Genomic DNA, 50,108 nt, shown 5'->3' with positions numbered 1-50,108 from the left:
GGTTCGATTCCTGCTGGGGTCGAAATCGCAAACAAGATTAAAAACGACATTCTACGATTTAAGCCTTATTTTAACAGTGTTTTAAGGTATTTCGATACGACTAAACACGATTCTAAACGATTGACAACGCAAACATTTAAACGGTATATTTACGGTATATTTTAATACCGTGACCAAAAATACCGTAATTATGCTAACTGTAAAAGCCATTGAATCAGCAAAACCAAAAGAAAAACCGTACAAGTTGCCAGACTTTGAAAGCCTATATCTATACATCACACCTACAGGAACTAAATCTTGGCGCTATGATTATCAGTTCAACGGCAAAAGAAAAACGCTAACGATCGGTAAGTATCCGTATATTAGTTTATCTGATGCACGCAACGAAAAAGAATTAGCTCGGCAGATGCTTGCTTACGGCAAAGATCCTGCTGTTGAGCGAAAAAGAAAAACTTTACTTGCTAATATCGCGCAAGGAAATACTTTTAAAAAAATAACCCTTGAATGGTTTGATACAAAAAAACGGAATTGGTCTATCAATACCAGAGAAATGATTATTCGGTATTTTGAAAGAGATATATTCCCGTTCGTTGGCGATATGGATATTGCGCAAATCAAGCCTCTAGAAATGTTAAACTGTTTAAAACAAATAGAAAATAGAGGCGCATTGGAAATTGCAAAAAAGATGCGTCAACGATGTACTGAGGTTTTTCAATATGCAATTATTACCGAAAGAGCTGAAAACAACCCCGCGCGTGAATTAGCTAAAGCTATGGTCACACATACACCAGAAAACTATGCGTTTTTAATGGAAGATGATATGCGTGAATTTATGAAAGCGTTACAATCGTATTCGGGTAATATTTTAGTTCGTTATGCTACAGAATTATTAATATTAACTGCTGTCAGGACCATGGAATTATTGAGTTGCAAATGGGAGTATGTTGATCTTGAGAAAAAATACATAATACTACCAAAAGAATCAATGAAAAAATCAAGGGTTCACGTAGTTCCGCTATCTAATCAAGCTATTAATATTCTGAAATTTTTACAACCAATTACAGGGCGGGGAGAATATGTTTTTTCTGGTAGAAATAGTAGTTCAAAACACATGTCTAACGGCGCTATCTTAGGTTTAATAAAACGATTGGGATTTGCTAACCGTGCAACTGGGCACGGCTTTAGGCATCAGTTTTCAAGTGTATTAAATGAGCATGGTTTTAATCGTGACTGGATAGAAAAACAATTAAATCACGAAGAAGGGAATGTGCGTGGTATTTACAATCACGCACAATATTTGGAGGGGCGTCGTGAGATGATGCAGTGGTATGCGGACTATATAGATAGCCTAACCGCATGATTGATATTCTTGTTCTTTTTGGGCAAGATAAGCGTTGATGGTAGACAGCCTCCAACGCGGATGTCTACCTAAATATAAATCGGGCCTTGGAAATTCTCCTTTCGCCACCCATTTGTCTAACGTGGTTTGATCTAATCCGCCCATGTAGCCGCAAACCTGTGATTTGCTATATCTTGGGTCTTCAATTGTTAAATTATTTACCATTATTTACCCCCTATAATCTTTTCTCATCTCTCATCAACAAATAAAACTTAGTAATTTGCTGTGTTTATTCAATTATTTGGAATCAACTTCATTTTTTCAATATTAAGTATTTCTGCGACTTGATTGTACGTTTCAATTAAATCATTAATTTCTTCGTTCCAGCGACCACAATAAATATGTTCACCTTTATTTATTTTATAATTAACAATAATTTCATTTTGAGCACATAGCAATTCATTTAATAAATCACATGAAACAGTTACTGTAGCTTTTTTAGTCATAATTATTCTCCTTATCTTTCTATATAAATCAGTATATTACGTCAATGCTCAACATTACATAACCATCTCTCAAATACTCTGCATCATCTAAAATGTGAGAGATGATAACGCTACATTTACGACCTGTACGATTACCGCTCTTGTCAATTTCATACAAATTCAGAATATCCCCGACCTTGTAATTGCGATCGTTGTAGCGTATTTCAGCTTTTTTCTGACATCGAGCAACGTCCATGAAATATTCAGATTTTATTTTTAATTCGTGTGTAGTCATGATTATTTCCTTTTAATTACAGCTTTTACTGGTTCGACCATACAGTTATCAGCAAACACTTCTCCTTGACCGCTAATAAGATTGATTGCGCATCCGTTAGTTATTTCGTGTACACCTTTAGATGAGCATTTGAAAACAAACGACAGAATAATCGGGTCTAATTCAATCTTCATATAAAGCTCGTTATCAAACAAGAAAACATAACCATAGTCGATATGTTGAAATTCGATTTTACCGTGGTTAAATACGGATTCATCAATTTGCATAATTATTCCCATAAAATATCTACGCAAAATAATCAGCGCAGATATTTGTAATAAATTAATAGAATAGGGTGGTTGTTCAGTGAGTTATTAACAGATTTTGTGGATTAAAAAGGGCATTAAGCCCTTTGTTTACGTATATCAGTTAGGCTACAAGTTTAGTGCTTAACATTTTAGTTAATTTTGTAATTCCCTTACCTGTTACAAGAGTTGTTATGACATCTTGGATGCCTTTTTCTGGGTGCTCCCAATTTGAAAGTTTTACATCCAATAATCCCTGTTCTATCTTATCTTGGTACGGTTCATTGCGGCGATTTATCCATTTTCTTTGTCGCATCAATTGTAATAATCTATTGCGCCCAGTCCCTAACGTTTTTGCTGCTTGCCCAACAGATACAGCACCGTGAATATCTACAGCCATATCATGAAATGCTGCTTTAGGTTTTAGGTAATCAACTTCAAGTTGTAGTTTTTCTTTTTCTTCCTCGGCTTGAATAACCATTAGTGCAAGCTCTTTACTGCTTGGTAGCTTTAATTGATTATTTGAGACTTGTTGCTCTAATTCTTGCCATCGATCAACAACAAAAGCCATAAACTCTGGCGATAATCTAGCAACGATAACAAGTGAGTCACGTTTATTTAACTCATAGTAATCAAACCATTGATTTCTATATTCAAATTTTAGTGGCTCAATTTGAGCGTCTAAAACTTGAGCAGATATTAAGTCTCTAATTACTCGTAAAACGTTTTTATGTTCTTTATTTGTTAACTCCGCTATCTCACGGCTAGACATTGTTAATTCTTTGTTTTGTGAATTAATTAGTGTATTCATAATTAAATGCCTCTCAATTCATTTTTGATAGAGTCCACCAAGTCATTTACAAGCCAGATAGCATCCATAATAAAAACGTGACGACTTTCAAAGCCTTCAATGCTTTGTCCATCAGTAGATAAGAGTTGTATTACAGCTAGTGCCTTGGCTGTTAATGCTTGAAGATTATTGACTGTATCTAGCGATATGCTTATGTTTTTTTGAGTTGACATGATTTTATACCTTTTCGTATGTTTAGTTATTTGATCACTTAGTAGGTGATCGGGTTTCAACTACCGCATACGACGGCGGGACTTATTCCTCTTTCGAGTATTGTATTACGTCCTCTCGACCCGATCATAGATATGATCAAATACCTAAAAATAGGCATAAAAAAACCGCTAGCTTTCGGGTGCGGAAGTCCGCGTATGTTGTAGTATCAACAACTATACAACCCGATAAAATTATTGTCAAATTAAAATGGAATCCCGTCATCTATAAACTCATTTTGCTGAGCTGATGTTTGCGGTTTATGTTGTTGTGCTTGTTGCTGGCTAGTGTTATCGCTATCACGACCCCCTAAAATATGTAAAGTACCACCAATAGGGTTTATTACAACTTCTGTAGTGTAACGATCTTGTCCTGACTGATCTTGCCATTTTCGAGTTTGTAACTGTCCTTCAAGATAAACTTGCGAACCTTTTTTACAGTATTCGCCTGCAATTTCAGCTAATTTACCAAATACAACAATACGATGCCATTCAGTGCGATCACGGGTTTCATTCGTTTGTTTATCTTTCCATGACTCTGATGTTGCGACACTTAAATTAGCAACAACGTTACCATTTTGCATGTAACGGACCTCTGAATCTTGACCTAAATTGCCTACTAAAATTACCTTGTTTATCCCTCTATTTGCCATTTTCTTGCTCCAGTTGTTCATAGCTCTTTGTAAAAAGAGATTTATTAGACTCTATTTCGTTTATATTTTTATGTAATTTTTTGGTTTTTCTGAGTTTTCGATCTGATTCTGTAATGATAAAAAGCATTTTGAAAACTCATGATCGGCGGTGTATGTTGGATACTCTTTTAATTCGTAAAAATCACGCTCAGGCGGTAATGTTAGACATGCGCTTAACCCAGCAAAATAACATGTCACGTAGTTGCAAGTGTAAAAAACACCACCTCTATAAAATGGCAACCCTTTGCCGCGTGCTCTTATCTCATCCGCTTCTTTTAGCTGTTCAGCAGTCACGTTATCGTTATAAACATCAAGAGCTAATTTAGATAAATTTTCATTTGCTGTTTTCAGCTCTTTATTTACTAGCGATTGATCAATTGCATTTTTACAAATTTGTTCTTTGATAGATTTAGTTAATCTAGTCATTGTTTTATCCTTTAAAAAAAAGTCATTTGGACGGTTATGCGGCTTCTATTTGTTTGATTCGCTCATCGAGTTCTTGCAGAAATTTAATAACTTCTGCTTCTATCTCTTGAGCTAATGCTTCGTCGTAATGAATTCGTATGCACCTAAAACTCAAATTATCTGGTAACCTATCGTCATAACTGACAAAATCGCACCATTTTCGACCTGTGCACATCATTTGCCATTGCATTTGTAAGATGTACTCACGCTTTGGCTTTAGTGATTGCATAAATTCTAAATGCGTCCACGTATTCGGGCATTTGATTTCAATTAATCCATCATCATTTACTAACCCGTCGGGGCTTGCTCCAGCGTTTTCGATTGTGGGGTGGGGGATAAAGCCAACTTCTTTAACGGTTGCGTCAAATTGGTTTAGTATGTACATTTCTCTTGCTATCGGCTCTAACTCTGTGCCGCGTTGCATAGCGGCATTGGAGTATGATTCGGTTGGTTTTTCTGTTAGACGTTCGCAAATTAGCTGAGCCATGTAATTTTGGCGGCTAGTTGAATAACCGCTTTTTGTTTTAGCCATCACATCACTAATTCTACTTGCAGTTACTTTGCCTAGCCGTGCGTTAAACCATTCATCCGTTCGCTGTTCCATTATCAGCCTCTTTTGCCATATCATAGATGCGACGTTTTTCACTAGACCCGATAAGTTTTTGGTCTTCAATTGATAATGATTTCCAAAACTCACCCATTGCATCAATACCTTTTTGTGCAGATTGTTCAACCGCTTTGATTAATGATTCTCGTTTTTTGTTTAACGCATCTTCATTAATTTTTTGCGCCTGTTTTTCTTCTTCTGGCAAATCCTCACCAGCGTAAATATAAAAACCCAATCCAAACATTGATATAGCCTTGGTTAAACATCGCATTGTCGCTTTGTTGATATCTACTGAATTTGGCGACTTAATAGCGTGGTTTTTAAAGTCCATAACTGGCAGCCACATAAATCGAGTTGCTTCGTTGCTATCCTCTTTTATTGTTAGTGTTACGCTAACCATCATAGAGCCATCCAGTTCAGTTGTGGGCGGGTTAATTATGTATGATGATTGAGGATAATACTCCATTAAAACACCCCATGCCCACGCCCAAGACAGATATGTTAATCCGTTCTTTTTTTCTACTTTGTCATTAACATTAACTTGTGATAGAGTTTCCCAAATTTTCTTTTCAAACGATTCTGCCATTTTCATATTCCTTTTAATTAGTCGCCACTTCTAACATCCATCGAATCAGCCCAAACAGTCCACCAAGCGTCAAAACGTAGGTACAAAAAAGGGCGTATATTTGCTCGCCCTTAGTCATTTTGTAATTAATATTAAATCGGTCTGTTTCATGTACATTACAGCCGACGTAATCAATCGGTATTGTGTTCATTTAGACGTCCTCGGGTCTTTTTGTTAGCGACCATTTCCAGTTAATGCCTTCAATATTAATAGCTAATGCGCACCCTGTATATTTTCCTGTGTTACTGCTCCACAATTTATCAGTTGCTACGAGGTATGGTTTACGTTCGAAAAAAAACACTCTGCCATTTGCATCCATTGCTGCATAGTTCCATGTCCTATCAATCAGTGTCCACATTTCACGAGAAATTGGTAAAGGTGTTGATTGAGGTGCAATGCGGTATTTTAAATACAATCTAACGGCTGCATCATCGTCTGAATTGCGCCAATTGCCATCAATTTTATATTCAACTTGCACACCCTGCATTTTTGCTAATAAAACCTGTACCATATGCTCTTGATGTTCATTTTGTGGTGTTAATTTTTCCATTATTCATTCCTCAATTCTTCGAAAAACCAATCTGTTATGTCACTATAGTGCTTTAAATCTTCATCAGCTAAAGTGTTGGAAAACCACAAACCGTTACTCCAGCGGCGAGATGAACGCCCGATTAGCTTCGGCACAGGAATGCTACATTTAAGACTTATTGCGCTTACTCTGTTTGACCAAACAACATCCGCATCTAAACAAGCATTTAACACTAACGCTAATTCATGCTCAGTTTTACATTCAACAAACCAATCTTGTTGCTGTAATTGCTCAATAATCTTTTTACTTGTCATTGTTTAATCCTCATGAATTCTAGCCGTTAATTCTGTAAAAAAGCCCGTTACTCAATTCACGGGCAAACGGACTTGCATGTACTCGTCTTTCCGAGTTGTCAAAATCTTTTACTTGTGACTTAAGCTATCTGGATGATGCGGACACCAATACGCTGTAGTATGTGCTTCATTGTCTAGATGAATAAATTTTCCGTATTTGAACAAATCACACACTGAAAAACCGATTACTTTACATTCAAATTTAACGCCAAAGTCATTCTTATAGATAACAATGTCGCCCACTTTAAAATCGCACGGCTTAGGTGGTTGGCTTGTTAATTCTTTTCTTACATAATCTTCAATTTCACGCTTGCGGTTCATAATTTATCCTTATTTATTCTTAAAGCCTGCAATTAACAGGCTTGGTCAATAAGCATTTGCTCGTTATTTTCAATTTTTTTCTTTGCTTCTATAAAAGCTTGTTTGTGTGTTAATCTACACACGCATTCATGAAGTTCTTCTCCGTCGATCTCATCAACGTTCATCATTCTAAGTAATAATGCTGTTAACTCATCAAAGTCGATTTTGGCATATAGTCGATCCTCTTCGTCCCAGATAAAATCTGAAACATCAAAAGAAGCTTGTTGTTGTAATTTTCTGATTTCTTCTTGTTTAGTCATGTTAGAATCTCCTTTTATTTCAAACTCAAGCGCACTTGTTTAAATGCGCTTTGATTTGAATACTGGTACATACCCCAGTAGGTGTTGCGCTCCCTTACTCCGTGTCATCCTTTTATCAGCTTAGAGGGAGCTAGGCATTTCGTTCTAAGATGAGCTTCGCTTTCACACTGTCTACTTTGAATAACACTTTATAAGTTGTTCCGAGTTTCCGAGTTTTTAAAGAGCTTCAACTTTGGTAAGTTGATTTGTTTTGATGTGATCATTACAACATAAGTTGTTATTAATATCAACATCTAAAGTTGTTATTATTTTTAATTAAGTTGTTAAGTTGTTGTTTTTGTGTGATTGATTGTTATTCGTTTGATTGTTTTTCAATCAGTTGGTGTTTTAAAGTTGTGGTGGGGGATTTTAGGCGTGAAAAAACCCGCACAGGGCGGGTTGGTTTAAGCTGCAAAATTGAATTCAGCTCTCTCAATCCTTTTTAAGGCTTGTTGTGGAGTGTTTACAGGGGTAACTATGATTGAGTGCTTATCTCCAACTTCTTCTAGTGTTAATAAAGCATCATTTAATCGCTTCATCTGTCGCTTGCTAAATGTGATATCATCTTCAGTTGGTCTATAGACAATAAGCTCATGTGTACTTCGTGTAAAGAGATTTTCATGATCCTTGATAGCAAATAAATCTAATAATCTTGCTTTGTTTTTATCTAAATCCGTCCCTATGTTATTGGGTCTTAATCTTTCGGTATTAATTGCCGAGCGATCACTTAGGAAAAATATCTTAGCAGCTCTAGCTTCTGATACAACCTTAAATTCTCTATCAAAATAACGATCGAAGCTTGGATGATTATTTATAGTTATATCTTTTAATAATTTTGACCAAGTGTTATCTGATGAATATTGGTTATTATCTTCATCGTTAGAATAAAAATCAAGGGATGACAGACTTGATGTTAGCATCACCGCTTGCCTAAGAACTCCGATAATATCACTGGATAAGGTGCTTTTTATTTTACCCAAAACAACACCTTGCATAGGAACGTTCCAGTTTTCTAGAATTTTTGTTTTGCTTAGATGTGAAGTAAGACTAGAAATAATTAATTCAATCAAAGAGTTAAATTGATCTGATTTGTTGCCATACATAGCTTTAACTACGCACTGTCTAATAGATTGTCTAATTTTAAATTCACCACCTTCACTAACAGCTACCACGGCGATAGTAAGTTTTTCTCCAGAGCCCATGATTGGCTCAAAGTAAATTGGAGCCCAAATAGCTTTATAAGTTGGCGCTTGTGGTATTGTGGATAATAATTTATTACTATCAAACATTTACAAAATCCATCTGGTTTGGGTTAATTCTATTGTTTATGATTTTTTGAATGAATTCACTACGACTAGTTAAAAAATATAGTAACTCATTTTTCGATTTATGAGCAACAGGTATTTCATTAATAGCTTTATCTATTAGATTATTATTATTTATTTCTTTTATTTTTTCGCACCAAATAGTTAATTTGTTACATAGCGCAATTTTATCTAATTTATGTTCACAAGATAACTCGGTAAATTTACATAGCAAATGATTAAATAATATATTATTCCAGTCTTCATCATGGTTTGGTGTGAATTTATCTAATTGCATTGATAAACCATGATCAATCATAGCTATATCTTTTCCATTGTATAATAAATTACCAGAATGCCGGTCTGGATTGATGATAAATTCATCAAAAAAAGACGCGCTTTCAAGGGCGCTCCAGCTTTTAATTATTGAATGAAATTCAATATAATATGGGTCTTGAATATTTAATCTATGATAAAGATTTGGATACCCAACATCAAGAGAACCGAAACAGAAAACATCATATTGGTCTAATAGTAATATAGGTTCAGGAATTGGCAAATTTATTAGTCTGCCTAATATTGCACAAATTAATTCTTTTAATATCTCAATTCCTTTTATATACTTCGCTACAACAGGATATTCTTCATTATCACAACAAGCGATACATCTGAAAGAACTATTTATGCCGTCTTCGATAGGTTCCGAATCACTAATAATTCTTCCTACTTTTATTATTTTGTCTGTCATCAAATATTATTCCTTACATTATTTCAATTATTTATTTTGTTATATTCAAAAACCGCCGAAGCGGTTGTTACGGATAATCTTTGCCACCATTTGGTGGTTTACATCTCATTAATCTGCCTAATGTCATTTTCCACCCTTTGAATACGCCATATTTTTCAATTGCTAATAAGGCATATTCTGAGCAAGACGGTTCGAATCTACATGCAGAGCGAATGCGATTGGGGGCTATCGCTCTATATAGATATATTAATTTAAAACTAAGCCACTTCACGTCTAAAGATAATCACATAATAAATAGAATATTCTTCTTTCTTTCCTAAAAGAGAAGCAAGACACCCTGGGGATGTTCTTACTCCAACGCTTTCAACGCTTACAAATTCCCAATTATCGTTGGCTTTGTTATTTATTATTTCACGCAAATAAGCTCCAGCTTCATTGCCTTTATCCTTTTTTCCGACATTAATATTTGGTGGAATTTGAACTGTTTCATAAATATAACGCATTGTTTTCTCCTTGAATTTTTATTTAATATATATCTAATCATGGTTATCTGTTTTATTCACTAGAATAACCTCAAAGCGGTTAGCCGTGTTTTCTTAATAGCATTGATTACATTTCAAATGAACAATGAAATACTCGCCCGATTATTTCTATATTTTTTGAATCATCAATTTCATCAGGAAATTCTTCAGAGTTGTAAGAAACAATTCTTATTTTTCCTGCTGGTAATAAATACAATCTTTTTAGCCGACACAATCCGTCTTGGCATATTGCATAAACATCGCCATCACGAATATCTTTTTGTAGTGTGTTCACCGCAACAGTTGCTCCATCTGGAATAACGGGCTCCATACTGTTTCCTTTAGCTGGAAAACAAATGACAAATTCTTTTTGTGCGTTTTTTCTTCTAAAAAAAGATTTGCTAAATCTGAGCTTATATCCATTGTGATCTTCCGTGCTTGAACAACCATGTCCTGCTGCAAGTTCAATTGATTTGAAATATGGAACTTCAACTTCATCATCATTTAATGGGGTTTTATCATCCCACTCATCTACGTCTCTTGTTGATAATTCATCCATCGGCGTTCCGTCTCGTTGCTGTTTAAGCTGAGGACCTTCTCCTTTAGCTAACCATTCAACCGAAACACCTAAATAATCAGCGATCTTCAATAGATTTCTATTTGATTTTGTTTTGCCTGTCATTAATTTCCATATTGTGGTTTGAGACATACCAATAGCCTCTCCCAATTTCGCTTGAGAAATCTTCTTTTCTTTCATTATTGAGGTTAGTCGATCTGCTAATGTCATTTTTTAAGCTCCTTTTTCATTTAAATAAAATACAACCAAAGTTGTATAAAGTAAAACATCTTAAGTTGTTGACACAAGCAAAAACAAAAGATAATATTCACAACATAAGTTGTTAAAAGAGGGTTTGTATGAAAAATAAAGCAATTGAGAAAGCTATTTTAATTACGGGAAGCCAGAAAAAATTAGCTGATGCGTGTGGGAAAACTCAGACATCAGTATGGAAGTGGCTGCACGGATTGTCTGATGTTAGTCCTGAACATGTTCATTTAATAGTAAAAGCAACCAATGGGGAAGTTGCAGCTTGCGATATTAGACCTGATTTACCAGAACTTTTCCCAAGAAAGAGGGTAAGCAATGAACGCAGTTGAAATATTAAAACTAATAGGGCGTCCGAATGCCTATTATCCTAAGCTAGCTAAGCCACTGGGTGGTGTGAGTCCTGCTGTTTTATTCTCACAATTATTTTATTGGCAAGACAAGGCTACGTCTGATTTAGGTGTGTATAAAACACGTGATGAGCTTGAAGATGAAACTGGTTTATCTCATAACGAACAAAGAACGGCTATCAAAAAACTAAAAGAAAAAGGCGTGTTAATTGTTACAGAAAAGAGGTTAGAGCATAAGACTTTTTACAAGATTGATAATGAAAAAGTTAATCAAGTTTTAAGCGATTTCGCCAACTCTATAACTCAATCATCACGACAAATGAAAAGTAGTTACCCCGATCTCTACAATGTAGATGTCGAGACGACTACAAAATCAAGTTCGTTATATCAAGAGAATACTACAAAGACTACTACAGAGAATACTGCAAATATTATTGCGAATAAATCGCAACAGCCAAAGCGACCTTGTCAGTTTCCTGATGAATTTAAACCGAACGATCATCATCGAGATATAGCGATGAATGAAAACATCAATTTGGATAATGAGTTTGTTAAATTCAGGGATTACTGCTTGGCGAATGGCAAAAAATATATTGATTGGAATGCGGCTTTTAACAACTGGTTACGCAATGCTAACGGTTATAAAAAATCAAATAAACCACCTGAAAAATTCATGACCCTTGCCGAGCGTAACAGGGCAGTTTTAGAGAGTATGAGGGCTTAACCATGGCAAAGATTACAGATGAATTTTTAGCGGTTATTGGTGGATTACTTGAGGTTTACGGACAGCAAGCAAGCACAGTCAAGGTCAATATTTACTGGTCAACACTTGGGCAATATCCGATTCAATCGTTAAAAGCCGCTGCGCATGCTTGGGTGCTTAAAAGTCAATTTATGCCTAAGCCTGCGGATTTAATCAAGCTAATGGGCGGTTCAAGTAATCATTTATCACCAGATGAAGCATGGTCGATTGCAATACTTGCTAGCGATGAAACCAATACGGTTGTTTGGACTAATGAAATAGCAAAAGCATGGTCACAAGCTGAGATTGTCTACCGAAATGGCGACAAAATTGGAGCAAGACGAACATTTATTGATGCATATGAGCGAATGGTTGACGAATCGATGATGTACGGACGAGCTATCGAGGTGTTTGTCTCCCAAGGTAGCGATAAAGCAAAGCGTGCTGATGCTATAAACCATGCTGTTTTTACTGGGCTATTAACGCAAGAGCGAGCTAATCATTATCTACCAAAACCAGAAAATACGTTTGCAATGTTGGAATGCAAAACTGAGCAGGGAGCATCAAGTAAAAGCATGATGCATATTGCTAGCATTAAGCAGATGTTAAAAACAGGTAGAGCTTGTGTTGCAGAGAGTTAACCACTGCCACCAAGGACGTTATCACATGCTCGACAAAATAGCGTACGACTATGTGAGAGCGATAAAGAGCAGGGGAGCGGATACGGTACAAATTAAACAGCAATTAGCAGAACGAGTAAAAAAATATTCAGAAGAAGACAAAATTAAATTGAGGGAGTTAATACAGAAATGGCTTACAAAATAACAGCAGAAGTTAAAAAAGGTTGGCAAGCGTGGGGAACGGTTGTGTTGCGTCGTGATTCAAGACTCACAGAAAAAAGTTTAATTAAAACACTCGCTACAGTTGAGAACTCATTCGGCAATACTAAAGTTGAAGTGTTGGTCCGTAATTTTGAGTGTGTGAGGGTTTAGAAGTGATTAAAGAAATACGATTAACACATGAACAAGCACGCAACACAGCGATTAACGTAATAAATCAATTGCCAGTTGATAGCGAGCATCCGTTGCGCATAGTAATCGACGAAGACAATCGCACGTTAGCACAAAATCGCATGATGTGGGCTGTTTTGAATGATATTGCTAAGCAAGTTGAATGGAATGGAGAAAAGCTCACAGCAGAGGAATGGAAGCATTTAATCACGGCTAATTTACACGGGCAGAAATGTGTAAAAGGCATTCAAGGCGGACTGGTGTTTATGGGGTTATCAACGCGAAGAATGAATAAAAAAGCATTTGCTGATGTGGTGACTTGTGCTGAACAGTTTGGGGCTGAAAATGGCGTTATATTTAGCTCAGATGCACAGGAAGCGATTCGACTAGCTGAACAGTACAAAGACCAATTATCAAAGGTAGCATGATGAACAACGAACACAAAGAACAATTAAAACGATACGATGATAAAGAGCAAGAATTAGAGCGAGCAATAGCAATAGTTAGAGAGCAACGCAGAGAATACATTAATCAGCATAATTTAAATAGAGTTAACAATGAGCAGACTAACTAAAGAAGCAAGAGGGCGAGAGTGTATGGTTCGATTGCCGTGCTGCAATCATAATCCAGAAACTACAGTTCTAGCTCATTACAGACTGGCAGGAACGTGTGGCGTAGGTATGAAGCCGAATGATTTGCAAGGCGCATGGGCTTGCTCAGCTTGTCATGATGAAATCGACCGCAGAACACGAATATTTGAGAATGAATTCGTTAGATTAGCGCACGCTGAGGGTGTAATTAGAACTCAGGACATGCTAATTAAAGAGGGGAAGATTAAATTATGATTAACCTGACATTACCGTACCCTCCAACTGTCAATCATTATTGGGGGACAGTAGGAAAACGGAGATATATAAAACCACAGGGCATTAAATTTAGGAATGATGTTATTGGTATAGTTTTGCAAAATAAAGCTAATAAGAAGTTAGCTGAAAGAGTAATGATTGATATTAAGGCGTACATGCCAGACAGAAGAAAACGAGACCTAGATAACATCAATAAAGCCATTTTTGACGCATTAATACATAGCGGTGTCATTGTAGATGATGAGCAAATAGACGTATTACATAGCGAAAGAAAAGAAGTTTTTAAGGGTGGAAAGATAGAATTAACTATCAGTGCATTGGGAGGGATAAATGAGAGAAACTAAGGATATTTTAATAGCGTGGAAAAATACACGCATTTTAAAGCGCATGGGGACAGAATACCCCTCAAAATCGGCGGGTATTAATGGTGCACCAATGGATTTTGATTATCGTCAGTATTTAACAGAAGAAGAGGCACAGATTATTGATAATGCTGTTTTAAGATTAAAAGCAGATAATATTGAGCATTGGGCAGTATTAACATCCTTTTATCTCCGTGAAATTTCATGTAGTAAGCAAGCGAGAATATTGGGTAAAAGAACGGATGATATAACAAAAATTTTGTTTGCTGCTGAATGTTTCATTCGTGGTCATATTATTGAATTATTCCCAAAGGTGGCATAGTTGACAATGAACATAATTAAGATGTATATTGAAAAAACGTTAGCAAAATCTAACGTCGGGATTGGCGTCCTGAGGCAAATATCATCCGCACAAACTGCGTAAGCAGTTTTTCTATATCTAGTCTATGGTGGGCTAGGTGAGGGAGCTTAACCGCTCGCTGGATTCGGATGATTAACCAGTACGCCAACCTTGCTTAGTTCACCTCCAATATTGGCGTGTTGGTGGTGATTTATAAAATAACCAATCATCCGAGGTCAATATTATGACTAATCAAATTTCAGTTTTTCAATTTCAATCTTCTTATGAAGTTCGCATTCAATTAATTAATAACGAACCTTTCTTTTGCTTAAAAGATGTTTGTAGTGTTTTAGACATCAAAAACCATAAAGATTTATTAGCAAAACAGATTGATAATAAGGGGGTAGAAAAAATCTACCTCCCTACAAATGGCGGTAATCAATACGTTGTATTTATTAATGAGCCAAACTTATACCGAGTGATATTTAGAAGTAATAAGCCAGAAGCTAAACAATTTCAAGATTGGGTATTTAATGATGTACTTCCAAAAATCCGTAAAACCGGTGCATACTCAGTTGTTGATAAGTCAAATTACATTACATCACAGCAATTGCAAGATTTAAAATATATCATTAATAATATTTCAAATGCCTTTTTCTACACTGAAGCATTCACGCAAGGAGTTTGGAAAATGGTACGTGACGCAACTGGTGCTGATAGTATTCAACATATAAGAAAAGATAGACTTTACTTAATAAGCGCAGAAATTGAAAAAATGTTAAAAGTAACCCAGATGTATTTAACGTTGAGGCGAGATACTGAAAGCGAAATTATTAAAAAGATTTTCAGGAACCACAACGATCAAGATATTATCATGTTCAATGTAAAACATGAACATGCCCAATTTTTGTTAAACATAGATAAGATGCATAAAATATACCTAAAAGATTTTAATAAAAAATTAATTGCAGATATCAAATAACACAATACAAAGGGCTTTACGCCCTTTTTAATAAAATAAATATTGATTATTGTATCCAAAAGTATACAATATTTAATAAATACAAGATTGGTGTATGTATGAATATAATTAACCAAACAGAAATTTTCGAAAACTGGTTAGAACGCTTGAAAGATTCTAAAGGAAAAACAGTAATAACAGCAAGAATTCGAAGAGCTGCTTTTGGTAATTTTGGTGATCATAAATTTTTAAGGGATGAAATTTACGAAATGCGAATTACTGTTGGTGCAGGCTATCGAGTATATTACGCAAAAGATGGAAATATTACTTATCTCTTATTATGTGGTGGTGATAAGTCAACACAAAAGAAAGATATAAACAAAGCGGTAAAACTTTGGAAGGAGATTAAAAATGGTTAAAGTGACGCAATTTGATGCGGCAAAATTCCTTAATACTGATGAAGAAAGAGCAATGTATCTTTCAGAATTTTTGCATGAGGATATTTCATCAGAAGAATTTATTGCAGCACTTAATGATGTAGCTCGTTCAATAGGTATGACAAAAATAGCAGAAGAAGCAGGTATCGGAAGAGAAAGTCTATATAAAACGTTATCAGCGAAAAAACCTAGATTTGACACTATGCTTAAAATTATTCATGCGTTAGGTATGGATCTACAAATCACAGCAACAAGAAAGGCTTGTAATATTCAATAAATACTTGACTGTACGGATATACGGATAGATAATATATATATGATGCGGTTTTGAACGCATAGAATTTAAGCCCACTAAAATAGTTGGGCTTTTTGCTATCCATATGTGAGTAATTTTATGAGAACACGAGCATATAGACGACATCAAGTTAAGCGATGTTTAGATAATAGAAAGCACGATTTTTATTCTGGTGATTCTAGAAAATCGCTAAAAAGGCATGTGACAACACCAACAGCTTGCTCTTGTTGGATGTGCGGCAACCCAAGACGATATCTCAACGAGTTAACATTGCAAGAACATCGATCATTACTGAATTTAAAAGAAAGCCTCAATTAAGAGGCTTTTTTGTTATCAAGGTAAAATTTCACAGCATCAACAATAAGCTTAGCTTGTGGAATATCTAGGCTTTTACTTGCTTGTTCAATTAATGCGATATCGTCAACGTGTAGCTTAAAGCCTTTGACCTTTACACCTCGTTTTTGGTCACTTTTTGCTTGAATTTCAACTCTTGTTAATGCCATGTTATCCGCCTTGATTTTTTAAAATTAAATTGTTATATTTAAGGTCATCGGAGAGGTTTCCCTCTCCTTTGAACTACTTTAGAATGCTGGGGAGCTAATCAAAAGTAGCAGAATTAAAATGAATATTTTCTTTTTTCTTCTCCTTAAGCCCTCGTCTTAGGTCGGGGGTTTACCTTATCAAGTCCCTCACTTGATGCTTATTATTGTAAGTTAACTTACAATAAAAGTCAACACTATTTATCTAAATAATTTTAATTTTTATAGATTTATTACTGAATAAAATTAATGAAGTCTTATATGCATTTTTGTGTTTTATTTATCAAAAGATAAATAGTTGTTGTATTGCTACTTTAAGTTGAATATAATTTTACTAGATTAATAACTTGGTTATTAATCGTATTCTGAGGTGAAATTATATGATTACTAATAGATTTAATTATTCTAAAGCGTTAGAAGTATTACTATATGTATCTTCTAAGGTTGGATATATGTATCATATAGGTAAGATTATTTATTTTGCGAACAGATATCATCTAGAAAAATATGGTCGTTTTGTTATTGATGATCGCGTTATTGCCATGAAAAACGGTCCCGTTTTATCTAATATATATGACATGATTAAAAGCGCCAGAGGTGATAATTGTAATTATCCTGAAGTTAAAAAATATCTGACTTATTTGTCGAGTGGATCAAGCCTGCATAAGCTAGTCCCTAAAAGGGAGGCTGATATGGACTATCTCAGTGATAGTGATATTGAGTGTTTGAATGAGGCAATAGAAAAAATCAAAGGGATGAGCTTTAATGATTTAGAAAGCTTTAGCCATGATGATTTATATTATACTGCTGATCAAAATAATGAGATTTCAATTGATGAGATAATTAATCATTCAATTCATTCTGACACGTTAAGAAAGTATTTGGCTGGTTAAGAATGGCTTTATTAGGTGGCAATTTCCCTAAAGAGTTTAGGAAAAAACAATTTAAAGTGGGAGCTGTTGTTTTCACTCATTGTCATTTCACTACACCACCTAAAAACAAATATCATGTTATTTGCTGTTGTGAACCTCTTTTAGTCTTATTGATAAATTCAGATATCCCTGATTTCATACGTTCGAAAGAAGCATTAAATAAATGCCAAGTTGAATTAGATCAAAAAAGTCACCCATTTTTAAATTGGGATTCATATTTAAATTGTATAGATGCTCATAATGCGTATGACATATCATTTTTTAATAGTGAGTTTGCTAAAAATTTTGATCAGTTTTATAGGGGTAATTTGTCAATAAATTGTATCAGGGATGTTCTGCAGGCAGTAAATGATTCTCCTGTTATGATCCCTTTATATAAAAAATTAATAACAAAAGAGTTAAATAAATTATTAATTGACAATTAATTGTAAATAATAAAAACATACCGCTTAACTGCGGTTTTTTTATGTCCAAATTTCATGCATGTCAGCGACATTAATGTCGTCAACATCTACAGAATCGACAGCAAAGCTAGACACGCACATAACTAACATTTAGCTAGTACGCTGTCACATCATTAACTCATATGAAGAATAATAACATGTATAAATCATCAATCATGGAATGGTTGCAATCGAATGCGCCATTAATTTATGGCGTCGTTTTATCCATCATCATAGCCTACGGTCGTTTAACGTATGATGGTGTGGGCGGACGTCGTAAATGGGTAGAAGCGTTATTGTGCGGTGCGTTGTCATTAGCTGCTAGCAGTGGGCTAGATTATTTTGGCTTACCAGTTAGTATGAATCCGTTTATTGGTGGCGCAATTGGTTTTTTAGGGGTTGATAAATTACGTCAAATATCAAATTCAATGTTAAGAAAAAGGGTTGATAACAACGATGACCAAGCTAACTGAACATTTCACACTAGAAGAATTTACACGCTCAACAACAGCTAACAGATTAAAAATAGATAATCGTGTACCAGGTAATTTAATGTCTAATGTGCAACTAACCGCTGTTAAATTGGAACTAGTGAGAAAAGCGTTGGGTAAACCGATTATTATCACGTCTGGTTACCGCTGTCCTGCATTAAATGCTCGTGTCGGCGGTGTGGCAACAAGCGCGCATACGCAAGGGCTTGCAGTGGATTTTAAATCGTCATTTGGTTCACCTAAAGATATTTGTCAACGATTAATTGATGCTAATGTACAGTTCGATAAATTAATTCAAGAGCATAATCAATGGGTGCACATAGGGTTTAGTCCAACTAATAATCGTCAAATAGTGTTAACTGCCGTAAAAAATGCAGGTAAAACGATTTATAAGAGCGGGCTAGTATGAGTAAAGAAAAGGCATTAAGCATAGTATTAATCATTGCTGTTTTTGTCTTTGCTGTCTATTTCGGTTACAACAATTATCAAGAGAAGAAACAGCTCAAAAAAGATAATGCTGAACTGTTCGGAAAAATCGAACAGTTGAACCAGGACATCACTAGAAACAACCAAATTATAGCAGATAACGAAAATAACAAACGTGAGCTAGAAAATCAGTCTATTGAACGGCAGGAGCAAATCAATGAGCAACTCAAAAATAATGACTGCGCTAATCAGTTTGTGCCTGTGTCTGTTTCTAACAGCTTGTACAAAAGAGCGAAAAGTTTACGTCAATCGACCGATACCGGCAAATTTGCTCAGTGATTGTCTGCCGAATTTACCGTCCAAAAAAATGACGTTCGGCGATAGTTTGAAATATAACGAACATTTATTAAATGTTATTGAAAAATGTAATGCGGATAAAAGAGCGATAAGGGAAATTAGTAATTAGTGCTGTACTAACTCAGATAAATAATTTATAATAAATGTGCACTTAGAGTAACATGATCAAATAAAGTTATTAAGCAGTTTGTTACATTTTTATCCGTATCATGTTTAATTTCTTTACTCAAGGGGAGTTGGTTCGCGGTCGGCAAACTTAGAAGCCATATCCCCTTAAAACTATCAACTTAGATACTCCTCATTAATAGTTTTTCAATTAACTACCTGTATAAATAACTATTCACTTTTAATGCATAAACTATAAAAACCCCCGGGCGGTTATAAAAAATAACTGCATATTTAATCAAATTAATGTGATTGTTTGGTTTGATTCCATACTATTCACTAGCGGTTTCAGCTTCATCTCCAATAAGCCATGCCCAAATTTTTTTGGAAGGTCTTTTATTTTGTCGAAAACATTCTATTAACTTTTTTAGTTTGTTATACGTGTCAATGGATAATATATATCTATATCTATATCTATCCTCAATGCTAGGGTTAGATACATCAGTAAGCAAGAACGCTAAATCATTAAGTTTCACTGATGGACAAAGATACAACGGATCTCCCACCCATTGTTGAGTCGTTTCACTATGAAGTCCATCTGGGTTGGTGACCCATGACATGGGTAATAATTCTTTATCTGTTTCTTTATATATTTCTTTTAAAGTTAAATGCTTTTGTATTGTACCTGTATTTTTTTTTAATAAAACTGCATGACAAACGATATTTGCTATTTTATCTAAATACTCTAACGCTTTTGTGTCAGAATATGCTTTTAAGACTATATTAAGAATGGCAGTTGTTCTATTTATTTGATTTTCAGACATTGTATTAACCTCTTAGTAAAATTAGAAAAATCTTATTAAGATAGATTAGGGTAATAATAAAGATATCAATAGAAATTTACGGGTTTAACTCATTTATGTGAGCCAGATCACATTTAATTTAAACAAAATCTAATTTAAGGAAAGATTATGAAAAAGGGCGAAAAGAAAAAAGTAGGTCGCCCAAGTGAACTAGCCGAATGCTTAGTTAAGGCTAAACAATACTTGCTTGGGGACTACGAAACATTTGGGGATGTAGTGCCTAGTGTTGCTGGATTAGCTTGTTATCTTGGTAAGCACAAGTCATCAATGTATGAGTATGCAAAACAAAACAAAGAGTTTTCCGACACGCTAGAAGCAATTAAAACGTTACAAGAGAATAAGCTAATAAATGGTGGGCTAACTAGCTCATTCAATCCAACAATCACTAAGCTAATGCTATCTAATCACGGCTATAGCGAAAAACAAGAAATAGACCACCAATCATCCGACGGCTCGATGTCACCAAAACCAACACGAATAGAGCTAGTCACACCCGCAGAGTAAACGTCATGACAACAGCACAAATACAGTTACCTAAAAAATTGATATCTGTGTTTGTAGCCGAAAATGTCAGATATCGTGGTGCGTACGGCGGTCGAGGTAGCGCTAAAACTCGTTCATTTGCATTAATGACAGCGATTAAAGGCTATCAATTTGCAGAAGCCGGTGTAAGCGGTGTAATACTGTGCGCCCGTGAGTTTATGAACTCGTTAGCTGATTCTTCTATGGAAGAAGTAAAGCAGGCTATTCGCTCGGTTGATTGGTTAGCTGATTACTACGACATCGGTCAAAACTATATCAGAACCAAGAACGGATTAGTTAGCTATGTGTTTTGTGGCTTACGTCATAATTTAGACAGCATCAAATCAAAGGCGCGTATATTGCTATGTTGGGTTGATGAAGCGGAAAATGTTTCGGAAATTGCATGGCGAAAGCTCACCCCAACAGTTCGTGAGACTAATTCCGAAATATGGGTAACGTGGAACCCTGAAACCGAGGGAAGTCCGACTGATGTAAGATTCAGACAAAAACCGCCAGAGAATGCGATTATTGTTGAGATGAATTATAACGATAATCCATTTTTTCCTGATGTGTTAGAGCAAGAGAGATTAAACGACTTGGCCCGATTGGATTATGCGTCCTATGCGTGGATTTGGGAAGGTGCTTATCTAGAAAATTCAGATAAACAAGTTTTAAGTGGTCGATATGTTGTTGAAGAATTTGATGACAACCTGCACAAACAAGCAGACCGTTTACTATTTGGCGCTGACTTCGGCTTTGCAAATGATCCAAACACATTAATCCGCTCATTTATTCTTAATGATTGTCTGTACATCGAATATGAAGCGTACGGCGTTAATATCGAGCTTGACGAAATACCAGCTTTTTATGATTCAGTGCCAGAGTCAAGAAAATGGCCGATTAAAGGTGATTGCTCAAGACCTGAAACAATCAGTCACATCAAGCGCAAGGGTTTTAATATCTCAGCAGCAAAAAAATGGCAGGGCAGTGTTGAGGACGGTATCGCATATCTGCGAGGGTTTAAAAAAATTATTATCCATCCTCGCTGTAAACATACCGCAACCGAAGCTCGGTTATATAGCTATAAAACTGACAAAATGACTGGTGAAGTGCTACCAATTATTGAGGATAAAAACAATCATTGTTGGGATGCGGTCAGATATAGCCTAGATGGTTATATTAAACATAAACGCTCAGCAGGGCTATTTATGAGGTAATAATGAATTATACAAAATTAACGGATGAGCAACTGTTAAATAGTGCGCAAATGGCGATTAACAGTAACCGAGATGTGCAACGGCAACGGTTAGCGTATGCGTCACACGGACTGATGAATAACAGCAAACGAGCATACATCGATCGCGAATTTGGCTATCCCGAAAACCTCACTTTTAGTGATTATTATAAACTCTACAAAAGGAACAGTGCTGCGCGTGGTTTTGTAGAGAGACTGAGCGATATTTGTTGGATTGATTATCCAAAATTTATTGATGGCGATATTCGAGAGCAAGATACAAAACTAACCGCGTGGGAAAAAATCGTAACCGATTTATTTAATGACAAATTGTGGGCGTCAATTATTGAGGCGGACAAACGCGGAATAGTAGGACGTTACGCTGGGTTAATTATTCAACTGCGCGATGGTAAAAAATGGGATGAGCCAGTTGATGTTAATGTAATGAATAGATTAAATCCAATTGATGCTATCGTTAAAATTATCCCAGCATGGGAGGAGCAACTCACTGCGTGCGAGTGGAATAATGACGAATCTGACGAAAACTACGGGCAGGTTACGATGTATCAATTCAATGAAACATCTATCGGCAATAACTCTGGTAAACCTAATTTATCGCGCAGGATACATCCCGACCGCATAATCATTCTAAACGAAACATCCGTTATTAATTCAATAGATGACGGTGAATCACAGCTAGAGGTTGGTTATAACGATTTAATCGACATGATGAAATACTCTGGCGGTAGCGCGGAAGGTTTCCTGAAAAATGCCAGTCGCCAAGTCCATGTTAATTATGATGCAGATACCGATATGGACGAGCTAGAGCGAGAGTTGCGCAGACGAGGATTTGAACAACCGGCTGATGCATTGAATAAACAAATCGCATTGTTAAATTCAGGAACGGATAGCGCGTTAATCACATCGGGTGCTACAGCTAACATATTATCGGTTTCACCGGCTGACCCGAGTTCGGGTTGGACAGTTTCAGCGAATAGTTTTGCTGCGTCGGTGAGAATGCCATTTACAATCATTTTTGGCCAACAAACAGGGAGGTTAGCATCAGATGAAGATAAAGCTGATTATGCAAAACGTGGAATGTCACGCCGTAATGGTTTTTTAAGTGTATTAATAAAAAAACTTGTCAATCAGCTTATTAAGCTGAAAGTAATCCAGCCATTAGTGAACGGTACACTTACTCTTAAATGGTCCGACTTATTAGCACCGAGCCAAGCCGAAAAAATCGAATTAATGCTCAAAATGTCAGATGTGAACGTCAAGGCGCAACAATCTATGGGTATTCCTGTGTTTACACCGAACGAAATACGAGAAGCTGGCGGTTATGAACCCGATCCTGATTTAGAGGATATCGATATTGAAAAGACCGAAGATAATAAAGCCGATTCCAAAGAATCCGATACTACCGAGAAGTAAGAACAACCCTACACTGACAAATAAACAAATCCTCCAAATGCGTAGCGAAATACAAAAACGCTACAAAACAATCAAGCAATCAATTATTGAGTATATCGAATTAAGTTTAGGTTATTATGCTAAAGAGCCGACTAAAACAGCGATATTTGTTGATAACACGCTTTATGTCGTTAACGCCAGTGTTAATTACACTGTTGACGGCAATCAACTTGCTAGGGTGCTAACTCGCATTCAAGAAATTGTTGATGAAAGCTTAATTAATGGCGGTATTGAGAAGTTTTGGGCGGGTAAGTTTGTTGCTGATATGTATCAAATGGGTACTAATCGGACGTTTCATAATTTATCCGCTCAATCACCACTATATTCACAAGCCACATCACTGGAATCTTTGTTATTTAGTGATGCGTATATTCGCCGAATCGGGCTTGCATATACAGCAACATTCAACGACTGGAAAGGGCTTGCGGATAATCTAAAAAGTGATTTAGGTACGGTTTTAAGTAGCGCTGTAGCCCGAGGGATTAACCCACGAGAAACAGCCGATATTATCAGTAAGCGTATTGATGTTTCATATAGCAGAGCTAAAGCCTTGGCGCAAACTGAACAAGTAGGCGCACTTCGTCAAGCTACATGGGATGAAACTAAACGTACACAAGAGGAGTTAGGGTTAAAAACAGGCTTATTGCATATGTCTGCTTTAAAACCTACTTCAAGAGCCACGCATGTTGATAGACACGGTAAAATTTATACTGTTGAACAAGTGGCTGATTGGTATGAGGAGAATGGTAACCGATTTAATTGTTATTGCGCTCAAATAACGGTACTACTTAATGAAAAAGGTGAACCCTATAATCAAGCTAGTATTGATAGGTTGTTGAAAGAATCTGATGACTGGCGTGAGCAAAACAGACCGAAACAACAAAGTTTAAATTCTGTTGAAGACGCTAATGAATGGGCAAGAAAAAATATTACTGAAACTTCAAACTTGCCAAGTGATATTGATGCTACAGAATTAGCTCCATGTTTACAGTTGGTATCAGAAATACAGAAACGATTTGATTTACCTCAATTTAGATACACAGGCTCGATAACAGGGGATGTTTATAAATATAGAGAGCCTCCTAAAGAAATGCTAGCCGCATACTCACACGAAGCTAAAGCGCTTCTTATTACATCAGATAGTGTTGATAAAAAAGCATTGCTAGAATCTGATTTACACAGCAAAACGAAAGGGTATAAGCGAAGTTCTATGCTGATAGCCATCAAAGGTAAGAATGAGCAATTAGCTAAAATAATTCATGAAATGGATTATATGCCGTGGAGTGCGGTATCCACGCCAAGAGGTATTTATGCTCACGAGATGGGACATGCATTGCATTATCATTATCGAGAAGAAATTGACGACATCATCTGGAAAGCGTGGGATCGCGGTTGGGCTCATGCAATTAGTAAGTACGCTCAATATAATAAAATGGAGTTTGTTGCTGAGTCGTTTTCGTTGTATATTGAAAATCCAGTTGAAGCAAAAAAACGTTTATATCCAGAATTATTTAAGTTTTTTGAGTCATTAGATAAGAGGTTAAAGTGAAAGACGATGAAGAATTAGTAGCTATTGCTGGTGAACTTATTAATGCTGAACCGCTTCCAGATGACGCAGAAGAACAATTAAAGCGTTTAATTGAGCAAGCAAGTACTAGTTACGGAAGATATCAACTAGGCTGTTTAGCGGAAGCGCTTTTCGTTATCAGGCATTCATAACCGAATCACCCAAACCGCTTCGGCGGTTTTTTTACATCTAAATCCACACGAGGTAAAGCATGACACTTAAAAGTGTAAATGTTTTATCTGTCGTTAATAGTAAATCCAAAATATCAACACAAATCATCGACGGTAAAGAGCACATCGTTATTAAAGACGTTGTGCCAATTGTTGATGATATTGTCATGAATGGAATTTTCTATCCGGCAGATGAAATTAACAAATCGTACATGACATTGAATGATAATTTAATGCCATTAGACCACCCACGAATAAATAACGAGAATGTTTCAGCGTTAAATCCTCAGGCTATCAACAATTTTTATATTGGCGCATGGGGAAGAAATGTCCGCAAATCTAACGATAGGGTACTTATGGATGCTTATATCGATAGAAAATTTGCTGAAAGCACCGAAAAAGGTCGGTTATTAGTAAATCGTCTTGACGATATGATGAGCGGAAAAAACACTACGCCAATTCATGTATCAACAGGGCTTACTTACACGCCAGATAATCAATCAGGCACATCAAAAGGTAAACGGTACAAGTCAATAGCACGAAACATGAAGTTCGATCATGTCGCAATATTACCTGACAAACAAGGTGCTGCCACGCCAGATGACGGAGTGGGTATTTTTGTTAACTCCAACGGTGAAAAATCACCGCTTGAAAACGCTAGTCTTGATGATTGCACAGAAGAATCTTTAGGTCATTTTATTGGGCAAACAATCAGGGATGCTTTTAATAAATTTCAATTCAATAAAAAAGAGGAACAAGATCCGATGAAGAAAAAAATCTTATTGGCACTGAATACCGCAGGCGTAAAAACCGACGGACTATCAGAAGAACAACTGCTAACGGCGTACAACGAGCAAACCGTAAAAGAGGCTTTAGAGAAAAAGGGGGCTTCGGATGAGGAAGCAGCCAAGAAAAAAGCCGAACAGGAGAAGAAAAACGCAACTAATGCCGAAGATGCGCCAGCATGGGCTAAAACATTAATGAACAAGGTTGCAAGTCTTGAATTAGCGGTAAATGCAAATACCGAAAAAGAGCTATCCGTTAAACGGGAAGCGGTAAAAGCCAAGTTCAACATGACACAAACCGCAGTCAATGCGCTATCTGGTGAGCCATTAGATGCGTTATATGCTCAATGCGTTAAAACAGCGCCTATTAGCGGTGGTTTTGCTAATAATTCAGATAATTCACTATTAAACATGGAGGCTCCAGAGTAATGATTCGATTTAAAACCGTGATTGGTGGTCCTGCACGTAAAAACGACCCACAAACAATTGACTTAAAAACAGGTGAAACGATTGCGCCGTGTTCTTTGGTTGCCGTGGTTAACAACAAGTTAATGAAACATTCAGCGGCAGGTGAGCAAACCCAAGCCTTAGTCATCACAAATGATTATCTAGGTGGTCATGATATCCGTGACAATGTACCGAATGACACATCAGGTATCGCCATTATTTGTGAAGATGATGTTACTTACCATGTTTTAGTAAAAGCAGGTGAAGCGTTAACAGTTGGCGACAAATTAACATCTAATGGTGACGGTACACTAAAAAAAGCAAGCGGTACTGATGCGGTGCTGTTTTATGCATTTGAAACCTATACCGTTGGCACAACCGCTGAACAAGTTCGAGTTCGTAAAGCTTAAGGAGCAATAATGAAGAACGAAAAGATTATTTTTAATAAAAATTTAATTACCAACTCTGCCCAAGTGGCACAGGCTTGGAATCAGTTAAAAGCAAGCCGTCAAATCTTTAACAATGCTCAAAACCAAATGAGCGCAACACACGGCAATGCTATTGAAGTTAATCAAGCCGCAATCTTAACCCAAGATTACTGGCGTGAAGTGGATAATGTAACTACCCGCGTTATCCGTGATGACGAGGGCGCACCATTACTTGATGATTTGTTATCGTTAGGTACGCCTATCTCCATTGGTAAAACAGCTGCGCTATACCGTGTTTCAAGCGATGCAGGATATGTTAATCGTTCAATGTCAGGGCAAGAGCCAGAAACGCTAGATAAGGTTGTTTATGACCATTACGGTGACCCTGTACCAATCTTTAAAACAGGTTATGCCCGTGAATGGCGTGAATGGTTAGGTTTGCAAACTGAAAACATCGACGCAATGTCAGATGACCAAGAAGCGGCAGTGGCAGCATTACGCCAAGATATGGCGCAATACATTTTAACCGGTGATGAAAAAATCAAAGTACAAAACTTTGAAAGCAAAGGCATCACTAATCATCCGCACACCAATCAAGTGGATTTAAGTGCGTCTGGTTTAAATATTGACTTAACATCAACAGCCACAAGTAACGACGATATTATTAATTTCTTCACAAAAGACTTTGTTGTCATTCTTGATGCTAATTTAGTGTCAGAACAGTTAAAAATCTTTATTTCGCCTGAAATTGAGCGTCGCTTAAATCTGCCATACTCTAATTCAAATGGATTCAAAGAGGGAACAGTAAAAGACTATATTTTACGTTACTCAGCGCACATTGGTTCATTCACCAAAACATTTGAGTTAAAAGGCAACCACTTCATTGGTTACGTTCGTAATGCTCAATATATCAAAACACGTATTGCAGCACCAATCGGCTCATTCATGAAGCAACGAATCAATCCACATGATAACTATCAAACACTGGTTTGGTCGGCATTTGGTTTACAAATCAAACGCGACTTTAACGGCAAAAGCAAAGTCTTTAACGCTAGGGGGTAATTGATGAAATTACGGGTGACTAAATGCGGCTGTTTTGGTCGCATTGATGGCGTGGTAGCTGAACTGCCTGTTGGGTATGAATTCCATGCTATAGACATTCCTACTGCTTTTATTGAGCGTGTAATTGTGTTAGAGCAGCAATCTGTTGAAGTTGAAGCAGACAAAAAGAAAAAGGGTAAATAATCATGTCAGTACAGGTAACCTCAGAAGACGTTAATCAAATGTTATCAGAGCTTGGTTATTCTGTACCGAGCATTGTTATTAACGCAATCCTTAACAAGGTGAATTCAATCAGTGATTGCTTGGTTGCTCATAATTATTCAAAAGCCGACCAACTTTTGATACTGATTTACTCAGCTTGTTTACTGGCTCAAATGCAAGGAACAAGGAAAATTACCTCACAATCAGCGCCAAGCGGCGCGTCAAGGTCATTTAAATATGATGACGTGGGTTTTAAATCTATGTACTCACTACTAAAAAATCTTGATGTTCACGGCTGTACTGATTGCCTAGGTATTTCTTGCTCAAAGAAACCATTTTTTTTAGTTGTAGGAGGTAGAGGTGAGTAATACGGCGAATTGGAGCTATACAAACGTTGCAACCGTATATCCTCACATGGGATACGACGGAGAAAACAATGTTGATACTTACGGTCAACCTTATTTGGTGAAATGCACATGGAAAGATGAAGCACCAAACGCACTGGGTGCTTACATTGATTCTCTAGGTGTTGAAAGGGTAAGAAAAACAACTTTTTACACCGAAGACAATCGAATTAAACAGGGTGACTTCATAGTAAAAGGCGATAAAACTTCATTATCGTTAGAAGCTTCAAACGCTGAAAAAGTGGAGTTTGTGCTTGAATATGATATGAGCGCTTTTGGTGAAATCCCTGATTACGAGGTAGTTACATAATGGCAGTTAAAGGCGTTTCAAAGGTGAACAGAAATATTCACAGGATAACTAATGAAATTGCCAACATCAGAACTCAAAGGATTATCCAGCAAGTTATGATTGTTGGTATGTCTTTTGTAGCTCCAATCACACCTAGAGACACTTCAACGCTAATTAATTCGCAGTATAGAGAGCTAAAACCAATACCAAAAGGCTGGACTGGTCGAGTTGGTTATACTGCTAATTACGCAGCATTTGTTAACAATGCCAAAGGTACAGCAAAAGGTAAGCGTACCGGTAAGAAATCTCAGGGGGATTATTGGTCTCCCAACGCAGAGCCTCACTTTGTTGAAAAGGGTTTTGAAAGGGACGGAAAGCAGGCTATTGAGCAAGTTATTAAAGATGGTTACAAAATATGATTTCTGATACATATAACTCAATCAAAGACTGGCTAAATTCACATAATTTACTTGATGATTACATCTTACAATTTCGGAAATGGGTTGAAGTAAAAAACACAAAATCCAATAGATATATTGTGATTGTCCCTGCTGGTGGCGGTAATGCTAGTGAGGCAGTAACACGAGATTATTTTAGGATTGTAATTATTTCAGCGATTAATGATTCGAATATTGTAGAGGTTAATGATAGAGCGGATGAAATCAGGCAGTTTATGCTAGATGACTTTGAAACAAACGAGATTATTTCCATGTCTCCAATCAGCGGAATAACTCAATCAAACACAGAAGAAGGGCGGTTTATTTTTGAATTTACCGCTCAAATGATTATATCAAGATAAGAGGTACATTATGGCTAAAAGTAATGCAGGAACAGGTAGAAAGGTCGCTGTTTATTATGCAATTGGTAACCCAGACAAAAAACCAAACGATACGGATTATAAACGACTTGGCATGATTCGAGGTAAATCACGTGGCGTCAACTGGAACACCATTGATGTTACAGCCGATACATCAGAGGATGGTACAACCGAATCAATGGTAACAACCAAAGAAAAAACGGTATCATTTGATGGTATTTCTCGAGGTGATGATATCCAAAACCAAAGCGTTTTGCTAGATCATATCGAAAGCCCATCACAGGACACCGACGGGCAGCCATACGCTTGGATTAAAATTGTCAATCCTATTATTAATAGAGTAATTGAGGGTTGTTATTTGTTATCCTCATTAAACGAGGAATACCCGTATGACGATGTATGCACATGGTCTATTGAGGGAACTAGCGCAAATAACGTAACTAGAACAGGCATTTCACCAAAGAGGATGTAGAATGAAACCAGTAATAAAGGACATTGGGGAATTTATAATCCAGCATAATGAAATTGATTATTTGTTTATTCCATCTTTTCTTAATATGACAAAGCTAGGTAAACCAGATGAAATAGTTGAGATTTTTTCTATAATTTTTGGCGAAATAAATAATGACAATTTCACATCTGTCATAGAATGCGCTGACAAAATACTTGAGGCTTGTTGTACAACGGATTGTTCTGTTATTACTGGTTATCTCAAAGGCGAAGACAAGCTGGTTAATGTTGAGGCGGCAATACCTGTTGAAGATAAATTGATTCTATCTCAGCATTTGTTAAAACACGGCTTAATCGGTGATATTTCGCCTAAAAAAACTAGCGAAGATGCAAGCTATAGCGATGAATTTCATGCTAAAAAATTTGTTTACATGGCTGTTGCTCATCTTGGGATGAGTGAAGTTGATGCATGGAACATGTCAATGACCGCATTTCAAGAGGCTATGGAAGCGAAATTTCCTACTAACGATAAAGATATCATTTCACAAGACGATTACGATTTAGCGATGAATTACGCAGATTCTGTTATTGGTTTAAAAAACACTGCTTAATACGAGGTTTTTATGTCATTTGAAGCGGGAAGTATATATTACACAATTGAAGCCAAAACTGGCGCTTTATTAACAGCGGATAAACAAGTATCTAGTTTCAACCAACGAGCACAAGAGGGGTTTAACGAAACAGATAGGTCGGTAAATTCGTTAAATGGTTCAATGGGTAAATTAACCCAAGTAGCAAAAGGTGTTGTTGCTGCTTTAGTTACTAATCAAGTTTTTGCTTATGCTAATGCTTGGCAAGATTTAGAAGATAGACTAAAAAATACTGGATTAGCTGGAATGGCGTTAAAAGATGTTCAAGAACAGCTTATGACAACATCAAACCGAAACGGTCGCACCATAGAAGAATCCACCGAGTTATATGTACGCCTTTCAAATTCAATGAGCGAACTAGGTTATAGTACGCAGGGTACGCTATCTTATATTGATACGCTATCTAACTTATTTACAATCAATAAAACTAACGCAATAAGCGCAGAATCTGCTATCAATGCGCTAACCAAAGCGCAAATGAAAGGTAAGTTAGCTGGTATTGATGCGATGTCAGTATTCGCAGCTATGCCGAGCGTGCTTAAAACTTTAGGTAAACGATTAAAGAAAACAGAAGCAGAAGTTAGACAAATGGCTTCTGATGGCAAGTTATCTATGTCAGACTTTACTGATGCGATGATAGCGACACAAGATGAAACCGCGGCACTTGCTGATAATATGCGTAATAATCTTGGTGATGCCTCTAATCATTTCACTAATCGCTTAAAAGAGGCATTAGGTTCACTAGATAACACAACAGGAGCAACTCAACATTTAGTTAGTGGCATAAAAATGCTTGCTGAAAATATGAATGTGCTTATCGGTTGTGCTGGTTTCTTGTCGGCAATTCTTGCCGGACGATATTTAACATCGTTAACCGCAGCCACAAGAGCAAAAATTGCATCAGCGATAGCTTCTAGAAACGAGACTAAAGAAGAAGTAGAGTTAGCTAGAGCAGAATTAAAACGAATTGATATAGAACGTCAGAGTTTATCTATTTCACTGCAATTTGCTGAAGCGAATTATCGAGCTGCAAAATCAGTTGAAGATCGCATTATTCAAGCAAATAGAATGTCGGCTATACAAGCAAAAATGATTGCATTAGATAAAGCCGAGACTGCGACTAAAAATGCATTATCAGCAGCTACAGCTAGAGCTAATACAGCTGTTAATCTACTAAAAGGAGGGTTAAGTTTACTTGGGGGACCAACAGGAATTGCGATCATGGCTGCTGGTGCATTAATGACTTGGGCGAGTAAAGCAAATGAAGCGAGAGAAGCAGCGATTAATTTTAAAGATAAAGTTGATGATTTAAGAGAGTCTTTAAAGTCTTTAACGTACGCACAGCTAATTAAACAACAACAAGACTATATGCAGTCACTAAAGATTGCAACTAGTGAGCTGTCAGAGCAAGAAAGCAAACTGAAAGATTTAGAGACTCAATTAAATGAAACAAATGCAATTAAAGATAAAGGTGATCTAACAAAAAAAATAATTAGAAGTCTTGAGTTTCGAACGCAGGCTCTTAGAGCTGAAATAGATAATACAAAGCAAAGTATTTCAAATATCCACGGCTTAATTAGCCACATCAACACGCTGTTAATAGACACAAGCGCAGGAGCAGAGCAAGCGACTACTGGCGTTGACAGCTTCGCTAAAGCTTTAGAAAAACTCGGAAAAAACAAAGTTGACGATAAAGTTAAATCTCTATCAACTCAGCTTGAAATAGTTCAAATGAAGACAAAGGGAGCTAAAAAAGAAGCTTACATCTATGAGAATGTATTAAACGAACTTGGTAATGTTGGTGAAGATTATAAGGCTACACTGAAAGGTTTAATCGATAGAACAATTAAATGGACTCGAGTATCAGAAGATGTCAGAAAAGTATTAGAGCCACTTTTTAAAGCATACTCAGATTTATTTGACGAAAACGAAAAACTAAACGCTAGTAAAAAAAGCGGACGAGGCACAACAAGAACTTATGCGGAAGAAATAAAAAATCTTAAAAATCAGCTAGAAGTCGCTAAGTTAGAAGCTAAACATTTAACAGTTGAAGCGAAAGCATTAGCAATTAGCCAGCAAATTGGCACAAAAGCAACGAAAGCTCAGACTGATGAATTAAGGCGATTAATACAAGAGCAAGAAAACTTGCAAAATTCGCAAGCGGGTGAAGATTTTGCAAAACAAGAAATCTACAATAAAAAATCACCTCTTGAGCAAATCGACATTGACGAGCAAGAGAAGTTAGATAAATTAAGAAAATGGCGAGAAACGGGGCTTGCAAATGAGCAAACTTATCAAGATGCTTTAACTGCGATAACTCAAGATGCTGTTGATAAACGAAAAAAACTTGAAGATGAAGCAGCAGAAGCTAAGCTACAGTCTACAAGAGCAATACTAAAATCATCATCTGACTTATTCGGTGGAATGGCTGATATGCTAGGAGCTTTTGCTGGTGAATCAAGCTCAGCATATAAAGCGCTTTTTGCAATCAGCAAAGGCTTTGCAATAGCAGATGCGATGCTTAATTTAAACTCTGCAATTATGAAAGCGATGAACGATCAGACAGCGACGACCACAGCAGCAAAAATGGCAAACATGGCAGCAGTAGCAAGTGCGGGTGGACAAGTTTTATCAACTTTGAAAGGCATCACATACGGAGGGGGAAGACTTCGAGGCGGTGGCGTTGATGTTGGGAAAGCTTATAGAGTAAATGAAAGTGGAGAACCTGAATTATTTGTTGCGCACGGAAAGCAATACATGATACCGAACAAAAACGGAGAGGTTATCCCATCAAACAAACTATCACGAGGCTCAGCAGGCAGAACAATCATAAATAATATTACGCAAAATATCTCTTTCGGTGAAGGGCAAGACAATAAAGAAGCAGCTAACGAGACAGCTAGAATGCTGAAACAAGCGCTCAGAAGTGTAATTCAAGAAGAACAAAGACCAGGAGGGCTGCTAAATCATCGTTGATCTAATGGGCAAAATTTCATACTATTAATCTAAATTCAAAAAAGGTTAATGGTATGAAAAAACTTGTCATTATCGGTTTAGTTAGTCTTGCTTTATTCGGTTGCGGAGAAGATAAGATTACAAAAGAGTATTTGGTGGGAAAATGGAAATGTGATCTTACAAGTTATAGAGCAAAGATCCAGAATGGAAAATTTACCGAATATGTAAAAGATGACATTAATATTTCGTTTACTGAAGAATATAAAATTGAAAATGAGAAATTACATGTATTTGATGAGGAAAATAATAACTGGAAAGAAAGTGATGTAATTGATGAATATTCATGGAAACGTAAATCACATGAACAAGAAGATGTTAATTACATCTCTACAAACTCAATCAAAAAAGAATCACAAAATAAATTTACTATAACAGAAGAACATATAGCAACCCATAAAAATAATTATAAGACAAAAGTAGTAGCAACTTGCACAAGAATGAAATAGGTATCAATTATGTGGTTATTGTACGGTATTGCAATAATTAGTCAGAAAGTATATTGATTTTATCAAAGATTTTCTGGCGTTTTTTCAGCCTACTCAACAACCCTTTTTTTAACTTGCTTTATAATTCATTGAAAAATATAGATTAATTTAAGCACTAGAAAAAAGGGTTATTTTCGAAAAAATGGCTAAAATTTAGTTAAAACAAAAGGCTATGTTTGATATAATCTAAATTACCGCCGCATAGGCGGTTTAGAAAACTGCGCATTTATCCTATTTTGCTCATACTGAAATTACCGCCGCATAGGCGGTTTAGAAATCATGCAGATCACCAACATCACTAACATGCTTAATTACCGCCGCATAGGCGGTTTAGAAAAAGGCTTGCACGAGTGTACCCTTCTGGCTATTAATTACCGCCGCATAGGCGGTTTAGAAATGACATTTTTGATTTGTCTGAACTTTCATCTGAATTACCGCCGCATAGGCGGTTTAGAAAAAGTTTCCGCGTGCGATACTTAATTTTTCGTTAATTACCGCCGCATAGGCGGTTTAGAAATAATACAATTAACGCCGAACAACAACAGCAAAAATTACCGCCGCATAGGCGGTTTAGAAAATTCAAGGTAAACAAGGCGATTGTGAATACACGTTCACCGCTGCATAAGCGGTTTAGAAAGTGATTGCAAAATAATACGTTGTGCCATCACCGTTCACCGCTGTATAAGCGGTTTAGAAAAATTACTGATCTGTCGCGTTGAAACTCCGGAAGATTACCGCCGAGTAGGCAGCTTAGAAATGGTAAAGAAATTGCCATTCACATTAGCAAGGGTTCACCGCCGAGTAGGCGGTTTTTTATTGCTCTTAGTTAATAAATTTCATACTATTACCCAAAAACTAAGGAGAATGGTATGAAAAGAATTTTACTAATTAGTCTAGTTAGCCTAGCTTTATTTGGCTGTGAAGAAAAAAAAGTAACTGAGGAAATGCTTATTGGGGACTGGGAGTGTGGCGCAACCGAACAAAGAGCAAAATGGAAGAATGGGGTATTTCAAAACTATTCAACAACAATTGACTACGGAAAATCATTAGTTACATATTTCAAAGAAGATGACAATCTTTTTGTAAAAATCCCAACTAGTAAAGAAAAAATACCACAGGATTTCAAAAAATTGAACGAAAGTTACGAAGATTCTTTGGGTGACAGGAAAATAGTCGGATCCACCAAACTTGAATATATATCAGATAATGAGTTTAAACTTACTTCTGAGTCCACTAGAACGCAAGATAAACAAGAGGGCAATGAGAAAATTAAAACATTAATGCACTGTACAAGAATCAAATAACCATAAAGCCCTTTCGGGCTTATTTAAATTTAGTTAATTTGTTATTGACTACCAAAGCAATTTAATTGTATATTCTTTGATGAGGTGTCGAAACCTAAACAAAGCGGATTAATCGCCCCGTTAGCGTGATTTTTTTATGCTCAAAATCTATGCCGAGAGGGCGAGGAATAAAATACCAGCAATGGAAATAACTCCAGCCTTTCTTTGTTAGGCTTTCGAACCTCTTGGCACCCAATTAACTAGATTGGGGAGGTAATTTCGAAAAAAATAAACAAAGGATATAGCATGTCAAATCAAATTCAATTAGTTCAATTTCACAATCAACAAATATCAATTCTTAATCATAATAATAAGCCTTATGTTGCTATCAAGCCAATATGCGAAAACATAGGTTTGGATTGGGAAGCTCAAAGGCAAAGAATTAAAAGAAATGAAATACTTAATTCAACTGCCTTTATGATAAAGGTAGTTGCAAAAGACGGTAAAAATAGAGATGTTTTATGTTTACCTCTTGGCTACCTCAACGGTTGGCTTGCAGGTATAGAATTAAGCAGGGTTAATCCAGAAATAAAACCTATTTTAAAACAATATCAATTAGAATGTTTCGATGTACTTTATAACCACTTTATGCCAAAAGTAGCGCAACAATTCCCTAACACCATTTCGCCCGAACAACAACAGCAAATCCAGCAAGCAGTCAACGAGCGAGTTTATCGAACAGGTGAAAAACATCAGGCTGTTTATTCAAAATTTCATCAGCAATTTAAGATACCACGTTATCAAGATTTGCCAGCTAGTAAATTTGACAAAGCTATAGAGTGGTTGGGCGGTGTAAGTATGAGAAACTTTAAATCGATTAACATTGATAATCTAAAGCGTCAGTACAACTACTTAGCAACAATACAAGAATATTATTATAAGGTATTCGATTTATATAATGATGCGCTTTCCGATTTTCTAAATAAAAATAGCCCTGCTTTACATTATAGCTTTTCAACCGCGTTAAATAAGATTCAAGTAAATATTGGTTTATCACTTAATTTTATTCGCAGTGAAATAGATATTGGCTCAAAATCAAAAATAATAAACTTTGCGGCGGATATTGATTATCTAAGCTAAAAGTAGAAACACTACAACCCTTTTTTTAACTTGCTTTATAATTCATTGAAAAATATAGATTAATTTAAGCACTAGAAAAAAGGGTTATTTTGTGAAAATTGGTTAAATTTTAGTTAAAACAAAAGGCTATGTTTGATATAATCTAGTTCACCGCTGCATAAGCGGTTTAGAAATTTTTGGGATGCTAACATTAAATCTAAATCGCGTTCACCGCTGCATAAGCGGTTTAGAAAATGATCGTGTAGAATTTTTTCAAACATTTTTTGTTCACCGCTGCATAAGCGGTTTAGAAACGATTCATCCACACCGGCAGCTTGATTTTTAAGTTCACCGCTGCATAAGCGGTTTAGAAAAACTTAACCCAATATTTTCGCATACAGGCTTCGTTCACCGCTGCATAAGCGGTTTAGAAATTTTCGGTTGGTCGATTTTCTTTTCTAAGCCGGTTCACCGCTGCATAAGCGGTTTAGAAAGGTAAAGTGTCATCATCATGCGCACGCGCATCGTTCACCGCTGCATAAGCGGTTTAGAAAAACTACAACGCCGCCACGCGGCTGGCTAAAATGTTCACCGCTGCATAAGCGGTTTAGAAAACACTCTCGCCGGTAGCTTTTGATAACATATTGTTCACCGCTGCATAAGCGGTTTAGAAAATCCTCCGATGAAGTTTAATGCGGTAACAATTGTTCACCGCTGCATAAGCGGTTTAGAAAATTAGCAGCAAAAGACGTTGCTTTCATTGCTAGTTCACCGCTGCATAAGCGGTTTAGAAAAAAGTGTAGGACCAATTAATCCTGTTGGGTTTGTTCACCGCTGCATAAGCGGTTTAGAAACGCAATCCCGAAAAAAAAACCTGCTAAAAACAGTTCACCGCTGCATAAGCGGTTTAGAAATATTTGGTTTGGGATTAATGATTGAACCTCAAGTTCACCGCTGCATAAGCGGTTTAGAAAATCTGTACCAGCGAGCCGATCGCTTCGTTCAAGTTCACCGCTGCATAAGCGGTTTTTTTATTGCACTTGGTTAATAAATTTCATACTATTAATCAAAATTACTTATAGGAGAATAGAGTGAAGAAACTTATATTAATTGGTTTATTTGGCTTGGTTTTAACCGCTTGTAGCACTGTGAAATATAATTATGTAGCTGAAACAAAACAAATAAGCTATCCCGATTTGAATGTTGTTACAAAAACCTTTATTGGCGACGATATGGTTAGACAGGGCACAGTAGCGTCAAGGGATGTTATTTATTTTCCTCAAACTACAGTTGTTAGCAGAGGGGTGGATTTTACTATTCATGCCGGAGAATACCCTAAAGTAGGTGAAGATCAAAAGTATCTATTTTTTGGTTTAAATGAGTTAAATTCTGGAGTAACAGTGGGTAAATCAACCTTTGCTGATTTACCTGTAGGGATTAGAACTAATAAAAAAGATAATGACCTATGCATTGTTACTGTTAGTGGTGGCTCTTTATGTAACAGTAATTCTTCATTTTCGTACCAAAAGAAAAATGTAACTTATCAAAATGCGTTCCAGCAGATACTAATCTATAACGGTAAAGTAGGGCATAAGATTAACATCGGGTATAAAGAATTTAATAAGGATTTTTCTCGCCCTGCATTTTCAAATAATGTTGAATATGACTTATCAGAATCAAAAATTATAAGATATAAAGGTGCAGAATTAGAAATAATAAAAGCAACTAATCAATTCATTGAATATAAAGTATATAGTAATTTCAATCTGAGATAAAAAAAGCCCTTTCGGGCTTATTTAAATTTAGTTAATTTGTTATTAACTACCAAGCAATTCAAACCCTCTAAGAGGGTTTTTTATTGGTTATCTTAGTTTAATTTCAACATTAATTGCTTTTGCTAGAATAGTATATTCATATTTCTTTAATGTTATTGTTGGATAATCTTTGTTTAAAGATGAAACTTTTGTGCCTAATGTATCGAAGAAAAGTTGTTTAAATGAATATTCATCATTAATCATAAGTAAATAAAAACCACCGCTAACTTTATCAAATTCAGTATCAAATATAACAATAGCACCGTCTGGGAACCCTAAATTACTTTCTAATGACATGGAATCTCCAATTATTTCTAAAGCAAAAAAGGAATTTTTCACACTTAATGAGCAAGGATGAAATAAATTATTTATTACAGGAAATGGTTTAAATGATAACAAATTTTTTTCAAAATCACTCCAATGATAAAGAGGAATTTGCTCGACTTCACCTTTTGGTGTGAAATCTTCATACTCGACAATTCCTAAAGAATCAAGCCCACAAGCCAACCAACCAGGGGTTACATTAAAGAATCTTGCTATTTTTAATAGTAATTCTTTTCTAGGTTTTGCTGTCCCATTTTCATAAGCAATTACTTGTCTTGATGATATTCCTAATCGTAACGACAAATCTTTTTGCGTTAATGGTGTTCCGCTGTTTTTTCTTAAATCTTTAAACCTATTTTTAAAGTTATCATCTATTTCGAATGACATGAAATATTACCTAATTTTAATATTGACATGTGAATTATTCATGTTAATATGTGATTAATTATTAATTATAGTGAATTATTCACTAATAACATAGGAGAAAATATGAACCAAAATAAACTATCAACAAAATTTAGGCAAGTAAGATTTAAAGAGGAAACGGATAATTCTATTATCGAAACTGCGACAAGATTTGGGAGAACTGTTCCAAAAGAAATTGATTATCGAATGGAAATCTTCGAAAGGATGTTAAAACGAGGTGAAATAAAAGAATATGAGAACATCTAATAAAGCAAAAACCCCAAGTGCGCCAACACCTGAGGTCTCAATAATTAATCCCACTAGAAAAGGAACTAACAACATGAGAAACACTAACACAATTAATTCAAATTGTCCAGTAATAGCTGGAATCTCTATCACAACCGATAAAGAGGGTCGATATAATCTTAATGCGCTACATAAAGCTAGTGGAGGCAAAGATGCTAAAAGACCTAAAGCATGGTTAGCAACAAAGTCCACTCAAGAACTTATTGAAGAGCTAAGGCAGAATTCTGCCTTTGGTCAAGAAATAATCACTGTCACAAAAGGCGGTATTTCTTCTGGTACATTCGCCCATGAACTTTTGGCCATTTCTTATGCCGGTTGGATTAGTCCAAAATTTCAGTTAATGGTAAATCAAGTATTTTTAGACTATAAAAAAGGTGAATTGAAAAACATTCAAAAAACTTCTAAATCTTATTTACCTGAATATCGACAAGCTAAGGCGATAGAATTATCAGTCAGAGCCTTAGATAAGATGTTTAGCAATTTGCCACATTTGAGTGAACAGTCTAAGCAAGCTATCTATGCCGATACAATTAATCCAATTGCTGGTAAAAATGTTATTCCGCTTCCTAAGCTTGAAAACAAAACATTTTCAGCTAGTGAAGTAGGAGATTTACTTGGCGTATCCTCAAATAAAATTGGTCGTATAGCTAATAAGCTCAACTTAAAAACAGAAGACTACGGAATTTTCGTACTCGATAAGTCACGTTCTTCTGATAAACAAGTTGAAACTTTTAGATATAACGAAAAAGCAATAGATGTAATCAAAAATCATCTTATTAATAAAGAAATCGCTTAACCAATTAACCAACAAATTATAAGCCCCCAAAGAGGGGCAATTACGAGGATATAGCATGTCAAACTTATCAATTTTTAATTTTCACCAAACACAAGTTCGCATTCAATTATTGAATAATGAACCTTTATTTTGTCTTACCGATGTTATCAAAATCTTGAATATAAAAAATGCTAACGCTAGTCGTTTCAATATGTCAGAAGCTGGTATACATAAAATGTATATCAGGTCAGGAGGGCAAAATAGAGAGGTAACTTTCATTAATGAGCCAAATTTATATCGTGTAATTTTCAGAAGTAATAAAAAAGAAGCCATAGACTTCCAAAACTGGGTATTTGAGGAAGTTTTACCGACAATCCGCAAAACAGGTAGTTACTCATTAACAATTAACGCCGAACAACAACAAGCAATCCAACAAGCAGTCAACGAGCGAGTTTATCGAACAGGTGAACGACATCAAGCGGTTTATTCAAAGTTTCATCAGCAATTTAAGATACCACGTTATCAGGATTTGCCTGCTAGTAAATTTGATGAGGCTATAGAGTGGTTGGGTGGGGTTACAAAAACAAGAAAAGATATGATTGAGGTAAGCAGAACCAACCTAATTTGTTTAGTTCATCACATGCTTTGGTTGAACGATTTCTATATAGACAATCGTTTATATGATGTTTTTAAAATGCTAGGCTCTAATTTCGGTATAAGAATTCACGATCATTTTGGCGACGGTGCTTTTGTTGCCTCGATGTTTAAACGACAGTTAGAAAAGAAACAATTACGGCAAGTATAAGTTAACGACTGTAAGAAAGAAGGCAGAATCCTGCCTTTGATTAAAAAACAATCGCAATCAAATATACGAACAAACCACCTTCGGGTGGTTTTTTTACACCCATTTCAGCTACTACGAACTTTTATGCCTAAGTGGCTGTTTATTTTGAATGGCATGAGGAAAATATGCAAAATTTAATAAAATCAGAAGAAATAGTGATAATTGAAAATGAAAAACCTTTGACAACTACTTTACATATAGCAGATGGCACAAATGGAAATCACAGAGCAATTATCCAATTAATCAGAACTCATATACATCACTTTAATAGATAATGCTTATAATTGTAGCTGGGTCCCGCCTTTTATGGCGGGGAATATGTCTAGTTTTTAATAATACACAGATTGCCGTTTAAATATATTAAGGTTATCATGAATATAAACTTAAACAATGAAGATATTGATATAATGAAAACCAACTTTGCTAGAATTGCATCGTATTTTTATAAAGGGGTTACCGTTAATGATGCTTTAAGAGAAGCAATTATGAACTCCATACAAGCTAACGCCACCAATATTTGTATTGATTTTCAATTTGCTTACGAAAAAACACTAGATGGAGAAGAATCAAATCTTGGTAATTTAAATAAATTAATTATAGAAGATAATGGCGATGGATTAACTAGACAAAATATTGATGCTTTCCTTGAGGTGGCAACTGAACACAAAAAAAATATTGGCGGAAAAGGGCTTGGGCGCATTTCTTTTTTAAACTTAGCGTCAACAGTTAAAGTTGAAAGCGTTTCAAATGAAAAGAAAAGTGTAGAATTTGATTTTACATTTAAAACAGATGAGAATGATATCAAAATATCTAATTGTAATGATGAACAGCATTCTTACACAAAAATATATTTAAGTGATTTAAATTTAAAGCATCCGAAAACGCAAGTTGTTTCTTGTGTTAATTTTGTAAAAGAAAAATTTAATTTGATGCTTTTTCTAAAACAACAAGAAACCCAAAAAAAGATTTCTATTAAGTTTTTAGTCAATGGAAGATTGTTTGATGAGGTAAGAAGCAATGATATTTGTTGTTTCAAAACAATCAATCATATAAATAATAACTGTGAGTTTTTAATATATGCTTTTAAGAACAAAGAAAAGCAGGGGGTACGTATATATTATTGTGCTAATAATATTCAAGTAAAACCAGTAGTGATATCTGAAACTTTTCATACAGAATATGTATTTGCTATTACATCAAATTTTTTTGATGAAAAGGCTAATGCAGAAAGAACGCAAATTGATTTTCAATCTAATGATAAGTTAGCTCAAGTAGATATGTTATTAGCTACCCCTAATAACAATTTTGAAAAAGAGTTGAAAGATATATGCCTTGACGTTATTCATAATTGCGAGCCTAACATCAAAGAAGATAATCAAAAAAGGCTTGGCAAACTAGAAGAAAAATATGGCTATATAAATTTTAATGATATTGATGTTAATAGTTTGGAGTTTAATGAAAAAAACATCATTGATTCCTATAGAAATAGAATAAATCAAAAAGAAGATAGACTAGCTATGTTACTCGATAAACCTGATATTTCCGCTGATGAATTGGTTTGTGAAGTGATTGAGCAAAATAAACATGAACTTGCAAAATATATCTTTCATAGGGATTTAGTTGCGAAAAAAGGGTTATCTTTAACTAATTCAAACGAAAATGAAGATGTTTTACATAACTTATTTTTTCCACAAAAAACTAGTGTTGTGGTTGATGATAAAACCGAAAATAATAAAAATCACTTATATCAAAGTTGTGTATGGCTTTTGGACGATAAATTTATGTCTTATACATACACAGCATCAGATATAACAATAAAAAAAATCAATACAGAAATAGGTAGTAATGATTTTGATTGTACATCAGAAAAAAGACCTGATTTATTTATTTTGTATAATAGCCCTGAAGAAAGCGAGTTGCTTAAAGACGTTGTCTTGATTGAGTTTAAGAAAGGTAATATTGATTATAAAGAAAAAACTTCTGCAATCGATCAAGTTGATGAATATAAAGAAAAACTCAAAAAAATTGTAAGTAATATAAATAACTTTTATTGTTATATTATCTGTGATTTTAAGGCTGATGACGTAGATATTGAAAGAGTTATGACTAATAGAGCATTTACGAAAGTTTTTAGTAATAACGGATGTATGTATTATGGTTATTTACCAGGTTCAAAGACACATGTAACTTTTGTTTCATCAAACAGTATTTTTGCGGATGCTGTTGCGAGAAATAAAACATTTTTAAATATCTTAAAAGGTAAAAATAATAACTGAAACTAAATTAGTTTTGACACTAAAACAAAGATTACGGACAAATATACGAACAAACCACCTTCGGGTGGTTTTTTATGCTCGCAAATGCGGGCTTTTTTTATGTCTGGAGAAAACTATGGAAACATTTTATTGGAGACCGCAAAACAGCTCCACGATTTCAGTATCACCGAAAGTGAAGGTAATTAAGTTCGGTGATGGCTATGAGCAACGCATTCGGGACGGTATTAACAACGATCTGCGCTCATACAACGTAACATTTGTTGGATTATCAGAAGATATCAGCTTGATTGATGATTTTCTTAGCCGACACAATGCGGTTAAAGCCTTTTTATGGCGAGAGACTAATACTCACAAAACTATCAAAGTGGTCTGTCGTTCGTGGACTTCAACGCATGACGGCATGACTAAAACAATTAGCGCCACATTCGAGGAGGTAGTAGCATGATCCCCCAAAAAATGTTACTTGATATAACTAAAATAGCACAAGATGCGATTATTGATTTGTACGAAGTTGATTTAACGAAAATCGTGGGTAATAAAACAATATTCCGATTTCATAACGGATTAAATGAGCTTCGGCGACCAATTACATGGCAAGGCAATATCTATGAGCCATACCCTATTAAAGTAGAGGGTTTTCAAAAAAACGGGCAGGGCACTAGTAACCGTCCAACCATGAGCGTTAGCAATGCCATGGGCTTTATTACAGGCTTAATTGCTGATTTTGATGGTTTACTTGGCGCAGTTGTCACACGCCACGAAGTGCCAGTTAAATACTTAGACGCTGTTAACTTCGAGAACGGCAATCAATATGCTGATCCGTTTTGCGAAATCATCTCAAATTATGTGATTGAGCAGGTAAAGCAACAAAATTCAATGGTTGTTACGTTTGAATTAGCGTTACCGTGCGAGTCTGACGGCGCCTTAATTCCTGCTCGTGTAATTATTGCGAATACGTGCAGTTGGATATATCGCTCATCAGAATGTGGTTACACTGGTGGACCTGTAGCTGATGAATTTGATAAACCGACTAATGACATCACAAAAGACAAATGTAGCGGTTGCCTTACTGGCTGTAAACTGCGTTATGGGCAACACGGCATTCTTCCTTTTGGTGGTTTTCCAACCGCCGCAAAACTCTCTTAATTAATTATGAAAACACAAATACTTAATCATGCAACTTCTTGCGGTGAGGCTGAGTGCTGCGGATTTGTTATTGATAATAAAACATATCTACCGTGTAAAAATATCTCACACACACCAACCGAAACATTCGAAATATCCTCTGATGATTGGATAAAAGCGGAACAAAAAGGGGAAATAACTGCAATTGTGCATTCACATCCTGATGGTTTGCCAATTTTGAGCGAAGCGGACCAATTTTATCAACAACAAACAGGATTAGACTGGTGGCTAGTTTGTGATAACAAAATTCACAAATTCAGGTATATCAAACCGTTACTGGGTCGTGAATTCAAACACGGTGAGATTGATTGCCTAACACTAGTACGAGATGCGTACATGTTAACGGGTATCAATTTACCGAATTACGAAAGGCAAGACGATTGGTGGCATAACGGGCAAAATCTCTACTTAGAATTATTGCCTAAAAATGAGTTTGAACAAGTTAAGGACATCCAAGAGGGCGATGTCATATTAATTTGTCTTGGCTCAACAACACCAAATCACGCCGCCATTTATATCGGCAATCAATTCATTCTACATCATTGCCCAAATCGTCTATCGAAAAGAGATTTATACGACGGGTTTTGGCTTAAATACACACATTCAATCTGGAGGCATAAAAAATGGCAATCATTCGCTTTTACGGCAATCTTAAACAATATGGCGATAAGTTCAATATGAGCGTTGAAACAGCAGCGGAAGCATTGAACGGCTTGTACTGCCAAATAAAAGGTTTGAAAAAGCAAATCATGGACGGCTATTTTCGGGTTCGTATTAACGGCGTAGATATGAACGCGGACAATTTACAGTTTGGTCTACACAGCCGAATCCCACAAAATGCCGTTATTCATATTGTACCCAAAACAGAGGGTGCAAAAGGTGGAGCATTCAGCTTTATCGCTGGCGCGGTGATGTTTGTTGTTGGGGCTTTCTTGTATTGGACACCTGCAGGTTATCCATTAATGGCAGCAGGCTTGGGCTTAATGATTGGTGGTGTGGCCATGATGTTAACCAAATTACCCAAAACCGACAAATCAGCAGACGGTGGTACCAATAAAAACACCTATTTTTCCAACTTAGACAACACGATAGCACAAGGTGCGCCTGTACCGCTTTGTTACGGATTAACAAAAATTGGCTCTAAAGTACTGTCGCAAGGGCTTGAAACATTAGACGACACGATAGATTCAGATAAACCGCCATTTTTCCCACCAAAACAAGATGGTAACAATATTGCTATTAAGGAGCCAAAATTACATGGGTAAAGGTTCAAAAAAGGCGAAAACGCCTAGTGAAGCTCGTGACAATCTTAAGTCACATCAACAGTTAAGTATTATTGATTTGCTGTGTGAAGGACAAATAGAAGGTCCATCAAATGGACTACAGAGCGTTTTTTTAAACGATACACCAATTCAAGCGCCCGACGGTTCGTACAATTTCAACGGCGTTAATGTTGAATGGACGGCAGGCATTCAGGCGCAATCACCGCTTGAGGGCTTTCCTGCAACCGAAAATGAAGTGCCTGTTAATTTGGAAGTAAAAGCAACAACGCCAATCGTGCGTACGATTACCGACCCAAATATTGACAGAGTGCGGATTACGGTTGGGGTGCAGTCGTTAAGCTCAACGGATAACAAAGGCAATATCAACCGAACATCGGTATCAATGGAAATTCAAATTGGCGTGGGCAGTATATGGAAAACGGTAAAAACGGTTGATTTAATTGATAAAAAAACACGCTCACAATATTTAACATCAGTTATTTTAGACGATTTACCACCGAAACCGTTTAATATTCGTGTAGTTCGCAGAACGCCAGATAGTACATCATCATTATTAGTCAATAACACACTATGGAGTTCGTACACTGAAATCTACGATACTAAATTTTCATATCCGAATACGGCCGTTGTTGGCTTGAAGTTTGATTCATCGCAGTTCAGCGGTGTGCCTCGCCGTAATTATCTTATTAAAGGGATGATAGTTAAAGTACCTGACAATTACACTCCCGAAACGAGAGAGTATAAAGGCTTTTGGTCAGGTAATTTTAAATTGGCTTGGACCAATAATCCTGCGTGGATATTTTACGACATACTAACTAACACACGTTACGGTATGGGTAATCGAATTGGCCAATTCGGTGTTGATAAATTTGCGCTATACACGATTGCACAATATTGTGACCAGTTAGTCGATGACGGTTTTGGCGGTAAAGAACCGCGCTTTACATGCAACTGTTACATTACAGAGCAACGACAAGCATATGATGTTATTCATGACCTGTGCTCAATCTTCCGAGCTATGCCGATTTGGGATGGGACACAATACACGGCAGTAATGGACAGACCGAGCGACCCAGTTGCTATTTATTCAAATGCAAACGTGGTAGAGGGGCAGTTCAACTACACATCAGCAGCACAAAAATCACGGCATACTGCTGTGCATGTGCGTTATATTGACCCAAATAATAATTGGGAACCAACGACTGAGTACGTTGCAGATGATGATTTAATTAAACGGTTTGGCTTAAATGTAGCTCAAGTTGACGCATTCGGTTGCACGTCGAGAGGACAGGCTCATCGAGTAGGAAAATGGTTGATTCAAACCGAAAAATTAGAAACACAAACGGTAACATTTTCAGTAGGTCGTGAGGGCATCCGTCATTTACCGGGTGATATTATTGGTATTGCGGATAATGATTTCACAGGAACTACAATCGGCGGGCGAATTTTAGCAGTAAATGATAGCACGATTACCTTAGATCGCGACATTGATATTAAAAATCTGAAAAATGCGTATTTGAGCGTAACAGATACAAATATGCTGCTACAAAAAGTAAAAATTCAGGCACAGATTAAACCCAATCAAATTGTTTTAGTTAGCAGCGTTAGTGTCGATGAGTATTCTGTCTGGGGCTTATATGACAATAAAATCAAACCACGCTTGTTCAAAGCAATAACAATCGCTGAAAACAGCGACGGCACTTACTCAATCACTGCGCTACAACATGAGCCACAAAAAGAAGCGATTGTTGATAACGGGGCTAAATTTGAGGTAGAAAGCGGTGCTATTTTTGGCTGGTCGATTCCACCCGTTGAGCAACTACAGGCCGAAGTCATTCCCGAATCTGATTTATATCAAGCTCGCTTATCATGGTCTACACCGAGAACAATTCAAAACTTGAAGTTTGAAGTAAAAGTGTACCGTGATGATAAATTAATTAACCGTGAAACTGTTAATGATACTGAATATTATTTATCAGACCTGCAACAGGGCAAGTTTAGCGCAACGGTGAGAGGGGTAGCAGAAGACGGACGATTGGGCGATGAAACCACGATTGCATTTTCTATTTTACCACCGTCTAAACCATCAGGTTTAGTACTAACACCAAGCGCATTCAATGTCGCTATTCGCCCAGTAATGACAGCGGTGTCTAGCTTGGGTACACAATTCGAATTTTATAAAGGCACAACAAAAGCCGAGGTTGAATCGAAGCGTAATTATCTTGGCCGAGCGATGTCACTTACCGATGTTGATTGTCTGCCTGATACCGAATATTGGTACGGTGTAAACGCAATTAATGTTGTTGGTCGTTCAGAGATGTTTATCGCTAATACCAAGACGTTAATTGCAGAAAATGGCGCAGGGGGATTATTTAGAATTCAAACGCAAGACGGCAAATTCCCGACAAATAACGATGATGCTACTCAAATGTTTTATCGTGAATTTGGTTTTTATCCAGCTCGTGATACTACACTAATTATCTACTCATTAGATGGTTCAGGTAAAGTTGCTCATTCAGAAGCGAGAATGTACAACGGTGCGCGATGGATTGAGCCTGCCATGTTCTTGGACGGTGATTTAATCGCTACTGGCACAATGCGAGGTGATAGATTAATTGCTGGCACTGAAATCAAAGCACCGCTAATCTCAGGCGGTAAAATGGTTGCAGGTAGTGTTATCAGCTCAGGTAACCCGCCTGTTTTTGAACTGCTTGAGGACGGTACATTAAACGCAAGACGGGCTAATATTTCAGGTAACATTTATGCAAATTCAGGGCAATTAAACAATGTTGTGATTAATGAAAATTGCGAGATTAAAGGCACGTTAAACGTTGGACAGATTAAAGGCAATATACTCTCAGCCAAAAACTACGTTCGTGATGTTCATTTGGGATTTGGTATTCAACCGCCACAAAATTCAGCGCACATAATGACAGTTGAGGGAAACGGGAGCTGGCAAACTCTTTGCTTTGCAGGAGCAACATTGGTGGAATGCAAAAATGGCAACGTATCTGATGTAACGCTACAATTTTTATTTAACAATCAATTTTCTTTTAATATTAATCAATTCATTAATAACGGGAAAATAGATAATTTATGCGTGCCAGTTCCTCCGCTGCCCATTGGCAGTAGAATTAATATTCAATTAATTGGTGAGCGACGTAAACATTCATTTGTGAGTCAATGCAAAGTCTCGTTCAATTCGTTAGCGCTGTTAATGAACAACTCGAATGGTTTTTTAGATTAAATTATAACGTAACCGCGCTAGTCGCGGTTTTTTATCCTATAGGAGAAAAATTATGGCAAAAATATCAGGAACATTAACTGATGGTGCGGGTAATATTATCAACAATTGTACTATTGAGTTATACGCAAAAAAAACAACAAGTAGAGTTCTGGCTCAAACATATGCGTTTGAAGTCGCTGAAAACGGCAGATATTCAATGAATGTTTTGCCGTGTGATTACGATGTAAAACTAATTATAAATGGGTTTCCGACAAGCAGGCTGGGTACTATACATGTGCTCTCAGACTCAAAAGATGGCTCGTTAAATGATTTTTTGCTCAATCCGTCCGAGAGTGAGATAACACCGGAAGTTGTGCAGCAGTGTGTTGACGCTCGTAATGACGCTAAAAAATCAGCAGATGATGCTAAAAAATTCGCATCGACAATTGATACATCAACGTTAGTTAAAAAATCAGGCGATGAAATGACGGGGCAATTACGTATGTCTGCTGAGTCAGCTGGCATTAAATTTAAATATGAAGAAAGTAATAACGAGTTTGTATTACGTACGCTGAGTAATAGCTTGTCATTTATTTTTTACGATGAGCAAATAGAAAAATGGTCAACAAAATTAGCATATATAACAGATAAAAAACAATGGTGTTTTCTAGATGTTGATGATGTCACAATTAACAATAAATCAGCACTAAAAGAAGGCGACGCAGTACAGTTGTTTGGTGATTTAGCGAATGCAAATATAAACGATCTAACGGGTTTAAGGGAAGGTGTTTATTTTCAAGGTCGAAACGTTCAGGCGACTACTGAAAACAACTATCCGGTCAACGAATCTGGGACATTACAAGTTTTAAAAAATGGCGCAGATGGTGCTGGCTGCTGTCAAATCTACACTGCTTACAGAAATGCTCGGCAGTTTATTAGAAACTATAGAGGCGGTACTAAAA

72 protein-coding genes, 1 pseudogene and 2 CRISPR repeat arrays are annotated in these 50,108 nt (G+C 36.2%); of the genes and pseudogenes, 50 read left to right on the top strand and 23 right to left on the bottom strand.

Annotated features, from left to right (window positions below):
* Positions 1-169 precede the first annotated feature (169 nt).
* Positions 170-1,360 (top strand): tyrosine-type recombinase/integrase, encoded by a 1,191-nt coding sequence (locus A9G37_RS10890; protein ID WP_218059267.1) that lies wholly within the window; start codon positions 170-172, stop codon positions 1,358-1,360.
* Here A9G37_RS10890 and A9G37_RS10885 read toward each other — a convergent pair.
* The 20 genes from A9G37_RS10885 to A9G37_RS10800 form a co-directional block, all read right to left on the bottom strand.
* Positions 1,349-1,504 (bottom strand): helix-turn-helix transcriptional regulator, encoded by a 156-nt coding sequence (locus A9G37_RS10885; RefSeq protein WP_176701908.1) that lies wholly within the window; start codon positions 1,502-1,504, stop codon positions 1,349-1,351. The two genes, A9G37_RS10890 and A9G37_RS10885, sit on opposite strands and share 12 nt — an antisense overlap.
* Before the next feature lie 128 nt (positions 1,505-1,632).
* Positions 1,633-1,845 (bottom strand): hypothetical protein, encoded by a 213-nt coding sequence (locus tag A9G37_RS10880; RefSeq protein WP_065560896.1) that lies wholly within the window; start codon positions 1,843-1,845, stop codon positions 1,633-1,635.
* A 28-nt stretch (positions 1,846-1,873) separates the two neighbouring features.
* The gene (locus A9G37_RS13700; RefSeq protein WP_065575509.1) at positions 1,874-2,119 is read right to left on the bottom strand and encodes a DUF3850 domain-containing protein; all 246 of its coding nucleotides are present in this window, start codon (positions 2,117-2,119) and stop codon (positions 1,874-1,876) included.
* A 2-nt stretch (positions 2,120-2,121) separates the two neighbouring features.
* A complete protein-coding gene (locus A9G37_RS10870; protein WP_065609673.1) occupies positions 2,122-2,397 on the bottom strand; it encodes a hypothetical protein in 276 nt (91 codons plus the stop codon).
* A 130-nt stretch (positions 2,398-2,527) separates the two neighbouring features.
* Positions 2,528-3,214 (bottom strand): phage antirepressor KilAC domain-containing protein, encoded by a 687-nt coding sequence (locus A9G37_RS10865; protein WP_065575507.1) that lies wholly within the window; start codon positions 3,212-3,214, stop codon positions 2,528-2,530.
* 2 nt (positions 3,215-3,216) lie between these two features.
* The gene (locus A9G37_RS10860) at positions 3,217-3,426 is read right to left on the bottom strand and encodes a hypothetical protein (protein ID WP_065575506.1); all 210 of its coding nucleotides are present in this window, start codon (positions 3,424-3,426) and stop codon (positions 3,217-3,219) included.
* Positions 3,427-3,668: 242 nt separating this feature from the next.
* Positions 3,669-4,115, bottom strand: a complete 447-nt coding sequence (gene ssb, locus A9G37_RS10855; protein ID WP_081297740.1) for a single-stranded DNA-binding protein — start codon at positions 4,113-4,115, stop codon at positions 3,669-3,671.
* Between the two features lie 60 nt (positions 4,116-4,175).
* Positions 4,176-4,580 carry an Nmad5 family putative nucleotide modification protein gene (locus tag A9G37_RS10850; protein WP_065575505.1) on the bottom strand — a complete coding sequence of 135 codons (405 nt, stop codon included), beginning with the start codon at positions 4,578-4,580 and terminating at the stop codon, positions 4,176-4,178.
* A gap of 34 nt (positions 4,581-4,614) precedes the next feature.
* Positions 4,615-5,223: a lambda exonuclease family protein gene (locus A9G37_RS10845; RefSeq protein WP_065575504.1), complete on the bottom strand. Its 609-nt coding sequence runs from the start codon at positions 5,221-5,223 to the stop codon at positions 4,615-4,617.
* The gene (locus A9G37_RS10840; protein ID WP_065575503.1) at positions 5,204-5,812 is read right to left on the bottom strand and encodes a Sak single strand annealing protein; all 609 of its coding nucleotides are present in this window, start codon (positions 5,810-5,812) and stop codon (positions 5,204-5,206) included. Before A9G37_RS10840 ends, A9G37_RS10845 begins: the two co-directional genes overlap by 20 nt.
* Positions 5,813-5,825: 13 nt before the next feature.
* The gene (locus A9G37_RS12930; RefSeq protein ID WP_176701907.1) at positions 5,826-6,002 is read right to left on the bottom strand and encodes a hypothetical protein; all 177 of its coding nucleotides are present in this window, start codon (positions 6,000-6,002) and stop codon (positions 5,826-5,828) included.
* The gene (locus A9G37_RS10835) at positions 6,003-6,401 is read right to left on the bottom strand and encodes a hypothetical protein (protein ID WP_065575502.1); all 399 of its coding nucleotides are present in this window, start codon (positions 6,399-6,401) and stop codon (positions 6,003-6,005) included.
* Positions 6,401-6,694, bottom strand: a complete 294-nt coding sequence (locus A9G37_RS10830) for a hypothetical protein (protein ID WP_065575501.1) — start codon at positions 6,692-6,694, stop codon at positions 6,401-6,403. The genes A9G37_RS10835 and A9G37_RS10830 overlap by 1 nt, the downstream gene beginning before the upstream one ends.
* A 108-nt stretch (positions 6,695-6,802) precedes the next feature.
* Positions 6,803-7,054: a hypothetical protein gene (locus tag A9G37_RS10825; protein ID WP_065575500.1), complete on the bottom strand. Its 252-nt coding sequence runs from the start codon at positions 7,052-7,054 to the stop codon at positions 6,803-6,805.
* 32 nt (positions 7,055-7,086) lie between these two features.
* Positions 7,087-7,353: a hypothetical protein gene (locus A9G37_RS10820; protein WP_065575499.1), complete on the bottom strand. Its 267-nt coding sequence runs from the start codon at positions 7,351-7,353 to the stop codon at positions 7,087-7,089.
* Positions 7,354-7,796: 443 nt separating this feature from the next.
* Positions 7,797-8,681 carry a hypothetical protein gene (locus A9G37_RS10815; RefSeq protein ID WP_034910097.1) on the bottom strand — a complete coding sequence of 295 codons (885 nt, stop codon included), beginning with the start codon at positions 8,679-8,681 and terminating at the stop codon, positions 7,797-7,799.
* The gene (locus tag A9G37_RS10810; RefSeq protein ID WP_034910094.1) at positions 8,674-9,444 is read right to left on the bottom strand and encodes a HipA family kinase; all 771 of its coding nucleotides are present in this window, start codon (positions 9,442-9,444) and stop codon (positions 8,674-8,676) included. The genes A9G37_RS10815 and A9G37_RS10810 overlap by 8 nt, the downstream gene beginning before the upstream one ends.
* 67 nt (positions 9,445-9,511) lie before the next feature.
* Positions 9,512-9,715, bottom strand: a complete 204-nt coding sequence (gene yidD, locus A9G37_RS13300; RefSeq protein ID WP_080702292.1) for a membrane protein insertion efficiency factor YidD — start codon at positions 9,713-9,715, stop codon at positions 9,512-9,514.
* Complete coding sequence (locus A9G37_RS10805; protein WP_034910092.1) at positions 9,702-9,947, bottom strand: hypothetical protein; 246 nt, start codon at positions 9,945-9,947, stop codon at positions 9,702-9,704. Before A9G37_RS10805 ends, yidD begins: the two co-directional genes overlap by 14 nt.
* A gap of 106 nt (positions 9,948-10,053) precedes the next feature.
* The gene (locus A9G37_RS10800) at positions 10,054-10,752 is read right to left on the bottom strand and encodes an XRE family transcriptional regulator (RefSeq protein WP_141671188.1); all 699 of its coding nucleotides are present in this window, start codon (positions 10,750-10,752) and stop codon (positions 10,054-10,056) included.
* Between the two features lie 128 nt (positions 10,753-10,880).
* Here A9G37_RS10800 and A9G37_RS10795 point away from each other — a divergent pair, with 128 nt between their 5' ends.
* The 13 genes from A9G37_RS10795 (at position 10,881) to A9G37_RS12360 (ending at position 16,469) form a co-directional block, all read left to right on the top strand.
* Complete coding sequence (locus A9G37_RS10795) at positions 10,881-11,120, top strand: helix-turn-helix domain-containing protein (protein ID WP_034910089.1); 240 nt, start codon at positions 10,881-10,883, stop codon at positions 11,118-11,120.
* Complete coding sequence (locus A9G37_RS10790; protein ID WP_065575498.1) at positions 11,107-11,862, top strand: hypothetical protein; 756 nt, start codon at positions 11,107-11,109, stop codon at positions 11,860-11,862. Before A9G37_RS10795 ends, A9G37_RS10790 begins: the two co-directional genes overlap by 14 nt.
* A 2-nt stretch (positions 11,863-11,864) precedes the next feature.
* Positions 11,865-12,521, top strand: coding sequence for a hypothetical protein (locus A9G37_RS10785; protein ID WP_065575497.1), 657 nt, complete (start codon positions 11,865-11,867; stop codon positions 12,519-12,521).
* 168 nt (positions 12,522-12,689) lie between these two features.
* Complete coding sequence (locus A9G37_RS10780; protein ID WP_065560671.1) at positions 12,690-12,872, top strand: hypothetical protein; 183 nt, start codon at positions 12,690-12,692, stop codon at positions 12,870-12,872.
* Between the two features lie 2 nt (positions 12,873-12,874).
* Complete coding sequence (locus A9G37_RS10775; protein WP_065560672.1) at positions 12,875-13,318, top strand: recombination protein NinB; 444 nt, start codon at positions 12,875-12,877, stop codon at positions 13,316-13,318.
* Positions 13,318-13,464: a hypothetical protein gene (locus tag A9G37_RS12925; protein WP_176700354.1), complete on the top strand. Its 147-nt coding sequence runs from the start codon at positions 13,318-13,320 to the stop codon at positions 13,462-13,464. The genes A9G37_RS10775 and A9G37_RS12925 overlap by 1 nt, the downstream gene beginning before the upstream one ends.
* Entirely contained in the window at positions 13,448-13,735 is a 288-nt protein-coding gene (locus A9G37_RS10770) for a DUF1364 domain-containing protein (RefSeq protein WP_065560673.1), read from the top strand. Before A9G37_RS12925 ends, A9G37_RS10770 begins: the two co-directional genes overlap by 17 nt.
* Positions 13,732-14,100 carry a RusA family crossover junction endodeoxyribonuclease gene (locus A9G37_RS10765; RefSeq protein WP_081297738.1) on the top strand — a complete coding sequence of 123 codons (369 nt, stop codon included), beginning with the start codon at positions 13,732-13,734 and terminating at the stop codon, positions 14,098-14,100. The genes A9G37_RS10770 and A9G37_RS10765 overlap by 4 nt, the downstream gene beginning before the upstream one ends.
* A complete protein-coding gene (locus A9G37_RS10760; protein ID WP_065560675.1) occupies positions 14,087-14,440 on the top strand; it encodes an antiterminator Q family protein in 354 nt (117 codons plus the stop codon). Before A9G37_RS10765 ends, A9G37_RS10760 begins: the two co-directional genes overlap by 14 nt.
* Before the next feature lie 262 nt (positions 14,441-14,702).
* Positions 14,703-15,440, top strand: a complete 738-nt coding sequence (locus A9G37_RS10755; RefSeq protein ID WP_065560676.1) for a BRO-N domain-containing protein — start codon at positions 14,703-14,705, stop codon at positions 15,438-15,440.
* Between the two features lie 98 nt (positions 15,441-15,538).
* Positions 15,539-15,838, top strand: coding sequence for a type II toxin-antitoxin system RelE/ParE family toxin (locus tag A9G37_RS10750; RefSeq protein ID WP_034945252.1), 300 nt, complete (start codon positions 15,539-15,541; stop codon positions 15,836-15,838).
* Positions 15,831-16,133 carry an addiction module antidote protein gene (locus A9G37_RS10745; RefSeq protein WP_034945255.1) on the top strand — a complete coding sequence of 101 codons (303 nt, stop codon included), beginning with the start codon at positions 15,831-15,833 and terminating at the stop codon, positions 16,131-16,133. Before A9G37_RS10750 ends, A9G37_RS10745 begins: the two co-directional genes overlap by 8 nt.
* Before the next feature lie 117 nt (positions 16,134-16,250).
* The gene (locus tag A9G37_RS12360) at positions 16,251-16,469 is read left to right on the top strand and encodes a hypothetical protein (protein WP_034945258.1); all 219 of its coding nucleotides are present in this window, start codon (positions 16,251-16,253) and stop codon (positions 16,467-16,469) included.
* Here A9G37_RS12360 and A9G37_RS10740 read toward each other — a convergent pair.
* On the bottom strand, positions 16,466-16,654 hold the full coding sequence (locus A9G37_RS10740; protein ID WP_065560677.1) for a ribbon-helix-helix protein, CopG family: 189 nt from the start codon (positions 16,652-16,654) through the stop codon (positions 16,466-16,468). The two genes, A9G37_RS12360 and A9G37_RS10740, sit on opposite strands and share 4 nt — an antisense overlap.
* Positions 16,655-17,070: 416 nt before the next feature.
* Between A9G37_RS10740 and A9G37_RS10735 the strand changes: the two genes are divergently transcribed.
* The 6 genes from A9G37_RS10735 to lysC all read left to right on the top strand — a co-directional run bounded on the left by A9G37_RS10735 (position 17,071) and on the right by lysC (position 19,448).
* Positions 17,071-17,583, top strand: coding sequence for a Panacea domain-containing protein (locus A9G37_RS10735; protein WP_065575496.1), 513 nt, complete (start codon positions 17,071-17,073; stop codon positions 17,581-17,583).
* A 2-nt stretch (positions 17,584-17,585) separates the two neighbouring features.
* Positions 17,586-18,047 (top strand): hypothetical protein, encoded by a 462-nt coding sequence (locus A9G37_RS10730; protein ID WP_065575495.1) that lies wholly within the window; start codon positions 17,586-17,588, stop codon positions 18,045-18,047.
* A gap of 176 nt (positions 18,048-18,223) precedes the next feature.
* The gene (locus tag A9G37_RS10725; RefSeq protein WP_174796895.1) at positions 18,224-18,538 is read left to right on the top strand and encodes a phage holin, lambda family; all 315 of its coding nucleotides are present in this window, start codon (positions 18,224-18,226) and stop codon (positions 18,536-18,538) included.
* Positions 18,522-18,965: a D-Ala-D-Ala carboxypeptidase family metallohydrolase gene (locus A9G37_RS10720; protein ID WP_065575493.1), complete on the top strand. Its 444-nt coding sequence runs from the start codon at positions 18,522-18,524 to the stop codon at positions 18,963-18,965. The genes A9G37_RS10725 and A9G37_RS10720 overlap by 17 nt, the downstream gene beginning before the upstream one ends.
* Positions 18,962-19,321, top strand: coding sequence for a DUF2570 domain-containing protein (locus A9G37_RS10715; protein ID WP_065560682.1), 360 nt, complete (start codon positions 18,962-18,964; stop codon positions 19,319-19,321). The genes A9G37_RS10720 and A9G37_RS10715 overlap by 4 nt, the downstream gene beginning before the upstream one ends.
* Complete coding sequence (gene lysC, locus A9G37_RS13695; RefSeq protein WP_141671187.1) at positions 19,218-19,448, top strand: Rz1-like lysis system protein LysC; 231 nt, start codon at positions 19,218-19,220, stop codon at positions 19,446-19,448. The genes A9G37_RS10715 and lysC overlap by 104 nt, the downstream gene beginning before the upstream one ends.
* Before the next feature lie 328 nt (positions 19,449-19,776).
* Here the strand turns inward: lysC and A9G37_RS10710 are convergent, their stop codons facing one another.
* A complete protein-coding gene (locus A9G37_RS10710) occupies positions 19,777-20,268 on the bottom strand; it encodes a hypothetical protein (RefSeq protein ID WP_065575492.1) in 492 nt (163 codons plus the stop codon).
* Between the two features lie 147 nt (positions 20,269-20,415).
* On the opposite strand from A9G37_RS10710, the gene A9G37_RS10705 reads away from it, so the two are divergent.
* The 20 genes from A9G37_RS10705 to A9G37_RS10615 all read left to right on the top strand — a co-directional run bounded on the left by A9G37_RS10705 (position 20,416) and on the right by A9G37_RS10615 (position 38,483).
* Positions 20,416-20,811, top strand: coding sequence for a DNA-packaging protein (locus tag A9G37_RS10705; protein ID WP_065575491.1), 396 nt, complete (start codon positions 20,416-20,418; stop codon positions 20,809-20,811).
* A gap of 5 nt (positions 20,812-20,816) precedes the next feature.
* Positions 20,817-22,046: a PBSX family phage terminase large subunit gene (locus A9G37_RS10700; protein ID WP_065575490.1), complete on the top strand. Its 1,230-nt coding sequence runs from the start codon at positions 20,817-20,819 to the stop codon at positions 22,044-22,046.
* Positions 22,047-22,048: 2 nt separating this feature from the next.
* Positions 22,049-23,497 (top strand): anti-CBASS protein Acb1 family protein, encoded by a 1,449-nt coding sequence (locus A9G37_RS10695; RefSeq protein ID WP_065575489.1) that lies wholly within the window; start codon positions 22,049-22,051, stop codon positions 23,495-23,497.
* Between the two features lie 37 nt (positions 23,498-23,534).
* Entirely contained in the window at positions 23,535-25,085 is a 1,551-nt protein-coding gene (locus A9G37_RS10690; RefSeq protein WP_065575488.1) for a phage minor head protein, read from the top strand.
* Positions 25,082-25,255: a hypothetical protein gene (locus A9G37_RS12920; RefSeq protein ID WP_176701906.1), complete on the top strand. Its 174-nt coding sequence runs from the start codon at positions 25,082-25,084 to the stop codon at positions 25,253-25,255. The genes A9G37_RS10690 and A9G37_RS12920 overlap by 4 nt, the downstream gene beginning before the upstream one ends.
* 59 nt (positions 25,256-25,314) lie before the next feature.
* Complete coding sequence (locus A9G37_RS10685; RefSeq protein ID WP_065575487.1) at positions 25,315-26,487, top strand: DUF2213 domain-containing protein; 1,173 nt, start codon at positions 25,315-25,317, stop codon at positions 26,485-26,487.
* Positions 26,487-26,915 carry a hypothetical protein gene (locus A9G37_RS10680; protein ID WP_065561111.1) on the top strand — a complete coding sequence of 143 codons (429 nt, stop codon included), beginning with the start codon at positions 26,487-26,489 and terminating at the stop codon, positions 26,913-26,915. Before A9G37_RS10685 ends, A9G37_RS10680 begins: the two co-directional genes overlap by 1 nt.
* Before the next feature lie 9 nt (positions 26,916-26,924).
* Positions 26,925-27,995, top strand: coding sequence for a major capsid protein (locus A9G37_RS10675; protein WP_065561112.1), 1,071 nt, complete (start codon positions 26,925-26,927; stop codon positions 27,993-27,995).
* 3 nt (positions 27,996-27,998) lie between these two features.
* A complete protein-coding gene (locus A9G37_RS10670; RefSeq protein ID WP_065575486.1) occupies positions 27,999-28,178 on the top strand; it encodes a hypothetical protein in 180 nt (59 codons plus the stop codon).
* Between the two features lie 2 nt (positions 28,179-28,180).
* A complete protein-coding gene (locus A9G37_RS10665) occupies positions 28,181-28,564 on the top strand; it encodes a DUF7370 family protein (protein ID WP_065561114.1) in 384 nt (127 codons plus the stop codon).
* Positions 28,557-28,910: a hypothetical protein gene (locus A9G37_RS10660; protein WP_065561115.1), complete on the top strand. Its 354-nt coding sequence runs from the start codon at positions 28,557-28,559 to the stop codon at positions 28,908-28,910. Before A9G37_RS10665 ends, A9G37_RS10660 begins: the two co-directional genes overlap by 8 nt.
* Before the next feature lie 23 nt (positions 28,911-28,933).
* The gene (locus A9G37_RS10655) at positions 28,934-29,308 is read left to right on the top strand and encodes a hypothetical protein (protein ID WP_218056415.1); all 375 of its coding nucleotides are present in this window, start codon (positions 28,934-28,936) and stop codon (positions 29,306-29,308) included.
* Positions 29,305-29,688: a phage tail termination protein gene (locus A9G37_RS10650; protein ID WP_065561117.1), complete on the top strand. Its 384-nt coding sequence runs from the start codon at positions 29,305-29,307 to the stop codon at positions 29,686-29,688. The genes A9G37_RS10655 and A9G37_RS10650 overlap by 4 nt, the downstream gene beginning before the upstream one ends.
* A gap of 10 nt (positions 29,689-29,698) precedes the next feature.
* Positions 29,699-30,178, top strand: coding sequence for a phage tail tube protein (locus tag A9G37_RS10645; RefSeq protein ID WP_065561118.1), 480 nt, complete (start codon positions 29,699-29,701; stop codon positions 30,176-30,178).
* A gap of 1 nt (position 30,179) precedes the next feature.
* On the top strand, positions 30,180-30,767 hold the full coding sequence (locus A9G37_RS10640) for a DUF6246 family protein (RefSeq protein WP_065561119.1): 588 nt from the start codon (positions 30,180-30,182) through the stop codon (positions 30,765-30,767).
* 12 nt (positions 30,768-30,779) lie between these two features.
* The gene (locus tag A9G37_RS10635; protein WP_065575485.1) at positions 30,780-33,782 is read left to right on the top strand and encodes a tape measure protein; all 3,003 of its coding nucleotides are present in this window, start codon (positions 30,780-30,782) and stop codon (positions 33,780-33,782) included.
* A gap of 53 nt (positions 33,783-33,835) precedes the next feature.
* Positions 33,836-34,267 carry a hypothetical protein gene (locus A9G37_RS10630; protein ID WP_065575484.1) on the top strand — a complete coding sequence of 144 codons (432 nt, stop codon included), beginning with the start codon at positions 33,836-33,838 and terminating at the stop codon, positions 34,265-34,267.
* Positions 34,268-34,495: 228 nt separating this feature from the next.
* Positions 34,496-34,943: direct repeats of the CRISPR family, unit length 28 nt; unit sequence AATTACCGCCGCATAGGCGGTTTAGAAA.
* A 232-nt stretch (positions 34,944-35,175) separates the two neighbouring features.
* Positions 35,176-35,610, top strand: a complete 435-nt coding sequence (locus A9G37_RS10625; protein WP_065575483.1) for a hypothetical protein — start codon at positions 35,176-35,178, stop codon at positions 35,608-35,610.
* Positions 35,611-35,895: 285 nt separating this feature from the next.
* Positions 35,896-36,729: a phage antirepressor N-terminal domain-containing protein gene (locus tag A9G37_RS10620; protein ID WP_065575482.1), complete on the top strand. Its 834-nt coding sequence runs from the start codon at positions 35,896-35,898 to the stop codon at positions 36,727-36,729.
* Positions 36,730-36,874: 145 nt separating this feature from the next.
* Positions 36,875-37,742: a CRISPR direct-repeat array (repeat unit 28 nt; unit sequence GTTCACCGCTGCATAAGCGGTTTAGAAA).
* Between the two features lie 57 nt (positions 37,743-37,799).
* On the top strand, positions 37,800-38,483 hold the full coding sequence (locus A9G37_RS10615; protein WP_034910055.1) for a hypothetical protein: 684 nt from the start codon (positions 37,800-37,802) through the stop codon (positions 38,481-38,483).
* A gap of 87 nt (positions 38,484-38,570) precedes the next feature.
* Here the strand turns inward: A9G37_RS10615 and A9G37_RS10610 are convergent, their stop codons facing one another.
* Positions 38,571-39,233, bottom strand: coding sequence for a helix-turn-helix domain-containing protein (locus tag A9G37_RS10610; protein ID WP_065561124.1), 663 nt, complete (start codon positions 39,231-39,233; stop codon positions 38,571-38,573).
* A gap of 102 nt (positions 39,234-39,335) precedes the next feature.
* On the opposite strand from A9G37_RS10610, the gene A9G37_RS10605 reads away from it, so the two are divergent.
* The 10 genes and pseudogenes from A9G37_RS10605 to A9G37_RS10560 form a co-directional block, all read left to right on the top strand.
* Entirely contained in the window at positions 39,336-39,518 is a 183-nt protein-coding gene (locus tag A9G37_RS10605) for a hypothetical protein (protein ID WP_065561125.1), read from the top strand.
* Positions 39,519-39,591: 73 nt separating this feature from the next.
* Positions 39,592-40,353: a KilA-N domain-containing protein gene (locus tag A9G37_RS10600; RefSeq protein WP_081297741.1), complete on the top strand. Its 762-nt coding sequence runs from the start codon at positions 39,592-39,594 to the stop codon at positions 40,351-40,353.
* 55 nt (positions 40,354-40,408) lie between these two features.
* Positions 40,409-41,137, top strand: a complete 729-nt coding sequence (locus A9G37_RS10595; RefSeq protein ID WP_065575480.1) for a BRO-N domain-containing protein — start codon at positions 40,409-40,411, stop codon at positions 41,135-41,137.
* 410 nt (positions 41,138-41,547) lie between these two features.
* On the top strand, positions 41,548-43,452 hold the full coding sequence (locus A9G37_RS10590) for an ATP-binding protein (RefSeq protein WP_034945307.1): 1,905 nt from the start codon (positions 41,548-41,550) through the stop codon (positions 43,450-43,452).
* Between the two features lie 115 nt (positions 43,453-43,567).
* Positions 43,568-43,897, top strand: a complete 330-nt coding sequence (locus tag A9G37_RS10585) for a phage tail protein (protein WP_065561186.1) — start codon at positions 43,568-43,570, stop codon at positions 43,895-43,897.
* Positions 43,894-44,598, top strand: coding sequence for a phage minor tail protein L (locus A9G37_RS10580; RefSeq protein ID WP_065575479.1), 705 nt, complete (start codon positions 43,894-43,896; stop codon positions 44,596-44,598). Before A9G37_RS10585 ends, A9G37_RS10580 begins: the two co-directional genes overlap by 4 nt.
* 6 nt (positions 44,599-44,604) lie before the next feature.
* On the top strand, positions 44,605-45,318 hold the full coding sequence (locus A9G37_RS10575; RefSeq protein WP_065575478.1) for a C40 family peptidase: 714 nt from the start codon (positions 44,605-44,607) through the stop codon (positions 45,316-45,318).
* Complete coding sequence (locus A9G37_RS10570; RefSeq protein ID WP_081297737.1) at positions 45,261-45,902, top strand: tail assembly protein; 642 nt, start codon at positions 45,261-45,263, stop codon at positions 45,900-45,902. Before A9G37_RS10575 ends, A9G37_RS10570 begins: the two co-directional genes overlap by 58 nt.
* Before the next feature lie 253 nt (positions 45,903-46,155).
* Positions 46,156-49,167, top strand: a pseudogene (gene gpJ / locus A9G37_RS10565) (TipJ family phage tail tip protein); the annotation flags it as partial.
* Positions 49,168-49,219: 52 nt separating this feature from the next.
* Positions 49,220-50,108, top strand: an 889-nt coding sequence (locus A9G37_RS10560; RefSeq protein WP_176701905.1) for a prophage tail fiber N-terminal domain-containing protein, incomplete at its 3' end; no start/stop codon positions are given.

The sequence above is a fragment of the Gilliamella sp. GillExp13 genome (genome assembly GCF_001690815.1).
GTDB lineage: Bacteria > Pseudomonadota > Gammaproteobacteria > Enterobacterales > Orbaceae > Gilliamella > Gilliamella bombi.
The sequence above is the reverse complement of the archived record's forward strand: the minus strand, read 5'-3'. Positions and strand labels throughout refer to the sequence as shown.

What these genes read in the sequence shown, in the direction of transcription:
- A9G37_RS10885 (WP_176701908.1), bottom strand. Translation starts at nt 1,504, where the DNA reads ATGGGCGGATTAGATCAAACCACGTTAGACAAATGGGTGGCGAAAGGA.
- A9G37_RS10880 (WP_065560896.1), bottom strand. Translation starts at nt 1,845, where the DNA reads ATGACTAAAAAAGCTACAGTAACTGTTTCATGTGATTTATTAAATGAA.
- A9G37_RS13700 (WP_065575509.1), bottom strand. Translation starts at nt 2,119, where the DNA reads ATGACTACACACGAATTAAAAATAAAATCTGAATATTTCATGGACGTT.
- A9G37_RS10870 (WP_065609673.1), bottom strand. Translation starts at nt 2,397, where the DNA reads ATGGGAATAATTATGCAAATTGATGAATCCGTATTTAACCACGGTAAA.
- A9G37_RS10865 (WP_065575507.1), bottom strand. Translation starts at nt 3,214, where the DNA reads ATGAATACACTAATTAATTCACAAAACAAAGAATTAACAATGTCTAGC.
- A9G37_RS10860 (WP_065575506.1), bottom strand. Translation starts at nt 3,426, where the DNA reads ATGTCAACTCAAAAAAACATAAGCATATCGCTAGATACAGTCAATAAT.
- ssb (WP_081297740.1), bottom strand. Translation starts at nt 4,115, where the DNA reads ATGGCAAATAGAGGGATAAACAAGGTAATTTTAGTAGGCAATTTAGGT.
- A9G37_RS10850 (WP_065575505.1), bottom strand. Translation starts at nt 4,580, where the DNA reads ATGACTAGATTAACTAAATCTATCAAAGAACAAATTTGTAAAAATGCA.
- A9G37_RS10845 (WP_065575504.1), bottom strand. Translation starts at nt 5,223, where the DNA reads ATGGAACAGCGAACGGATGAATGGTTTAACGCACGGCTAGGCAAAGTA.
- A9G37_RS10840 (WP_065575503.1), bottom strand. Translation starts at nt 5,812, where the DNA reads ATGGCAGAATCGTTTGAAAAGAAAATTTGGGAAACTCTATCACAAGTT.
- A9G37_RS12930 (WP_176701907.1), bottom strand. Translation starts at nt 6,002, where the DNA reads ATGAACACAATACCGATTGATTACGTCGGCTGTAATGTACATGAAACA.
- A9G37_RS10835 (WP_065575502.1), bottom strand. Translation starts at nt 6,401, where the DNA reads ATGGAAAAATTAACACCACAAAATGAACATCAAGAGCATATGGTACAG.
- A9G37_RS10830 (WP_065575501.1), bottom strand. Translation starts at nt 6,694, where the DNA reads ATGACAAGTAAAAAGATTATTGAGCAATTACAGCAACAAGATTGGTTT.
- A9G37_RS10825 (WP_065575500.1), bottom strand. Translation starts at nt 7,054, where the DNA reads ATGAACCGCAAGCGTGAAATTGAAGATTATGTAAGAAAAGAATTAACA.
- A9G37_RS10820 (WP_065575499.1), bottom strand. Translation starts at nt 7,353, where the DNA reads ATGACTAAACAAGAAGAAATCAGAAAATTACAACAACAAGCTTCTTTT.
- A9G37_RS10815 (WP_034910097.1), bottom strand. Translation starts at nt 8,681, where the DNA reads ATGTTTGATAGTAATAAATTATTATCCACAATACCACAAGCGCCAACT.
- A9G37_RS10810 (WP_034910094.1), bottom strand. Translation starts at nt 9,444, where the DNA reads ATGACAGACAAAATAATAAAAGTAGGAAGAATTATTAGTGATTCGGAA.
- A9G37_RS10805 (WP_034910092.1), bottom strand. Translation starts at nt 9,947, where the DNA reads ATGCGTTATATTTATGAAACAGTTCAAATTCCACCAAATATTAATGTC.
- A9G37_RS10800 (WP_141671188.1), bottom strand. Translation starts at nt 10,752, where the DNA reads ATGACATTAGCAGATCGACTAACCTCAATAATGAAAGAAAAGAAGATT.
- A9G37_RS10795 (WP_034910089.1), top strand. Translation starts at nt 10,881, where the DNA reads ATGAAAAATAAAGCAATTGAGAAAGCTATTTTAATTACGGGAAGCCAG.
- A9G37_RS10790 (WP_065575498.1), top strand. Translation starts at nt 11,107, where the DNA reads ATGAACGCAGTTGAAATATTAAAACTAATAGGGCGTCCGAATGCCTAT.
- A9G37_RS10785 (WP_065575497.1), top strand. Translation starts at nt 11,865, where the DNA reads ATGGCAAAGATTACAGATGAATTTTTAGCGGTTATTGGTGGATTACTT.
- A9G37_RS10780 (WP_065560671.1), top strand. Translation starts at nt 12,690, where the DNA reads ATGGCTTACAAAATAACAGCAGAAGTTAAAAAAGGTTGGCAAGCGTGG.
- A9G37_RS12925 (WP_176700354.1), top strand. Translation starts at nt 13,318, where the DNA reads ATGAACAACGAACACAAAGAACAATTAAAACGATACGATGATAAAGAG.
- A9G37_RS10770 (WP_065560673.1), top strand. Translation starts at nt 13,448, where the DNA reads ATGAGCAGACTAACTAAAGAAGCAAGAGGGCGAGAGTGTATGGTTCGA.
- A9G37_RS10765 (WP_081297738.1), top strand. Translation starts at nt 13,732, where the DNA reads ATGATTAACCTGACATTACCGTACCCTCCAACTGTCAATCATTATTGG.
- A9G37_RS10760 (WP_065560675.1), top strand. Translation starts at nt 14,087, where the DNA reads ATGAGAGAAACTAAGGATATTTTAATAGCGTGGAAAAATACACGCATT.
- A9G37_RS10755 (WP_065560676.1), top strand. Translation starts at nt 14,703, where the DNA reads ATGACTAATCAAATTTCAGTTTTTCAATTTCAATCTTCTTATGAAGTT.
- A9G37_RS10750 (WP_034945252.1), top strand. Translation starts at nt 15,539, where the DNA reads ATGAATATAATTAACCAAACAGAAATTTTCGAAAACTGGTTAGAACGC.
- A9G37_RS10745 (WP_034945255.1), top strand. Translation starts at nt 15,831, where the DNA reads ATGGTTAAAGTGACGCAATTTGATGCGGCAAAATTCCTTAATACTGAT.
- A9G37_RS12360 (WP_034945258.1), top strand. Translation starts at nt 16,251, where the DNA reads ATGAGAACACGAGCATATAGACGACATCAAGTTAAGCGATGTTTAGAT.
- A9G37_RS10740 (WP_065560677.1), bottom strand. Translation starts at nt 16,654, where the DNA reads ATGGCATTAACAAGAGTTGAAATTCAAGCAAAAAGTGACCAAAAACGA.
- A9G37_RS10735 (WP_065575496.1), top strand. Translation starts at nt 17,071, where the DNA reads ATGATTACTAATAGATTTAATTATTCTAAAGCGTTAGAAGTATTACTA.
- A9G37_RS10730 (WP_065575495.1), top strand. Translation starts at nt 17,586, where the DNA reads ATGGCTTTATTAGGTGGCAATTTCCCTAAAGAGTTTAGGAAAAAACAA.
- A9G37_RS10725 (WP_174796895.1), top strand. Translation starts at nt 18,224, where the DNA reads ATGTATAAATCATCAATCATGGAATGGTTGCAATCGAATGCGCCATTA.
- A9G37_RS10720 (WP_065575493.1), top strand. Translation starts at nt 18,522, where the DNA reads ATGACCAAGCTAACTGAACATTTCACACTAGAAGAATTTACACGCTCA.
- A9G37_RS10715 (WP_065560682.1), top strand. Translation starts at nt 18,962, where the DNA reads ATGAGTAAAGAAAAGGCATTAAGCATAGTATTAATCATTGCTGTTTTT.
- lysC (WP_141671187.1), top strand. Translation starts at nt 19,218, where the DNA reads ATGACTGCGCTAATCAGTTTGTGCCTGTGTCTGTTTCTAACAGCTTGT.
- A9G37_RS10710 (WP_065575492.1), bottom strand. Translation starts at nt 20,268, where the DNA reads ATGTCTGAAAATCAAATAAATAGAACAACTGCCATTCTTAATATAGTC.
- A9G37_RS10705 (WP_065575491.1), top strand. Translation starts at nt 20,416, where the DNA reads ATGAAAAAGGGCGAAAAGAAAAAAGTAGGTCGCCCAAGTGAACTAGCC.
- A9G37_RS10700 (WP_065575490.1), top strand. Translation starts at nt 20,817, where the DNA reads ATGACAACAGCACAAATACAGTTACCTAAAAAATTGATATCTGTGTTT.
- A9G37_RS10695 (WP_065575489.1), top strand. Translation starts at nt 22,049, where the DNA reads ATGAATTATACAAAATTAACGGATGAGCAACTGTTAAATAGTGCGCAA.
- A9G37_RS10690 (WP_065575488.1), top strand. Translation starts at nt 23,535, where the DNA reads ATGCGTAGCGAAATACAAAAACGCTACAAAACAATCAAGCAATCAATT.
- A9G37_RS10685 (WP_065575487.1), top strand. Translation starts at nt 25,315, where the DNA reads ATGACACTTAAAAGTGTAAATGTTTTATCTGTCGTTAATAGTAAATCC.
- A9G37_RS10680 (WP_065561111.1), top strand. Translation starts at nt 26,487, where the DNA reads ATGATTCGATTTAAAACCGTGATTGGTGGTCCTGCACGTAAAAACGAC.
- A9G37_RS10675 (WP_065561112.1), top strand. Translation starts at nt 26,925, where the DNA reads ATGAAGAACGAAAAGATTATTTTTAATAAAAATTTAATTACCAACTCT.
- A9G37_RS10670 (WP_065575486.1), top strand. Translation starts at nt 27,999, where the DNA reads ATGAAATTACGGGTGACTAAATGCGGCTGTTTTGGTCGCATTGATGGC.
- A9G37_RS10665 (WP_065561114.1), top strand. Translation starts at nt 28,181, where the DNA reads ATGTCAGTACAGGTAACCTCAGAAGACGTTAATCAAATGTTATCAGAG.
- A9G37_RS10650 (WP_065561117.1), top strand. Translation starts at nt 29,305, where the DNA reads ATGATTTCTGATACATATAACTCAATCAAAGACTGGCTAAATTCACAT.
- A9G37_RS10645 (WP_065561118.1), top strand. Translation starts at nt 29,699, where the DNA reads ATGGCTAAAAGTAATGCAGGAACAGGTAGAAAGGTCGCTGTTTATTAT.
- A9G37_RS10640 (WP_065561119.1), top strand. Translation starts at nt 30,180, where the DNA reads ATGAAACCAGTAATAAAGGACATTGGGGAATTTATAATCCAGCATAAT.
- A9G37_RS10635 (WP_065575485.1), top strand. Translation starts at nt 30,780, where the DNA reads ATGTCATTTGAAGCGGGAAGTATATATTACACAATTGAAGCCAAAACT.
- A9G37_RS10630 (WP_065575484.1), top strand. Translation starts at nt 33,836, where the DNA reads ATGAAAAAACTTGTCATTATCGGTTTAGTTAGTCTTGCTTTATTCGGT.
- A9G37_RS10625 (WP_065575483.1), top strand. Translation starts at nt 35,176, where the DNA reads ATGAAAAGAATTTTACTAATTAGTCTAGTTAGCCTAGCTTTATTTGGC.
- A9G37_RS10620 (WP_065575482.1), top strand. Translation starts at nt 35,896, where the DNA reads ATGTCAAATCAAATTCAATTAGTTCAATTTCACAATCAACAAATATCA.
- A9G37_RS10610 (WP_065561124.1), bottom strand. Translation starts at nt 39,233, where the DNA reads ATGTCATTCGAAATAGATGATAACTTTAAAAATAGGTTTAAAGATTTA.
- A9G37_RS10605 (WP_065561125.1), top strand. Translation starts at nt 39,336, where the DNA reads ATGAACCAAAATAAACTATCAACAAAATTTAGGCAAGTAAGATTTAAA.
- A9G37_RS10600 (WP_081297741.1), top strand. Translation starts at nt 39,592, where the DNA reads ATGAGAAACACTAACACAATTAATTCAAATTGTCCAGTAATAGCTGGA.
- A9G37_RS10595 (WP_065575480.1), top strand. Translation starts at nt 40,409, where the DNA reads ATGTCAAACTTATCAATTTTTAATTTTCACCAAACACAAGTTCGCATT.
- A9G37_RS10590 (WP_034945307.1), top strand. Translation starts at nt 41,548, where the DNA reads ATGAATATAAACTTAAACAATGAAGATATTGATATAATGAAAACCAAC.
- A9G37_RS10585 (WP_065561186.1), top strand. Translation starts at nt 43,568, where the DNA reads ATGGAAACATTTTATTGGAGACCGCAAAACAGCTCCACGATTTCAGTA.
- A9G37_RS10580 (WP_065575479.1), top strand. Translation starts at nt 43,894, where the DNA reads ATGATCCCCCAAAAAATGTTACTTGATATAACTAAAATAGCACAAGAT.
- A9G37_RS10575 (WP_065575478.1), top strand. Translation starts at nt 44,605, where the DNA reads ATGAAAACACAAATACTTAATCATGCAACTTCTTGCGGTGAGGCTGAG.
- A9G37_RS10570 (WP_081297737.1), top strand. Translation starts at nt 45,261, where the DNA reads ATGGCAATCATTCGCTTTTACGGCAATCTTAAACAATATGGCGATAAG.